We start from the raw sequence: 56,953 nt of genomic DNA, 5'->3' as shown, positions 1-56,953 counted from the left end.
CCGGCCGACTCCACGACGACCAGCGGGCCCTTGGCGGCGGCGACAGGGGCCAGCCACGAGGCGACCACCGCGACGGCCACGGCCGCCACGCCACCCACGGTCAGCCGCCGGGCCCGGGTGACCGCCCGCTCGATCCGGGCGACCTCGCCCCTCGTCCAGTCGCGCAGGTCCTCGCCGGTGAGGAGCGTGCGGTCGGACGGGCGCCCGGACGCGGCGCCCACCGCGGTGAGCGTCGCCTGCACCAGCATGGCCAGCGCCGCCGCCAGCAGCACGGGCACCAGCCACCGGTACGGCAGGGCCAGGTCGCCGACGCCGTCGCGGCCCTTGACGACGAGGACGGCGGCGAGCAGCGTGGTGACGCCGGTCAGCCCGGTCCGCCAGCTCTCCGCCTGCTTGCGGGTGATCTCCAGCTGCTCGTACTGGAGGCGCTGCGCCTTCTGAGCCCACCGCCACGCGTCCAGCCGGCTCACGCGGGCAGCTCCACGGTCCAGAACGCGCCGCAGCCGTAGTCCCACGCCGTCTCCGGGCGGTTCGGGTGCAGGTGGCCGCACTCGCAGTAGACGGTTCGCCGGCCCGTGGGCTTCTCCTGCGCCGGGGCGCCGCGGCCGAGAAGGGAGCCGAGGACGCCCTTGGAGCCGACGGCGCCGTACGGCCACGGGGTGACGGTCCAGCCGTGGCAGGCGGGGCAGGTGCCGGAGACCTCCAGCCCGCCGTCGGCGCCGTTCCCGGTGACGGTGAACCCGGACGCCTGGGGCCCTGGTCCCACACCCGGTAGTCGATGGACTTGTGGCTCTCGATGCCGGGGATGGCCTCAGCCAAGGGTCTCCTCCTGGGGGAAGGTGAGGGCGAACAGGGGGGCGTAGCGGCGCAGGCGGTCGCGGACCCGGGCGGGCGTCTCGTCGAGCTGGGAGGCGGCGCGGGCGAGGTGGTCCGCGGTGACGGCTCCGCTGACGGCGGGGGCGTGGCCCTCGAGGTGGACGGTGAGGGCGAGCAGGTCCTGCCAGTGGACGATGCCGTCGGGGACGGCGTCGTGGGGGTAGTCGAGGGTGACGCCGAGGGGGGTGAAGCGTTGGAAGCGCTCGTGGGTGTGGACGAGGGTCCAGCCGTTGCGCCCGGCCACGCGGACCAGGTGGAGCGCGTCCTCGGCGGCCCTGGGCAGGGGCATCCCGAACGCGGCGAGGGGGCGGATCACATCCAGGTACGCGCCCACGGACAGGCCCGAGTCGTGCGCGGCCGCCACGATGTCGCCGGCCTCCGTCTGCCAGGACAGCGAGCGAGGCCACCCGCCGGAGCACGCTCTCGAGGGGCAGTTCGAGCCGCATCGACGCCCAGGCGAGCCGGCCGGCGACGTCGCCGCGCGGTGCGGCGCCTTCGCGGGCGCACGCGGTGAGGGCCGTCAGAAGGGCGTCGTCGTCGACCTCGAGACCGGTGACGGGAGGCACGTCCCTGGCGGCGGACAGGTCGAGACCTGTGATCGCGAAGCGCCGTGCCCGCGCCAGCCGCTCGGCCACGCTCTCGGCCGGATTCGTCAGGACGCCGAGCAGGTCGTCGAGCGTCGATGCTCGAAGATCCGCTGCGCCGTCCGCGGAGTCTCCTTCGTCATCTCCCACAGCCACGACATCGTCAGCCCCGGCCACCGCTCCAGCTCGGGCAGGTGCCGCTCGATCTCGGCGTCCACCCACCCCTTGTCCCACTCGCGCACCCGCTTGCGGTCCACGGTGAACCGGGGCCGATGGACGCCCCGCAGGTTCACGACCGGGCCGTACATCTCCTCATTCGTACGCAGCCCATCCGCCAGCAGGCCGCCGGACCCGGGCACCCACCACAGGTCCTCGCCGCACTTCAGCGCCCCGTCCCCCTCGCGCAGTTCGCCCGCGGGCCACGTCTCCTCGCCCCGCCCGTCCTCCGTGACCTCGACCTCGTACTAGGCCACCCACAGCAGCCGCCGCAGCGTGCGCAGCGCGGAGACCTCCCCGGCCCTGGGATAGGGCCAGCCGGGCGCGCCGCCGCTCGTCCGGGCGGGAACCCGGTGGGCGAGCGGACACCTGCACAGGTGAGAGCCCGGTGGGGGGCGGCTACGCGTCCGGGTACGAGCCCGGCGGCGCGGCGGGCAGGACGACGCGGAACACCGCGCCCTTCCCCGGCTGCGACGAGGCGGTGATCGTGCCCCCGTGCGCCTCCACGAGCGTGGCCGCGATCGACAGGCCGAGCCCCGACCCGCCGGTGCTGCGCGCCGGGTCGGCCCGGTAGAACCGCTCGAACACCAGCTCCGCCACCTGCTGCGGGAAGCCCGGCCCCTCGTCGGACACCTCCAGCTCCGCGCGGCCGCCGAGCAGGCCGACCCCGACGCGGAACGGCGTGCCGGGCGGCGTGTGCGTGAGCGCGTTGCCGACGAGGTTGCCGAGCACCTGGGACAGGCGCGGCTCGTCGCCGACCACCACCACGGGCCCCTCTCCCCCGTCGAGCCGGACCAGCTCGATGACCCGGTCGGGCGCGAGTGTCTGCGCGTCGATGACGGCCGTCGCGGCCAGGCTCAGCAGGTCGACGGGACGCCGGTCGAGGGCGCGGCGCTGGTCGAGCCGGGCGAGCAGCAGCATGTCCTCCACGAGCAGCCCCATGCGGGCGGCCTGGCCCTCGATCCGGCCGAGCAGCCGCACCGCCTCGTCCAGGCTCTGCTCCTCACTCAGCCGGTACAGCTCGGCGAAGCCCCGGATGGAGGTGAGCGGGGTGCGCAGCTCGTGGGAGGCGTCGGCCATGAACCTGCGCATCAGCTCCTCGGAGCGCCGGGCGGCCGTGGCCGAGCGGCGGGCCTCCTCGGCCGCCGCCTCCCGCTCCCGCACCGCCACCTCGATCCGGCCGAGCATGCCGTTGAGCGCCCGGCCGAGCCTGCCGACCTCGGTGGTGGCGGCCCACATCGGCACGCGGCGCGACAGGTCGCCGCCGGCGATGTCGCGGGCGGTGCGGGCGATCTCGCCGAGGGGACGCAGGCTGCGCCGTACGAGCCAGTGGCAGGCGACGCCGAGGACGGCCAGCGTGCCGCCGCCACCCACGACGACGATGAGGATGAGCTGGGAGACGGTGGCGTCCACGTCGCCGAGGTTGATCGCGATGACGCGGGAGGCGCCGTCACGGGCCGGCACGGCGATCACCCGCCACAGCGGCCCGTCGGCGGGCACCGACTCGACGGTGAAGGGACGGCCGGCGCGGCGGGCGACGTCGGCGCTGGTCAGGCGGGGCAGGTTCGGCGTGTAGGTGTCGGTGGACTCGGAGAAGCGGCGTACGACCGTGCCGCCCGCGTCCACGAGCACGCCGTGGAACAGGCCGTAGAAGCGCTCCGGCGCGCGAGAGCCCGGCGCGGGGTCGACGGGCGGCGGCACGCGCGGCGGGCGGCTGGCGGAGTGGAGCTGCTGGTCGACCCGCTCGACGAGGTAGCCGCGCAGCAGCCGCACCGCGAACAGCCCGGTCAGCGCGATGGCCAGCGTGACCATCAGCAGCGTCGCGGAGACCAGCCGCAGCCACAGCGGGGTGCGGGCGAGCCGCCGCCGCACCTGCCGGACGGCCTCACGCCCGCGCCTCATGCTCACTCCCCTGGTCAGTCCTTGGGCGGGCGAAGGATATAGCCCACGCCGCGCAGAGTGTGCAGGTGGCGGCGCTCGCCGGTGTCCAGCTTGCGGCGCAGGTAGGAGACGTACGACTCGACGAGGCCGACGTCGGTGCGCCAGTCGCCGTTCCAGACGTGGTCGAGGATCTGCGTCTTGGACAGCACCCGGCCGGCGTTGAGCATGAAGTAGCGCAGCAGCCGGAACTCGGTGGGCGACAGCCGGACGGGCAGCCCGTTGCGCCACACCTCGTGCGTCTCCACGTCGAGCTCCAGGTCGCCGGCGCGCAGCCGGTTGGGCAGTGGCGCGCCGCGCCGGGTGCGACGCAGCACCGCCCGGATGCGGGCGATGACCTCCTCCAGGCTGAACGGCTTGGTCACGTAGTCCTCGCCGAGGCCCAGACCGGCCAGCCGGTCCTCGGGGGTGTCCTTGGCGGTGACGAACAGCACCGGGACGCGCCGGCCGCGCGAGCGCAGCCGCGTGGCCACGGTCAGCCCGTCGAGGTCGGGCAGCATCACGTCCAGCATGACGAGGTCGGGGGCGCACTCCTCGGCCACCCGCAGGGCGTTTCTGCCGTCGGCGGCGGTGAACACCTCGAAGCCGGCCATGCGCAGGCTCGCCGAGAACAGCTCCCTGATGTTGGGCTCGTCGTCGACGACCAGGAGCCTGGCCTCGGGCACCCTCATCGGCCGCCGCCTCCCTGGCTGATCGACACGGCCGAGACCGAGCCGTCGGCGGCCTTCCGGCCGCGCACCACGACGGTGGTGCCGGTGGCCAGGTCGGTCACCTTGCCGGGCTTGGAGATCTGCACCGTGGTCGAGCCGGTGGTCGTGACGGTGACGGTGGAGCCGTCCATGGCCTTCAGGTATACCTTGCCGTCCTCGACCTTCTCGACGGTTCCCACCGTGCCGCCGCCGAAGCCGCCCATGCGCTGGCCGGGCTGCCCGCCGCCCGGCTGACCGCCGTAGCCGGGGGACATGCCGTCGCCCTGCGTGCCGCCCATACGTCGGCCGTACCCCTGGGGACCGGCGCCCGCCTGACGGCCGCCCGCGGCGGCGGCCGGTGCGGCGCCGCCGCCCAGCGTCTTGTGCGCCTGGATGCCGATGAGCACGCCGGCCACCAGCACCACGCCCGCCCCGAGCGCGAGCGTGAGCCTGGACGGCCCCTTGCGGGGCCGGACGGCCAGCTCCTCGCGCAGGTCGTCGCGGAACGGCGAGGAGTCGAGCGGGGTGTCACGCTCGGCCATGTCAGTCTCCTGGAGGGCTAAGGGGGATGGGGAAGCGTCACTCGTGGCGCAGGGCCTGGATCGGCCGCAGCTTCGCGGCCCGGTTGGCGGGGTAGCTGCCGAAGAACAGCCCGATGCCGACCGACACGCCGAGGGCCAGCACCACGGACGACGGGACGAGCACCGGCTCGATGCCGGCGATGGTGAAGCGGGTGCCGGCGAACGCCACCAGCACCCCGGACAGCCCGCCGACGAGGCTCAGCACCGTGGCCTCCATCAGGAACTGGCCGAGGATGGCGCCCCGGGGCGCGCCGATGGCCTTGCGGATGCCGATCTCCCTGGTCCGCTCGGTGACGGTGACGAGCATGATGTTGGTGATGCCGATGCCGCCGACCAGCAGCGAGATCGCCGCGACCGCGCCGAGCAGCACGGTGAAGGTGCCGGTCGCCTCGCTGACGGTCTCCTGGAGGACGGCCTGGTTGAGGATGCGGTAGTCGGCGGCGGCGGTGCCGGTGATGCCGTGCCGCTGGTTGAGGATGGCCGTGACCTCGGCCTGCGCCGTCGCGGTGGCGGACGCGCCGGTGGCCCGTACGACGATCGAGCCGAGCGAGCCGAACCCGGTGAGGCTCTGCTGGACGGCCGGGAGCGGCGCGAGGGCCACGTCGTCGGCGTCCTGCATGCCGGTGGAGCCGCTCTCCTTGAGCACGCCGACGACGGTGAACGGCACGCCCGACACGGTGACCTGCCTGCCCACCGGGTCGAGGTCGCCGAACAGCTCCCCGGCCACGGTCGTGCCGAGCACCATGACCTTGCGGGCGGCCAGCACGTCGTCGTTGAAGAAGTACGTGCCGCGGGCCACCTGCTTGTTCATGGCCTCGAAGTAGCTGGGGTAGGTGCCGACGAGCTGGGCGATGCCGTGGCTGGCCGCCTCGTAGGTGGCGGTGGCCGAGCCGGCGGTCACGACGGGCGAGACGGACGCGACCGACGGGGCGGCCGCCTTGTCCGCCAGGGCCTCGGCGTCGGCGAGGGTGAGCTGCCGCGCCTGGGTGCGGGGGCCGGTGTTCTGGCCGCCGCCTCCCGGTCCCCCCCGGCCGGCGCCTGCGCCGGTGAAGGACGGGGAGATGGTCAGGGTGTTGGCGCCGAGCCGCTGGATGTTCTTCTGGATGCTCTGGGAGGAGCCCTCGCCGACGGCGACGAGCAGGATGACCGCGGCGACGCCGATGAGGATGCCGAGCGTGGTCAGGGCGCTGCGCATCTTGTTGGCCAGCAGGCCGCGCAGCGCGAAGCGGAGGATCTCCAGCCGGTTCACCGGGCCGCCTCCACGAGCCTCGGCGGCGGGCCGTCCACCGGCGCCTGCCTGCGGTCCTCGACGATCGCGCCGTCCACGAGGCGGATGACCCGCTTGGCGTGCGCGGCGACGTCGTCCTCGTGGGTGATGAGCACGATCGTGCGGCCGGAGGTGTTGAGCCGGTCGAGGATGTCGAGCACGTCGCGGGTGGAGGCGGTGTCGAGGTTGCCGGTGGGCTCGTCGGCCAGCAGCAGGGAGGGCGCGGTGACGAGCGCGCGGGCGACGGCGACGCGCTGCTGCTGGCCGCCGGACAACTGGTTGGGCTCGTGGTGCAGCCGGTCGGACAGGCCCACCTGCTCCAGCGCGGCCAGCGCCCGGGAGCGGCGCTCGGCCTGGCCGACGCCGCCGTACGCGAGCGGCAGCTCGACGTTGGCGAGGGCGCTCATGCGCGGGATCAGGTTGAACGACTGGAAGACGAAGCCGACCCGGCGGTTGCGCAGCAGGGCGAGCTGGTGCTCGTCGAGCAGGCCCACGTCGGCGCCGTCGATCTGGTAGCCGCCGGAGGTGGGGACGTCGAGGCAGCCGAGGATGTTCATGAGCGTGGACTTGCCGGAGCCGGAGGCGCCCATGATGGCCACGTAGTCGCCCTTGTCGACGTCGAGGTCCACGCCGCGCAGGGCGCGGACCCGGGCGTCGCCCTCGCCGTACTCCTTGACCAGGTCCCGCACGCGCAGGACGGGCGCGGTCATCGCCCGCCTCCGGGCACGCCGCCGGGGCCGCCGCCCGGGAAGCCGCCGCCGAAGCCGCGCTGCTGCTGGCCGTTGCCGGTGTTCGTCCCGGTGGTGACGGACGGCAGGACGACCACGTCGCCCTCGGACACGCCGGAGGTGATCTCGGCGGTGGCCGTGCCGCGCACGCCCACCTCGACCGGGGTCCTTACCTGGGCGCCGTCGCGCAGCAGGGTGACCGTGCTCTGGCCGCCGCCGGTGGAGATAGCGGCGGCGGGGACGGTCACGGCGTTCGCGGCGCTGCCGACGACGACCTCGACGGTGGCGGTCTGGCCGAGCCGGACCTGCGCGGGCACGCTGCCGAACGTGATCGTCACCGGGTACTGGACGACGTTGTCGCTGGTGGAGGCGACCGGCTGGATCTGGCTGACCTTGCCGGTGGCGGTGACGCCGGGCAGCGCGTCGAAGGTGACGGTGGCGCTCTGGCCGACCTTGAGCCTGCCGGCGTCTGACTCGGTGACCGAGCCGACGAGCTGGAGCTTGCCGGTGTCGGCCATCTCGATGAACCCGCTCGGGCCCGACGTGCCCTGCTGGGTGGGCTGGCCGCTCTGGCCCGACTGGCCGGACTGGGTCTGCCCGGAGCCGGAGCCGGACGAGGAGCCGCCGACGCTGCCGTTGACGGCGGTGACCGTGCCGGCGAAGGGGGCCCGGATGACGGTGCCCTCGACGGTCCGCCTGGCCTCGCGGTAGGCGTTGCGCGCCTTGACGTAGGCGGCGTAGAGCTGCGCGGTCGAGGTGCCGTCCTCGGTGGCGGAGGCGAGCGTGGCCTCGGCCGCCGACAGCATCTCCCGCGCGGCGTCGTCGTCCACCTCGGCGAGGATGTCGCCCTTGCGCACCTTGTCGCCGGCCTTGACGTTGACGCGCTCGACCGTACCGCTGGTGCCGAACGCCAGCGCCCTGCTCTTGGCGCTCTCCACGGAGCCCGACGCGGTCACGGACGCGGTCACGCTTCCCCGGCCGGCGGTCGCGGTCCGCAGAGCCGTCTCGCCGGCCGCCTCGCCCGTGCCGAGCTGGGCGTAGGCGAACGCAGCGCCGCCCAGGAGGAGCAGGGCGAGCGCTCCGTTGGTGACCAGCGTCCTGCGGCTGGTCGTGGTCGTCAGCGCTCTGCGCCGGGGGGACACCTTCACAGGCGGTGACCCTGGCACATCAGTCTGCGCCCGAGCCGGGAGCTTGCTGAAGGTTCGCTGACAACGGCCGCCGCCCCAGCGGCACACAGCGAACTCGGAGCCGGCTCGCAGGAGGGCGTGAACCTGCCGCGCCAGGATGGGCGCCCATGAGACCGACTTCGCGGCCTTCGCGGCCCAAGGCGCTCACGCTGGGCGCGCTGGCCCTGGCCGTCCTGGCGGCCGGCGCCGGCCTGGCCGTCGCCATGCGCGACGACGCCCCGGCCACCGCCCGGATCCAGCTCGCCGCGGCCAGGCGGGGCGTGGTGACCGCCTCGGTGACCGCCGCCGGCAGCACCGTCGACGGGTCGCGCCGCGACCTGGCCTTCGGCGGGTCGGGGACCGTGACGCGCGTGTACGTCAAGGTCGGCGCCAAGGTGCGCGCGGGCCAGGTGCTGGCCCGCATCGACGGGCGGGCCGCGCGCGAGGGGTACGAGGAGGCCAAGGCCGACCTGGCGGCGGCGCGGGAGGCGCTGGAGAAGGCGTCGTCCACGACCGGCACCTCGTCCTGCGCCCCCGCGACCTCAGGCACCACTTCGGCCGCCTTCCAGGGCTCTTTTCCTTCCCCGGTGTCCACGGCCGTCGCCGTCCAGCCCGCAGCCGTCCAGGATGCCGCCGCTCAGGACGCCGCCGTCCACGGTGCGGCCGCCCAGCTTCGGGGCGCCGGGGCGCTCGGCGTGCGGGCGGCGGTGGCGACCCGCGCGCCCGCGTCCCCCGGAGGGACGCCCCCCTCCCCCACGCCCTCCTCCGCGCGGCCGAGGGGAACGTCATGGCCCTCCGGCGACCCCGAGCCGGGCCCGACGCCCCCCGAGCCGCGGCCCACGGTCACCGTCACGGTGACGGCCACCGTCACGGCCACCGCGACGGTGACCGCCACCCCGACCAGGCCCTCGACCACCGAGCCCACGACGAGCCCCACCACTGGGCCCACCACTGGGCCCACCACCGGCCCCACCACCGGGCCGACGGGCGGCCCCGCCGACCCCGGCACGACCACGGCCCCCTCCGGCTCCCCCACTGGGCGGCCCGCCACCCCCACCGGCAAGGCCGGCCCGCGGGCCACCGGCGAACCCACCGGAAAGCCCACGGGCAGGGCGACCGGCAGACCCACGGGCAAGCCGTCCGGCCGTCCCTCCGCAGGAGCGCGTCCCTCCGGCGGAGCCCGTCCCTCCCAGAGGGCGTGCGCGCCGGGCGGCGGCGAGAAGGGCGGGATGAGCGAGGAGCAGGCGCAGGCGAACGTGGACCGCGCCGAGGCCGCGCTGGAGCAGGCCGCCGACGCGGTGCGGGGCACCCGCATCGTGGCGCCCGCCGCCGGCACGGTCCTGTCGGTCGCGGGCCGGGCGGGCGACGCCGCGGGCGGCGGCACGTTCGTCAGCCTCGGCGACCTGGACGAGCAGCAGGTCGAGGCCATGGTCACCGAGTCCGACGTGAACCGGCTCAAGATCGGCCAGAAGGCGCGGATCACGCTGGCCACGCGCCCCGGGCAGCGGTACGCGGGCCGGGTGACCGGCATCGCCCCGACCGCCACCGCGGACGGCGACCTGGTGCGCTACTCCGTCGCGCTGGCCTTCGACGAGCCGCCCGCGGGGATCATGCTGGGGCAGACGGCGTCGGTGGTGGTGACGACCGGTACGGCCGCGGACGCCGTCTACGTGCCCGTCGCGGCGGTACGCGGGCGCTCGGACGGCACCTCGGTGGTCACGGTGCGCTCGGGCGGCCGGGACGCCACCCGGGTGGTGTCCACGGGCGTGCGCGGCGACCAGTACGTGCAGGTGACCTCCGGGCTGAGCGAGAGCGACCAGGTGGTGCTGGAGGGCGGGTCGTCGGGCGGTTTCCCCGACGGCACGTGGCCCGGCCGCTGAGCCGGGCGGGCCCGGGGGCTTCCCGGCGGACGCCGGAATGCTGAGCGAACCCGCAGCGTCCTCCCAGCAAACGGTCAGGCGCGGGCCTGGGCGGAGGACGGGATGGTGACGCGGTACGCGGTCCTGGCCCGGGCTCCCCTGCGGCCGAACAGCCGGGTGCGCTCGGGGGCGTAGCCGTCCCAGGAGTCGAGGTTCACCTCGCGGCCGGGCCCGACCTTGTAGTCGCGCTGGGTCATCATGATCTGCCGGCCGAGCAGGTTCCAGCGGGCGGCGGAGCCGCCGCAGACTGCCCTCCAGCCAGCTCCACTGGCCGGAGCCGAGCAGGGTCCGCCTCGCGGACAGCCGGTCGTCGCAGCCCGCCCGTACGCCGTCGAGACATGCCTGGTCGTCGCGGAACTGCCGGGTGTCGAGCAGGTGGAAGCGGGCCAGCGGCCCCCAGGAGACGCGCCGGTTGACCCGCAGGACGGCGCCCTGGAGGCTGGCGCGGCGCAGCGGCATGTTCTCGTAGTAGGCGCGGAAGGCGTCGGCACGGCGGCGGGCGAACCCGGGCGCGCCGGGGTTGGAGACGGGGCCGGCCCAGTTGTTCTCTATCTCGTGGTCGTCGAAGGCGACCAGCCACGGGGCGGTGGGGTGGGCGTGCTGGAGGTCGGGGTCGCTCGTGTACTGGGCGTGGCGGAGCCGGTAGTCGGCCGGCGTCTCGCACCTGCCGGACGGAGCGGAAGCGCTCGTCGGAGGCGATCTGCCAGTCGACGTCCACGTCGCGGGAGGGCATGCCGCGGCGGCCGTCGCGGCCGAGCGGGTCGAGGGCGAGGCGGGTCCAGAGCACGAAGCCGCCGGTGGACGGGTCGCCGGAGGCGACGCCGAGCGTGAACGGGTCGCTCTTGAGCGCGAGGGAGGCGGAGGCCCGGGCCGGGGAGGTGAGAGGGCCGGCGGCCGGGGTGAGCAGGCCGGCGGCCGCCGCGGTGAGCAAGGATCCGCGGTTCACGCCTCAGGTATGTCCGGCGCCGCTGACCCGGTCATGACAGCGGCGCCACGTACGAGTGAACAGCTCCGGCCGGAGCGGCGTGTGCGGTGGTCAGAGGCGTGTCGCGGTGGTCAGAGGCCCAGGTCGGCGCGGAGCGCGGCGGCCGTGGTGAAGGGGACGGCGGTCATGCCCGCGGCCCGGGCCCCGGCCACGTTGTGCGGGCGGTCGTCCACGAACACCACGTCGGCGGGGTCGGCGCCGAGCTCGCGGGCGAGGTGCTCGTAGATCGCGCGATCGGGTTTGACCAGGCCGATCCGGCCGCTGTAGACGCGGTGCGGGATGGCGGCGATCCAGGGCAGCTCGTCCAGGCCGTCGGCCACGCAGGCGGGCGCGTTGGACAGCAGGCCCACCGGGCGGCCGGCGGCGAGCAGCTCGCCGAGGAGCGCGACCGTGCCCTCGTCCGGGTGCGACCAGCTCGCCAGATCCAGGGCGTTCAGGCGGGCGGCCTCCTCCGCGCCGACGGACCGGCCGAGCGCCGCCGACCAGAACTCCTCCGGCGTCAGCGTGCCCCGGTCGAAGTCGAGGCGGTGCTTCCAGTAGCCGTCCCGGAACGCCTCAGGGTCGGCGCCGGCCTCGCGGACCATCGCCTCCACATCGGCCTCGGGCTGGTCGCGGGACAGGACGTTGCCGTAGTCGAACACGATCCACTTCATACGAGAAAGGGTCGCAGATACGTGTCGAGCGCGGGGCAGCCCAGGTATTTCTCGGCCGTGTGGAAGTCGATCCAGTCGAGGTTGACCAGTTCCTCGACGTCCACCCCGGTGAAGCTGTCGCACAGGTCCGGGGGGATGGCCGCGATGTCGTCCTTGTCGGCGACGTTCACCCAGCGCCGGACGCTGGGCGGGCGGCCGCCGCGGCCGTTGACGGGCGCGGGCAGGAGGCGCTCGAAGACGACGTTGCGCATGCCGAGGGGGCTGCCGAGAGTCAGCAGCAGGTCCACCTCGAGGCGGGGGTCGGACCAGAGCGCCTCGTAGGCGACGACGCTGCCGAGCGAGTGCGCGACGACGACGCGCGGCCGGTTGCGCCGGATCGTCGCGGCGACGGCCTGCCGCGACCGCTCCCGCCGGACGGGATCGGTCAGGTACGCGGCCACCTCCGGCGCGAAGAGCCCGGCGAACGCCGCCGAGCGGGCGTCGAGCCGCGTCAGCAGCCATCCCGTGAACGTGCGGAGCGCGCCGGTGACGTGCTCGCCCCAGCCGCGCTGCCGGGCCCACTCGGCGAGGACGTGGTGGGCGTCGGCGCCCATGGCGGCGAACGCCTTCGGCCCCTCCTCGGGGGCGCGGTCGCGCAGGAGGTGGGAGAAGTAGGCGACCTCGGTGAAGTACGGCCGTGGATCGCCGCCGAGCGCCGCGTGTAAGTAGCGGTCCCACTTGAGGCGCATCGCCTCGGCCGCCCCGCTCGCCGAGTTCCCGGCGTTGATGTAGTAGTCGTACTTGCCGATTCCGTGCACGCCGACGATGCCTGCCACAGCGCCTCCCCACTAGACCCGCGGATTCCCGGCGATGGTCGCACATGTCGCTTGCATCACACCATCAGAGCGCGGTCACGCCCCCGCGCGTCACTTCCAGAACCTGACCTCCGGGAAGGACGGGAAGGGTCCGTCCAGCGGCGGCTGGGTGCGTCCACGCAGGTGCCGGTCCATGAAGGCGGCCACGTAGACCAGGGTGACGTCGAGCTCCCTGGCCGCCCGGCTCGTGCGCCTTCCCCGCGCCCATCAGCAGGAACGGCCGCGCCATGAGGGCGGCGCGGCGTGGTCAGGGGTCGCGGCCCAGGCGCTTCAGGCCGGGGCGGCGTGGTCAGGGGTCGCGGCGCAGGCGTTTGAGGTCGGCGCGCTGCTTCTTGGCGGCGATGCGCCGCTCGACCGAGCCGCGGCTCGGCTTGGTGGGGCGGCGGCGCTTGGGCGGGGGCGCGATCGCCTCCCTCAGCCGCTGCGCCAGCCGCTGGCAGGCCGCCTCACGGTTGCGCAGCTGCGAACGGTACTCCGAGGCGGCGATCGTGATCGTCGGCGTGCCCAGCCGGTCGAGGGCGCGGGCCTTGAGCTCCGGCGGGAGCGCGGTGGTGGCCGCCAGGTCGAAGCTGAGCTCCACCCGGCTGTCCGTGGTGTTGACGCCCTGGCCGCCCGGGCCGGAGGAGCGGGAGAAGCGCCACACGAGCTCGGCGTCGGGGATGACGACCGCGTCGTTGACGACCAGCGGGCCGGGCATCGTGGTGTGCTCCTGTCGTTCCGTCCTGGGCGGGGGGATCGCCTCAGAGGGTTCCCGTTCTCCGGGGTTCCCGTTGTCCTTTCAACCGTACCGAGCGGACGGGCGCGGCGGCCAACGGCTTTTCGCTCCGTACACGGGTCCGGCCCGGCCGGTGCGCGGCCGGGCCGGAGAGAGCCGGCGGTGAGTACGGCGTCAGGCGGTGAGCGCGGCCTCCCGCTTCAGGGCGGGCTGCCGGAGGGGTACGGGTTCCATGACGGGTACGGGCTCGCCGACAGCGGCTGGGCAGAGGCGGCTCACCACGTCCCGCACCTGCTCGCGCAGCCGGCCCACGGTGAGGCGGCCCCGCTCGTCGAAGTGCGGGCAGAGCGGCGAGATCACCAGCTCGGCCCCCATGACCACCGCCCCTGCCTCGGTGAGCTGCCGGTACAGCTCCGCCTGCGCCCACATGGCGCCGCAGGGACGCGCGCTGGCGCTCATCACCGCGACGTGCTTGCCGGTCAGCGTGCCGGAGGCGGACAGCCAGCGCAGCGCGTCCCCCAGCTCGACCGGCAGCAGGCTGTGCTCGGGTGCGATCAACAGCAGCGCGTCGGCGTCGTCCACCATGCGGAGCAGCCCGGAGGGCGTGTCGGGCACGGGTCCGGTGGTGAACGGCGGCACCGCGGCGAGTTCCTTCCAAGGCGTGAAGTCCACGCCGGACGGGAGCTCACCGCTCACCGCTGCCAGCAATCTATTGATGAAGGATCCTGCGTGGAGGCTCGCGGCGATCCCGATGATTCTCACCGTCTACTCCCGAAGGATCTCGATGTGGTGCCCATGGCCGGGAACCTGCCCGATGTCGGGGATGTCCAACACCACTTCAAGGTCAAGTTGCCGCCGGGGCTGCCGGAGCGTGCGCGCGAGCCCCTGACCTGTGCTGAAGCCCGCAAGAACGAGATCAACAGAAGAATGTTCCGCGACCGATGGGGTCAGGGTGACAATGGGAAGATCGCCTCATCACCCGGCGTGAGGGCGCTACGGGCGGATGTCGCGGGGCCGGCGGAAGACGACGATCAGCACCCGCAGCACCAGGATGCCGCTGATCACGAGCAGGTTGTAGCCGATGAGCTGGAAGAGGCTGATCGCCGGGGTCACCCGCGGCCCGCCTTCGAGGCCGAGGAGCATCGCCGCCATCAGACCGGCCGTCGCCCCGAGGACCGTCAGCAGCACCTGGTGCAGCAGCCCCGTCAGGAAGCGGCGGTCGCGGTCGTCGGCGAGGAGGCGGACGTTCACGCCCAGGCGGCCGTGCTCGGCGGCGCTCGCGATGCGCTCCATCCGGCGGGGCAGGCGCCGCAGCATGGGCAGCAGCGTGGCCACCTCCTGGACGACCGTCTCCTTGACCGTGCCGGCGTCGAGCCGCTCGGAGAGGTGGCGGCCGGCGAACGCGCGCGCCTCGCCGACGAGGTCGAAGCCCGGCGCCAGCCGTTGCAGCGTCCCCTCCAGCGTGGCGAGGGCGCGGAAGACCGCGGCGACCTCCGGCGGGACGGACAGCCCGTGCCCGGACACGATCCTGAACAGGTCGGTGAACATCTGGACGCTCACCGATCCCGGCACCAGATGCCTGGCCATGAACTGGCCGAGAGCGCGCTCCAGCGCCGGCTCGTCGACGTCCTCGGGCCTCGGCATCACCTCCAGCAGCGCGTCGGTGACGGCCACCGGGTCCTGCCGGTTCATGGCGAGCAGGAAACGCTGGAGCGCGGAGCGCACGGAGGCGTCCAGGCGTCCCACCGAACCGAAGTCGAGCAACGCGAGCGTGCCGTCGTCCAGCAGCATGAGGTTGCCCGGATGCGGGTCGGCGTGGAAGACGCCCTCCACGAGCACCTGCCTGAGCAGGCAGTCCAGCAGCGCGCGGGCGCGTTCGAGGCCGAGGGCGCCGTCGTCGGCGGCGGCGAGCGGGCGGCCCGTCAGGCGCTCCATGACGAGCACGTTCTCGCCGCACAGGGACGGGACCGGCGCCGGGTACATGACCGCGACGCCCCCGGACGACGTCCCGTTGGCGCCCGGAACCCCGGCCAGGCCGGAGGCGGGGAACGCGCCGAAGGCCGGGGACGCGCCCGCGGCCGGTGACGTGCCGAAGGCCGGGGACTCGCCCGCGGCCGGGGACGCGCCGGACGACCCGCCCGACCACCCGCCGGACGACGCGCCGGCTGACCTGGAGGCGATGACAGCCGCCATGTTGGCCGCCTCGACGCGGAAGTCGAGCTCCTCGCGCAACGCCACCGCGAACCCCTCGGCCAGCTCGCGCACCCCGAGCGAGCGCCCCCAGCGGGTGCGGGTCTCCAGCGTCGCGGCCAGACGGCGCACGATGTCGAGGTCCCTGGCCACGACCCGGTCGATGCCGGGCCGTCGCACCTTGACCACGACGCTCTCACCGGAGCGCAGCCGGGCCGCGTGCACCTGCGCGATCGAGGCGGCGGCCAGCGGCGTTCGGTCGAACTCCGCGAACACGCTCTCGGGCGGGCCGCCCAGCTCGGCCGTCAGCACCGGCTCGATCTGCTCCCACGGGGCGGGGGCGACCCGGTCCTGCAGCAGGCCGAGCTCCTCCACGAACTCCGCCGGCAGCAGGTCGCGGCGCGTGGACAGCACCTGGCCGAGCTTGACGAACGTGACGCCGCCGTCGTCGAGCGCCTGGCGCAGCGACGCCGCGAGCCGCCGCCTGCCGGTCCGGTCCTCGATCCGCGCCCCGCGTCCGCGCAGGTACGGGCCGAGGCCGTGGCGGATCGCGATGCGGGTGATCTGGGAGTACCGCCTGGCACGGGAGATCCGGCCGCGCATCGAGCGGGCCAGCTCCAGCGGGCCGGGGATGGATCCCGGCGGGACCAGCGCCTCGGCCAGCACCAGGAGCACCATGGGGATGAGCACGACGCACATGGCGACGAGCAGGAGCACCCAGACGGCGCCGATGCCGGGATCGGCCGGCGTCTCGCCGGCGGGCGTCCGGGGGAACGAGTTGAGGATCGGCGAGAGCAGCGGGGCGGACAGGGTGAAGGCCAGCAACCCGGCCAGGAACGTTCGGATCGCCCCGAACCTGACTCCCAGCAGCCTTCGGGCGGCCCCTGCCAGCAGGAGGATCATCACCAGGGCGGCGACGGAGACGACCAGCGTCACGGGGAAGTCCATGGCACTGGATCATCCCAGACAAACCACCCCACACCTCCCCGCACCACCAGACCTGGCAGGTGGCGGCCGGGCGGGGGCCACTCCGAGAGGCGGGATACCCCCCGCACCGCCTCCGGAGGACGAGGGCACGCCGGGCCCGGTGGGGGGTGGCCGGGCGGACGGCGCCGGTCGGGCGGGCCGGGCGGGTTCAGGGGCCCGGGCGGTCGCGGTGGGTCAGCGGGCGGCGGCGGCGCGGGCGCGGCGTTCCTCGCGGCGCTCCACGAAGCGCGCGGCCGTGGCCTCCGTCTTGGCCAGGAACGCCGACAGCTCCTCGCGGGCCTGCTCGCCCTCGGCGTCGAGCCCGGTCTTGTCGAAGACCGACCACTGCTTCAGCACCGGCATGAGCACGTCGTCGAGGTGGAGGCGCAGGTCGTAGATGCCCTCGTGGGCGATGATCATCGCCTTGCGGGTGAAGCCCTCGATGCCGGATCCCGGCATCTGGAAGGTGGTGACCACGTCGGTCACGGCCCGCATCGTCTGGTTGGGGTCGAGCTCGAAGGCCGCCTTGAGCAGGTTGCGGTAGAAGAGCATGTGCAGGTTCTCGTCGGCGGCGATGCGGGCGAGCAGCCGCTCGCAGCCCTCGTCGCCCGAGGCCCTGCCGGTGTTGCGGTGCGCGATGCGGGTGGCGAGCTCCTGGAAGGAGACGTACGCGAGCTGCTGGAGCATCGTGCTGTACTCGCTGGTGAAGCCGCTCTCCATGTGGACCATGCGCGCGCGCTCCAGCGCGACCGGGTCGACCGCGCGCGTGACCGTGAGGTAGTCGCGGATGGCGGTGCCGTGACGGTCCTCCTCGGCGGTCCAGCGGTGGACCCACGTGCCCCACGCGCCGTCACGGCCGAACGTGGTGGCGATCTCGTGGTGGTAGCTGGGGAGGTTGTCCTCGGTGAGCAGGTTGACGATCAGGGAGACGCGCGCCGCCTCGGGCAGCTTGGAGTCGCTGTCCTGCCAGGCCTCACCACCGTAGACCCCGTCGAAGTCGCGCCCCTCGCTCCACGGGACGTACTCGTGGGGGAACCACTCCTTGGCCATCGTGTGATGGCGGTCGAGCTCTCCCGCGACCACGGGTTCGAGCTCGTGCAGAAGCTGCGTCTGCGTCATCGCCATAAGAACGTTCTCCTTTGTTACGGGACCGTAGGTTAGGGTACCCGAAGCCCGCTCCGGTCCCGTAAGGAGAGTCATGCGTCCCAGCGTGCGTGGCCTGCTGCTCGACCGCGAGGAGCGGCTGGTGCTGTTCCGGCGCACGGTCCCCGGACGTGAGGTCTACTGGTCGGTGCCCGGCGGCCACGTGGAGCCGGGCGACGCCACCCTGGAGGACACGCTGCGCCGGGAACTCCTGGAGGAGCTGGGCGCCACGGTTTCGGGCGTCACGCCGCTGACCACGGTGAGCTATCCGTGGCAGGGCGGGGTGAAGGTGCAGCACGTGTACGGCTGCCGGCTGGTCGGCATGGACTGGGCGCTGCGGCACGGCCCGGAGGTGGACGACGCTGCGCGCGGACGGTACGAGGTGGAGCGGCTGCCGCTGCGCCGTTCGGAGATCACCTCCCGGCACGTGGTGCCGGAACCGGTCGCCGGCTACCTGTCGCGGCACATCGCGGCATTGCCCCGGCTCATCCCTCGCGACGGTCCTCGATCTCCCACAGGTGGTCGATGACGTGCCAGGCCACGCGACGGGCGGCGTAGCGCGGCACCCAGCCCGTGTCGCCCGGCGGCTCCCAGGGCCGGGCCAGCACGTCGGCGAGCTCGTCGCGCATCGCGTCGCGGTCCTCGCGCGACCGGTACGGCTTGTGCCGCACGCCGAGCTTGCGGGCGTAGGAGCGCTCGGCCTCCACGACGTGGGCGTAGATCTTGGAGGTGTCGCGCCCGCCTCCCCTGGGCCCCTTGCGCAGTTCTTCCGGCGAGGCCGCCACGGTCTCGCCGAACAGCTCCCACGTGGCGCGCAGCAGGGCCACCTGCCTGCGGCCCTCCTCCGCGTCCAGGGGTTCCAGGTCCAGACCGGGCATCCTGGAGGGCGCGCCGAAGTCGGTGGTCGCGTCGCCGGGTATCCGCTCGGCCACGACGGGCTCACCGGGCTCGAACGCGAGGCCCGCCCGCTCCGCGATCACCCGATAGCGCGGCACGTACTCCATGAGCAGGTCGAGGGCCGCCTCCTCGCCCTTGGCGACGCGGCACCAGCCGGGCCACTCCAGCGAGCAGGCGAAGACCCTCTTGGGGCCGAGCTCCAGATAGACACGGGTCATGACTCTGAGCCTGCCACCCGTACCTGTCAGATCCCGTCAGGTACGGGCCCCAACCTCAGACGAGGTCGATGAGATCCGCCACCGACTCGACCACGAGCGAGGGGCGGTAGGGGAAACGGTCGATCTGCTTGGGCTGGGTGACGCCGGTCAGGACGAGGATCGTGTAGAGACCGGCCTCCATGCCGCACACCACGTCGGTGTCCATGCGGTCGCCGATCATCGCGGTGGTCTCGCTGTGGCCCTCGATGGCGTTGAGCGCGCTGCGCATCATCCGGGGGTTGGGCTTGCCGACGAAGTAGGGGTCGACGCCGGTCGCCTTGGTGATCATCGCGGCGACCGCCCCACAGGCGGGCAGGGAGCCCTCGGTGGAGGGGCCGATCGGGTCGGGGTTGGTGGCGATGAAGCGGGCGCCGTTCTCGATGAGCCGGATCGCGCGGGTGATCTGCGTGAAGCTGTAGGTGCGGGTCTCGCCGAGCACGACGTAGTCGGGGTCGAGGTCGGTGAGCACGTAGCCGACCTCGTGCAGGGCGGTGGTCAGGCCGGCCTCGCCGATCACGTACGCCGAGCCGCCGGGCCGCTGGTCGTCGAGGAACTCGGCGGTGGCCAGGGCGGAGGTCCAGATCGACTGCTCCGGCACCTGCAGGCCCGCCGCCGCGAGCCGTACCGACAGGTCGCGGGGTGTGTAGATCGAGTTGTTGGTCAGCACCCTGAACGGTTTGCCCGAGTCGCTGAGCCGTTTGATGAAGGTGTCGGCGCCGGGAACGGGACGGCCCTCGTGCACGAGGACGCCGTCCATGTCGGAGAGCCAGTAATCGATCCGTTTACGCTCGGTCACCCGGTCATGGTACAGAGGGAGTCTTGTCGACTTCGCGACCGGCATATGAGCGAATAGGGGCTATGTCGCTCACGTCGTTCACCGAACCCGCGCAGGACCTGCGCGACGAGCTGGTCGCGCTGCGCCGCTCGCTGCACGCCACCCCCGAGATCGGCCTCTCCCTGCCGCGCACCCAGGAGAAGGTTCTGGGAGCGCTCGACGGGCTCCCGCTGGAGATCTCGACGGGCGCCGCGCTCAGCTCCGTCACCGCGGTGCTGCGCGGCGGGAACCGCCCGATCGGCGGGGAGGCCCCGGTCGTGCTGCTGCGCGGCGACATGGACGGCCTGCCGGTCACCGAGCGGAACGACCTGCCGTACCGGTCGGAGATCGAGGGCCGGATGCACGCGTGCGGCCACGACCTGCACACGGCGATGCTGGCGGGCGCGGCGCGGCTGCTGAGCGGGCGGCGCGAGGAGCTGACGGGCGACGTCGTGTTCATGTTCCAGCCCGGGGAGGAGGGGTTCGAGGGCGCCAAGGTCATGATCGACGAGGGCGTGCTGGAGGCGGCGGGGCCCCGGCCGGTCGCCGCGTACGGCCTGCACGTGATCTCGTCGATGCTGCCGCCGGGCCTGTTCACCTCGCGGCCGGGGCCGATCATGGCGGCGGCCGACGTGTTCCAGGTCAGGGTCAAGGGGCGCGGCGGTCACGGCTCCAGCCCGCACCGGGCGCTGGACCCGGTGCAGGCGGGCTGCGCCATGGTGACCGAGTTGCAGACGATGGTGACGCGCACGTTCGACGTGTTCGACCCGGTGGTGGTCACGGTCGGGCAGTTCCACGGCGGGACGGCCGACAACGTGATCCCGGACGAGGCGTACTTCGAGGCGACGGTGCGCACGTTCAGCGCGGGCGCGCGGACGCTGGCCAAGAGGCGGCTGGTCGAGGTCGTGGAGGGGGTCGCGGCGGCGCACGGGTTGGGCGTGGAGACCTCGTTCGGCATGGGCTACCCGGTGACCGTGAACGACGCCGACGAGGCCGGCTTCGCCGAGCGCACAGCCGGCGACCTGTTCGGGCCCGGCCGGTTCCTGGTGACGCCGCAGCCGGTGATGGGGTCGGAGGACTTCTCGTACGTGCTGGAGCGGGTGCCGGGGGCGTTCCTGTTCCTCGGGGCGTGCCCGCCGGAGCGCGACCCGTCGTCGGCGCCGTACAACCACTCCGCGGAGGCGCTGTTCGACGACGCGGTGGTGCCGGACGGCGCGGCGCTGCTCGCGACCCTGGCCCGTGACCGCCTGGCCGCGGCGGCGACCCTGGACGCCTGAGCGCCCCGCCCACGGTCCCTCCGTACGCTGGGACGCGTGATCGATCGTGTTGCCGTCGACGGCCGGCCCGCGGGCGCCGGCGACCTCGGGCTCGCCGCGGCGGCCCGCTACGGGCACTTCACCGCCATGCAGGTACGCGGGGGCCGGGTACGCGGCCTGGCCCTGCACCTGGCCCGTCTACGCGCGGCCAACGAGGAGCTGTTCGGCGCGGGCCTCGACGAGGACCTGGTTCTGGCCACCGTGCGCCACGCCCTGGACGGCGAGCCCGACGCGAGCGTGCGCGTGATCGTCGCCGAGCGCGACGGCGTGCGGGTGATCGCCACGGCGGCGCCCCCGCACGCGTGGCCGGACACTCCCCTGTCCCTGCTCCCGGTGCGTTACGCGCGCTACCTGCCGCACGTCAAGCACCTCGGCGGCTTCCCCCAGCTCCACCTGGCCCGAAGCGCGCCCGCCGAGGGCTTCGACGACGTGCTGTTCGTGGACGCCGACGGCTTCGTCTCCGAGGCGTCGATCGCCAACCTGGGCTGCTTCGACGGGGAGCGGCTCGTCTGGCCGGACGCCCCGATGCTGCGCGGCATCACGATGGCGCTGCTGGAGGAGGGCGAGCTGCCGAGCGGGCGGCGGCCCATGAAGGTCGCCGGCCTGGCGGCTCACCCGGCGGTCTTCCTGACGAACTCGTGGGGCGTGGTGCCGGTGTCGCGGGTCGGTGACCTGCGGATACGCTCGGACAAGGCCGCCCTGGCCCGGGTGAGGGACGCCTACGAGCGCGTCCCCTGGGATGTGATCTGACCCGTACGTCCGACCTGGGAAGGAATGGAGCCGAGCGCCATTGCGGACACCCATGAAGGAAAGTTACATTAGCCTCACAACCCCTGGAGATTATTGACGCGTCTTTGGCGCGACCGTAGGGTCCGGTCAATCCTGCAGATCCTGAACAGGCCAGACATCCCCCGGAGCGGAACATGAAGCGACTAGCAGCGGCAGCGGCGTTGCTGGGCCTTGCAGCCACCGTGACAGCGTGCAGCGGTGGTTCCACCACCAAGTCCGGTTCGGGCGGAGGTGGCGGGCTCTTCACGACGATCGACGTGAACAGGACCGGCGGCCTGGAGCCGTCGGCCCCGGCCAATCCGTACAACCCGAAGGGGAACTCGTTCTCGGCCTTCAACTCGATGAAGCTGGGGTGGGTCAAGAATCATCTGACGGACCCGAACCAGGCGCTGCCCGGCATCGCGGCCAGCTGGGAGGTCGCCCCGGACAACTCCGCCATCACGCTGAAGCTGCAGCCGAACGCGAAGTGGTCGGACGGCCAGCCGGTCACCGCCGAGGACGTCAAGATGTCCATCGGGATCGCGTACACCCAGGGTAGCACCGCCTTCTCGGTCACCCCGGGCGCCGCGGGAGTCGCCTCGGACGTGACCGTGGTCGACGACAAGACCCTGAAGATCACGCAGGAGATGGCCAACCCGAGCCCCAAGTTCGTGCGCGGCGTGCTGGACACCACGGTCCTGCCGTCCCACGTCTGGAAGGACGTCCTGCCCGCGACGTTCTGGGACACGCTGAAGGCCGCCCGCGGTGACGACGCCGCCGCCGAGAAGGCGCGCGCCGACATCACCGCCCTCGGCCAGAAGGTCCTCACCTTCGCCCCGCCGAAGGACGTCTCGGCCGGCCCGTTCGTGCTGGAGCGGGTCAACCCCGGCGAGGCGCTGCTGGTCAAGAACAAGAACTTCTACAACGCCGCCAACGTGGCCCCGGCCCAGGTGAAGTTCCTCAACTACACCGGCAACGAGCAGATCTGGAACTACCTCACCGCCGGCAAGCTCGACCAGTCCGGCTTCGTCGCGGCCCCCACGGACGTGATGAACCGGATCAAGCAGGCGCCGGGCAACGAGGTCATCAAGGGCTACTCGCCGGTGGCCGTGAGCATGGCCTTCAACCAGTCCAAGAAGCCGTACGACAACGTGCACGTGCGCCGCGGCCTGGCCTACCTCATCAACCGCGACGAGGTCACCAAGGTCGCCTCCCCCGAGGGCGGCACCCCGGCCATCACGACCAGCGGCATCCACCAGAAGGCCGCCCAGGCCTGGATCCCCGACACGCTGCCCAAGCTCGACCCGTACAAGCCGGACCCGGCCAAGGCGGAGGCCGAGTTCAAGCAGGCCGGCCTGTCCAAGAAGGACGGCAAGTGGACCCTCGCCGACGGCACGCCGTGGAAGGTGTCCATGCACGCGCCCGCCGGCTTCTCCGACTGGCTGTCGGCCCAGGAGAACATCAAGAGCCAGCTGGTCAAGAACGGCATCGACGCCGAGGTCGTGACCACCACCGACTACCCGCTCTACCTGGAGGAGCTCGCGGCCGGCAAGTACGACGTCGGCTTCTGGCTGATGGCGCTCGGCCCCGCGCCGTACGACATCTTCCAGCGCCTCTACGGCGCCTCCAACGGCTGGACCAACGTCGCCGGCAAGATCACCCACGCCGCGCCCGGCAAGGGCGGCAACTGGATGGGCGGCCCCGAGGAGATCGAGGTCGGCGGCGCCAAGATCAACCCGGGCGAGCTGACCGGCAAGCTCAACACCGCCACCGCGGACCAGGCCAAGCCGATCATGGCCCAGCTCGCCACCGCCGCCAACCAGGACCTCCCGGTCATCCAGCTCTGGGACTACGTCAACAACCAGTTCGTCAACAACACCCGCTTCACCGGCTGGCCGCACGACGACGAGATCCTGCGCCTGGGCACCGGGGTTCTCCCCTCCGGCGTCTGGATCCAGCTCGGCATGGTCAAGGCGAAGCAGTAAGGCCCTTATGACGGTCATCGCACGGCGACTCGCGGGCCACCTGGCCCGCGGGCTCGTCATGATCCTCGTGGTCGCCACGATCAGCTTCTTCATCGTCAACAACATCCCGGGCGACCCCATGGCCGCCCGCTACGAGAAGCTGATCGAGGGCGGCATGTCCCCGGAGGCGGCCGCGCAGGCCGTCAAGGTGCTCTACGGCTTCCAGCCGACCGGCACCCTATGGCAGCAGTACACCGACTACATGGGCGGCCTGCTCCACCTCGACCTCGGCGTGTCCGTCAGCAGGCCCGGAACCCCGGTCCTCGACGTGCTGGGCGAGGCGGCCAAGTGGACGGTGCTGCCGGTTCTGGTGGGCACGCTACTGAGCTTCCTCGTCGGCGTCATGCTCGGGGTGTTCGCGGCGATCAAGCGCAAGAGCAAGCTGGGCGACGCCCTGGCGATCTCCGGCTCGCTGCTGCACGGCATCCCGCAGTACGTGCTGGCGATGCTGCTCGTGGTGATCTTCGCGACGCTCATCCCGATCCTGCCCGCCGACGGGCCGGTGGACATCCTCTTCGAGCCCGGATTCAACGCCGGCTACATCGGCTCGCTCGTCGAGCACGCCGTGCTGCCGGTCGTCACCTACGCCCTGTCGGCGTACGGCGGCTGGGTCCTGGCGATGAAGTCGAGTGTGGTGACCGTCCTGGGCGACGACTTCATCCTGGCCGCGGAGCTGCGCGGGATGAAGCGCTCGATCGTCTTCCGCTACATCGCGCGCAACGCGATCCTTCCGCTGTTCACGATCCTGGCCCTGTCGCTGGGGCTGCTGCTCGGCGGCGCCGTGTTCATCGAGAAGATCTTCAACTACCCGGGTCTCGGCCTGATGCTCATCAACGGCGTCAACGACCGCGACTACGCGCTGATGAGCGGGGCCTTCCTGCTGATCACGAGCGCGGTGATCGTGGCCAACATCGTGGCCGACCTCTTCTACAGCACGATCGACCCGCGGGTGCGCAGCGGCGAGGAGGCGGCATGAGCGCCACCATCATCCCCGAGACCTCCGGCGGCATCTCCACGGCCTCGGCCATGCGGCGCAACTTCTGGCGCGGCGTGTGGCGGGTGATGAGGCGCAAGCCCAGCCGGCTGGCCGGCGCGGTCATCCTGGCGGGCTTCGTGTTCATGGCCGTCTTCGGGCCGATGTTCTACCCCGACAACCTGCCGGGCGACGCCAACGCCATCACGCGGCCACCGAGCTGGGAGCACTGGTTCGGCACCGACCCGCAGGGCCGCGACGTGCTCGCGCTGGTCATCACCGGCTCCCGGTACGTGCTGCTCAGCGCCGCCGTGACCGCGCTCATCACCGTGGTCTTCGGCACCGGGCTCGGGCTGTTCTCCGGCTTCAAGCGGGGCCGCTGGGACACCGTGCTCATGCGGGTCACCGACATGAAGCTGACGATCCCCGGCCTGCCCCTGCTGCTCGTCCTCGCGACCGTCTGGAAGTTCGGCAACCCCCTCCAGATGGGCCTCGTGCTCGGCCTGCTCGGCTGGGGCGGCGTGGCCCGCGCGGTGCGGGCCCAGACGCTGTCGCTGCGCGAGCGCGGCTTCATCGAGGCGGCGCGCGGGCTGGGCCTGTCCACCGGCCACATCATCGGCAAGGAACTGCTGCCGAGCATGGCGCCCTACATCGCGATGAACATGCTCATCGCGGTCACCGGCGCCGTCTACGCGCAGGTCGGCCTGTTCTTCCTCGGCGTGCTGCCGTACGAGTCGAACAACTGGGGTGTGATGCTCAACCTGGCCGTCTTCCAGGCGGGCGCCATGATCACCCCGTACGCGATCGGCTACCTGCTGGCGCCGCTGCTCGCGATCCTGCTGCTGACGCTCGGCATCGTGCTCGTCGTCGACGCCATGGACGAGATCTTCAACCCCCGGCTGCGTGAGGAGTAACCACCGGTGGCCCAGCCAGAGACCGCACCCCCGCGGCCCGCGCCCGAGCCTGTCACGGCGCCGGCGACGCCCGCGCCCGGGGTACGCATCGACGGCCTGACCGTCGTCTACAAGACCCCCGCGGGCGAGCTGCCGGCCGTCCGCGACATCAGCCTCACCCTGGAGCCCGGCACCATCACCGGCATCGTCGGCGAGTCCGGCTCCGGCAAGTCCACGCTGGCGCTGTCGCTGCTCAACGCGGTGCAGCCGCCGGGACGGATCTCGGCGGGCAGCGTCGAGATCGACGGGCTCGGCGACGTCGTCGGGCTCGCGGGCGAGCGGCTGCGCAAGGCGCGCGGCGCGCACATCGGGTACGTCTTCCAGGCGGCCCAGAACTCCCTGAACCCGCTCAAGACGGTCGGCAAGCAGCTCCTCGACCTGGGCCGCTCCCACGGCGTGGACGACCTGCGCGGCCTGGTCCGCGAGGCCAAGCTGCTGCTCGGCCGGATGGGCCTGGACGGCGCCCGGGTGCTCGACTCGCACCAGCACGAGCTGTCCGGCGGCATGCGGCAGCGGGTCGGCATCATGCTGGCGCTGGTGCTCAACGCCCACCTGGTCGTGCTCGACGAACCGACCACCGCCCTCGACATGATCACGCAGGCCAACATCCTGAAGATCGTGCGGGAGGTCCACGCCGAGCGCGGCCTGACCACGCTGGTCATCACCCACGACATCGGCGTCGTGGCCGAGGTCGCCGACCGGCTGGCCGTCATGTACGGCGGGCGGCTGGTGGAGCAGGGCCCGACCCGCGAGGTGCTGCGCGCCCCCCGCCACCCGTACACCCGGGGCCTCATCCAGGCCATCCCGCGCCTGGTCGGCGACATCGACGAGGCGCGGGCGCTGCCCGGCCGGCCGCCGACGCTGGCGACCGTGCCGAAGCAGGGCTGCGTGTTCCGGGAACGCTGCGCCCTGCGCATGGACATCTGTGAGACCGACGATCCGGCGGCCCTCGCCGACGGGCCGAGGATCGTGGCCTGCCACGCGGTGGGCGTGAAGGAGCGCGCGTGATCACGGGTACGGGCATCACCAAGACCTTCAAGCAGCGGGGCGGCGTGCTCGCCGGGCGTGAGGTGCGGGCGCTGCGCGGCGTCGACTTCTCCATCGCCAAGGGCGGGGCCGCCTCGTTCATCGGCGAGTCAGGCTGCGGCAAGACCACGCTCGGCCGGATCATCGCCGGGCTGGAGTCGTACGACGGCGGCGAGATCGCCATCGACGGCACGCCGATGACGCCGCTCAAGCCCAAGCAGCGCCAGCCGCACTTCCGCAAGATCCAGATGATCCACCAGGACCCCTACTCGGCCCTGAACCCCACCCGCACCATCCACCAGACCCTCCAGGCGCCGCTGGCGTTGAGGGCCCGGCAGACCGGCCGCTCGAAGCAGTGGATGGAGGAGCGGGCCGCCGAGGTGCTGTCGCTGGTCGGCCTCGACCCGGGCACCGTGCTGTCGCGCTACCCGCACCAGCTCTCGGGCGGCATGCGGCAGCGGGTCGTCATCGCCCGCGCGCTGACCGTGGACCCCGAGATGCTCGTCGCCGACGAGGCCGTCTCGATGATCGACGTGTCGCTGCGGCTCGGCATCCTCGCGCTGCTGAAGGACCTGCGCGAGCGGCTCGGCGTGGCCGTGCTGTTCATCACCCACGACGTGGCCACCGCGCGCTACATCGGCGACGACGGCGAGCTGTTCGTCATCTACCGGGGCCAGGTCGTGGAGCGCGGCTCCGTGGACACCGTCATCGCCGACCCGGTCCACCCGTACACGCAGTCGCTGCTGTCGGCCATCCCCGTGCTGCACGGGCTGGAGGAGCCGGGCGAGCAGCCGGTCGTGCCGCTGGAGTCGCTGGACGAGTCGCAGGCCGACACCGGGTGCCTGTTCGCCCGCCGCTGCCCGTTCCGCGGCGAGCGGTGCGAGAGCGAGCTGCCGCTGCTCCAGGTGACCGGCGGCGTCCCGCAGGAGCACGCGTGCTTCCATCCGCAGCGCCGCAGCGTGATCGCCCGTCCGCTGAGCGGCGTGTGATCTCCGTGCGTCTGGCCGGCGGCCAGCCGCCCGGCGGGTTCCCGCCCGGCGGTTGCGCCCGCGACGGCTCTGCTCTCGACGGGGAGGATCTGGAGCAGGCCGTACGGGCCGCGGAGGCGGCGCTGACGCTCGACGCCGCCGAGGCGGGCGCGCTGGTGCGGCGGCTGGCCACCCCTCCGGCGGACCGCACGTGGGGCGCGCTCGTGACCGGCGGCGGCGTCGTCATGGCGTCCCTGTCGTCCCGCGAGCCCACGGTGGGCCACATCGACCTGCTGGCCGTCCATCCGGAGCGGCAGGGGCGCGGAATCGGCCGGGAGCTGGTCCGCGCGGCCGAGGAGTGGCTGCGCGGGCACGGCGCGACGCAGTCCCGGCTCGCCGGCAACCCGCCGTGCTACGCCTGGCCGGGCGTGGACGTCCGCTACACCGCCGCCGCCTGCCTGGCCGAGAGCCTCGGCTACGAGCGCTACCACGTCGCCTGGAACATGACCGCCCCGCTCGGTGCCGGCGCGGACCTGTCCACCGAGGAGGACGTGGCCCGGCTGGCCGGGTCCGGGGTGGCCGTGCGCCGGGCCGGCGACGACCGGTCGCGGGTGGCGGCGTTCGTGGCGGAGCACTGGAACGAGCGGTGGGCCTGGGAGGCGGCCGGCGCCGCCGGGCTGCACTACGCCGAGCGCGACGGCCGGGTGCTGGCGTTCGCCGCGTGGGGGGCGCGGCCCGCGTGGTTCGGGCCGATGGGCACGGCGCCGGAGGCGCGCGGGCTCGGCCTGGGCCGGGTGCTGCTGCGCCGGTGCCTGGCCGAGCAGCGCGCCGCCGGGCAGGACACCGCCGAGATCGGCTGGGTGGGGCCGCTGCGGTTCTACGCGCGCGCCGTGGGCGCGCGCGCCGAACGCGTCTTCTGGCTCTACCGGCGCGACCTGGCCTGATGTCAGGCCCGATGTCACGCGTAGAGCAGCGGCCCTCCTGGGGGCGCGGGCTCGGGGCACAGAACCCTCGGGTCCTCGCCCTTGTCCAGGCACGCCGTGAGTGTGTCCGACCCCCACAGGTGGTCCTCGAAGTTCTCGGGCCCCCACCAGCCGAAGCCGTCCGGGTAGAGCGTGCGGGCCACGTGCAGCATGGACACGCCGGTCAGCACCGGCCGGAACGCGGCCCGGTCGTGGACGTGGAGCTGGACGCCGCGCACGGCCGTCCCCGCGTGCTTGTGGAAGGTGGGGGTGAACCAGGTGTCGCGGAAACGCACCCCCGGCAGGTCCAGCGCGTTCAGCCCGGCGGCGAACCGCTCGTCCGCGAACGGCGCGCCGACCAGCTCGAACGGCCGGGTCGTGCCGCGCCCCTCCGAGAACGTGGTGCCCTCGAACAGCGCGGTGCCGGGGTAGGCGAGCGCGGTGTCGGGGGTCGGCATGTTGACCGACGGCATCACCCACGGCAGCCCGGTCGCGGCGGCGTCCATGTCGCGCCGCCAGCCCCGCATCTCCACGACCCGCAGGTCGAGGTCGAAGCCGAACAGCAGCGCCAGCTCCCCCACGGTCCTGCCGTGCCGCACCGGCAGCGGGAACCTGCCGACGAAGCTGGCGAACGCCGGGTCCAGCTCCGGCCCCTCGGTCACGGTGCCGCCCAGCGGGTTCGGCCGGTCGAGCACCACGAACCGCAGCCCCAGCCGCGCCGCCGAGGCCATGAGGTCGTACATCGTCCACACGAAGGTGTAGAAGCGGGCCCCCACGTCGGCAATGTCGAAGACCAGGGTGTCGGCCCCGGAACGTGCCACCACCTCGTCCAGCGCCTCGCCGGAGCGCTTGTGCGTGTCGTAGGCCGGCAGGCCGGTCCTCGGGTCGGTGGTGTCCGGCTCGCCGCCGTCCGCCTGCGCGGTGCCGCGCACGCCGTGTTCCGGTCCGAACAGCGCCACCAGCGGCGCGCCGCCGGCCAGCAGCGCCTCGGCCGTGGGCGTCAGATCGGGCAGGACCCCGGTGGGGTTGGTGATGAGGCCGAGCCGCCGTCCACCTGCCAGAGAGGCATCCGTGGCCAGCCGTTCGGCTCCGGTTCGCACATACGTCATGAATCCATAGTCTGAAAGATATTTACAAGAGAGAAGGAGAAGGTGGAAATTAGCGTCATGATTGATCCGCTACCCGAGCCCTCCACCGATGCGTCCACCGGCTCACCGGCCCTGTCCATCGGCGAGCCCGTCACGCCCTCCGGCGAGCTGGCCACCGAGCAGAGCGACCCCCGGTACTCCCAGATCGACCGGTTGCCGACCGAGCAGATCGCGCGCCTGATGAACCAGGCCGACGCCGCGGTGCCCGCCGCCGTCGCGGTGGCGATCCCCGCCATCTCGGCCGCCATCGACGCGATCTCCGCGCGGATGGACTCGGGCGGCCGGCTGCTGTACGTCGGCGCGGGCACCTCGGGACGGCTCGCCGTGCTCGACGCCTCCGAGTGCCCGCCCACGTTCGGCACCGACCCGGAGCTCGTCCAGGGCGTCATCGCCGGCGGCCTGGACGCGCTGACCCGGTCCGTGGAGGGCGCGGAGGACGACGCCGAGGCCGGCGCCGCGGACATGGCGCGCCTGGAGGTGGGACCGCTCGACTCGGTGGTGGGCGTGTCCGCCAGCGGCCGCGCGCCGTTCGTGCTGGGCGCCCTGGCCGAGGCGCGGCGGCGCGGCGCGCTGACCGCCGCCCTGTCGTGCAACGACGGCGCGCCCCTGTCGGCCGCCGCCGAGCACGCGATCGAGGTCGTCGTGGGCCCCGAGGTCGTGGCCGGCTCGACCCGCCTCAAGGCGGGCACCGCCCAGAAGCTCGTGCTCAACATGATCTCCACGATCGCGATGGTGCGTCTCGGGCGCACGTACGGGAACCGGATGATCGAGATGTCGGCCATGAACAGCAAGCTCGCCGACCGGGCGGTGCGCATGGTCAGCGACATCACCGGCGCCGACCGGGAGACCGCGGCCCGCGCCGTGGACGAGGCCGGCGGGCAGGCCAAGACCGCCGTGGTGATGATCCAGCACGGGCTCGACGCGGAGGGCGCCCGGGCGCTGCTGGAGTCGCACGGCGAGCGGCTCAGCGACGCGCTGAGCGGCTGACGCGCCGGACGGCGCTCAGGGGGACGGCGGACCCGAGGCGGGAAGAGGGAGAGGGGGGGAAGGTGGCGGAGGGGCTCGAGGAGGTCCTGGCCCGCGCGGTGCCGCGCGTTTGCCCGGCGGCTGTCGCGCTCGTCGCCGTGGACGGCGAGGTCGCGGCGGCGGCGGTGGCCGGCGAGCTGGTCAGGTACACCGACGGCGAGGGCACCCTGGCCGGCGAGCGCCCGCCGGCCCGCCGCGACTCGATCTTCGACCTGGCCTCGGTGAGCAAGCTGTTCACCACGGCCGTCGTGCTGTCCCTGGCCGAGGAGGGCCGCCTGGACCTGGACGAGCCGGTGGCGACCCGGCTGCCCGGGCGCGACCCGCGGATCACGCCGCGCCGCCTGCTCACTCACACGGCCGGGCTCCCGCCCACCCGCCGCGTGGACCTCGAACTGCCCGAAGCCTGCTACGCCGCCCGGCTGGCCGCGATCATCAACACGCCCGTCACCGGCCCCGTCGGCGGGCCGTACCTCTACTCCGACGTCGGCATGGTCACGATGGGCCGCGTGGCCGAGCTCGCGGGCGACGCCCCGCTCGACGAGCTGGTCCGCGCCCGCGTCACCGGCGTGCTGGGGCTGGACGCGACCGGCTACCGGCCCGGCCCCGAGAGGCTGGCACGCGTGGCGGCCACCGAGTGGAAGCCGGAGCGGCCGCCGCCGGGGTGCGTGCGCGGCGAGGTGCACGACGAGACCTGTCACGGCCTGGGCGGCGTGGCGGGTCACGCGGGGCTGTTCGCCCCGGCCGACGACCTGCTGGCCTTCGGCGAGGCGCTGCGGCTCGGCGGCGGCGCGATGCTGCGGCCGGAGAGCGTGGCCGAGATGGTCCGCGACCAGGGGGCCGAGGGGGCGCCGTTCCGCCACGGGCTCGGGGTGCGGATCGGCGACCCGGGCATCGTCGGGCCGCTGGAAGGCGCGTACGGGCATTCCGGCTTCACGGGGACGTCGCTCGTCGTGGACCCGGCGCGCGGGCTGACGGTCGTGCTGCTGACCAACGCCGTGCACCCGCTGCGCGGCCGGGACGGCATCCGCGACCTGCGCCGCGCGGTGGCCGCCGAGGCGCTCCGCCTGTCCGGCCGCTGACCGCCCTTTCCCGGGCCGCTGACCGCCTTCTTCGGCCGCTGACGCGCGGGCTCAGGCGTGCGGGGCGAGGGCCTCCAGGGCCTCCTCGGCGCGGCGCATGGCCTCCTCCGGCTCCGCGGTGACGATCTCGGGGTCGAAGTTGAGGTCGTGGAAGACCTCCGTCACGCCGCGCGCCATGAGGTCGTCCACGTCACGCCGGATCTCCTCGTACGTACCCGTCAGCGGCGGCCGGTCCTCCTTCTCCCCGGCCGCCGGGCGCACCCGGGTGACGCCGCGGCACACGACGCGCAGCGCCTCGGGGTCGCGGCCGGCCTCCCGGGCCGCCTGCTTGACCACGGCCACGCGCGGCGCGATGCCCGCCAGGTCCTCCCTGCTGGAGCTGATCCAGCCGTCGGCGAGCCGGCCCGCCCGGCGCAGCGCCGCCTCGGCCGTCCCGCCCAGCAGGATGGGCGGCGCGTGCTCGGGGCGCGGGTCGACGTGGGACGGCGGAACCCGGTAGAACTCGCCCGCGTGCTCGACCACGTCGCCGGTCAGCGCCTTGCGCAGCACCCGCGTGAACTCCTCGACGCGCCGGCCGCGCCCCTCGAAGCCGACCCCCGCGGCCTCGAACTCCTCGCGCAGCCAGCCCAGCCCCAGGCCCGCCGTCAGCCGCCCGCCGGACACGATCTGCAGCGAGGCGAGCTGCTTGGCCAGCAGCACCGGCTGCACGTACGCGTTGACCACGGCCACGCCCAGCCCGATCGCCTCGGTCGTCCCGGCCAGGTACGACAGTGTCACCACCGGGTCGTGGACGCTGCGGTAGACCGGCCCCATGGGGTGTCCGACGGGGTAGAGCACCCGCTGGAACGTCCACAGCCGCTCGTACCCGAGCTCCTCGGCCCTGGCGGCGACGCGGCGCATGGCGGCGGGTGTGGCCCAGGGGCCCGACTGCGGCACGGCGAAACCGATTCCCATGCCCTCTACTCTGTACGAGTGGATCTGCAGGCGGAACTCGGGGCCATCGCCGGCGCGCACGGTGGCACAGGGGAGCCCGTGCTCCACCCCACCCGCACCGACGTGGTGGTCTTACGCCGGGGCGAGGTCGTGGTCAAGGCGCACTCGCGGGGCGACGGCGCGGACACGCTGCGGCTGCGGGTGCGCGCCGCCGCCTCGGCCGCGCTGAGCGGCGTCCTGCTGCCCCCGCTGCGTCCCGACGTGCTCACGGCGGCCGGTCGCGCGGTCACGGTGTGGCCGGCCGGCACACCCATCGCGCAGGACGAGATCGACTCCGCGCCCTGGGAGGAGGGCGCCCGGCTGCTGGCGCGCCTGCACGCGGTGCCCCTGACGCTGCTGCCGCCGCTCCCCGAGGCGGGCGGCCCGGAGCGGGCGGCCCGCGCGGTGCGCCGGATGCCCGGCGACGGCCCGGTCGAGGGGCTGCTGCGGCGGGCGTTCGCGGAGTTACCGGAGCCGGAGCCGGTGCCCGGCCTGCTCACCCACGGCGACTGGCACCTGGGCCAGCTCGTCCACCGCGACCGTTGGCTGCTCATCGACGTGGACGACCTCGGCGTCGGCGACCCCGCCTGGGACCTGGCCCGGCCGGCCGCCTGGTACGCCGCGGGACTCCTCGAACCGGCCGTGTGGGAACGGTTCCTCGGCGCGTACCTCGCCTTCGGCGGGCCGGCGCTCGGCGACGGCGCCGACCCGTGGCGCCGGCTCGACCTGCCGGCCCGCGCGGTCACCATCCAGCTGGCCGCCGTGGCCGTGGTCAACGCCGGGCGCGACGGCCGGGAACTGGACGAGGTGGAACATTCGTTGGTCGAGGCGTGCAACAGAATCGTCAGAGCGTGACGGGGTTGCGCGCGGTAGGTTTTCCCTCAGATATCCGAGGCCAAGGAGACCGACGAGAGATGCAGTGCCCCAAGTGCCGCGGCAACATGCGGACTTACGAGCGCAACGGCGTTCACATCGAGCAGTGCGACAACTGCCGGGGAATCTTCCTCGACTACGGCGAGCTGGAGACGCTGACCCGGATGGAGGCCAGCTACCACGCCGCTCCCCCGCCCCCGCCCGCCGCGGGCCCCGCCTGGGGCGCCCCGCCGCCGCACGGCGGCCACCACTACGGCCACCACCGCCAGCGCAGCTGGGTGGGCATGCTGTTCTCCTCCTGACAGGCTGACGGACGTGCCGGCGACCCGGCACGACCACGACACGGCAAGGGCCGCGCACCTCTCGTGCGCGGCCCTTGCCGCGTCGGAAATAGGGGCCTTGCCGCGTCAAGGACCCAGGTGGGTGGCGGCGTCAGCCCGGGAAGTCGTCGGGGTCCACGTCGGAGGTGCGGGCGTTGCCGCCGGCGATCGCGTGCAGCGTGATCCGCCAGTCGTGCCAGCGGATCTGGGTGGCGGTGAAGGTGGTCTTGAACTTCACCGCCTTCTGGAAGCGCTCGAAGCTGCACTGGCGGGTGAAGGCGCGCGCCTTGCCGTCCCAGTCGACGCCGTGCGTGAAGTAGACCTTGTACGTGCCGTCCTTCACGCCTCTGACCTTGAACTTGGCCTTCTTGCGCACGTACACGCTGAGCACCTTGGAGCCGCCCTTCACCAGGGTGACGACCGCGTCGCGGGTGCCGCCGTTGTCGATCTGCAGCGAGCTGCGGCCGGTGAGGGAGCCCTTGCGGACGAACGAGCCGTTGCCGAGGCGCCGGCTCTTCTTGCCGCCGGCCTTCACGGTGACCACGTCCGCCGGGTAGTCGCCGGCCTGCTGGAGGGCCTGTCCGGCCTGGTCGAGGGACTTGAGCGGGCCGCTGACGTCGGTGAGCGCGGCCGAGGAGGTGCACAGGTCGCGGGCGCCGACCTTGCCCGCGGTGCCGCCGAGCGCGGTGGCGAAGTCGCGCAGGCTGGTCACGTACGCGTCGTGCTGGGCGCGCACCTGGTCGGGCGGTGTGACGGCGGCGAGCGCTGCGGCGCCGCTCTCGACGGCCTCGGCGGCCTTCTGCGCCCGCTGGCCGAGCGTCTTGACCGTGCGCGCCCCGGCCATGGAGCCGATGGCGCCGGCCATGGCCTTGCGCCGGGTCTCCAGCTCGCTCTTGTACGCGGCCGGGTCGAGGGCCGACACGCTGGGGACGGGGGTCTCGGAGGGCGCGGCGCCGGTTCCGGAAGAGGTGCCGGCGGAGGGGGCGGCGCCGGAGCCGCCGGCCACGCCGCTGACCACGGGCTGCCCGCCCGAGGGCCGGGGGGTGGCGGCCGAACAGGCGCCGAGCGTCAGGGTCGCCAGGGCGAGGACGCAGGAGATCATCCGGGGGGCTGCCACCTGTCACACTATCGCCCGGTTGATCCGTACCGTCAATCTCGGCCCGGCCCCGCGGCGCGCGTGAGCGTGGGTCCCGTGACGGCTCCGTCCACAACGGGCCGACACGAGACGATCACGAATATCGACTCGCGCCGTGCCCTCGGCCTAGAGTCGGCTGCATCACACCCAGGAGGACAGGCATGTCGAGCATTCCCTCCCTGCTGCGCGACCGGATCGCCGCCACCCCTGACGCCGAGGCCTACCGGACGCCCTCGGACGACGGCTGGACCTCACTGTCCTGGCGTGAGGTGGGCGAGCGTGTCCGCCGGCTGGCCCTCGGCCTGGCGGAGATCGGCGCGGGCCCCGGCACCCGGGTGGCCATCCTGAGCTCCACCCGCCTCGAATGGATCCTCGCCGACCTCGCCGTGCTGGCGACCGGCGCCGCCACCACCACGATCTACCCCTCCAACACGGCCGCCGAGTCGGCGTTCATCCTCACCGACTCGGGCAGCACGATCGTCATCGCCGAGGACGACGACCAGGTCGCCAAGCTGCGGTCGGTGCAGAAGGAGCTGCCCGACGTCAAGCGCGTGGTCGTCATCGACGGCACGGCCGGCGACGACGGCTGGGTGGTGCCGTTCGGCTCGCTCGGCGGCGACGGCGACTACGACGCCATGGTCGACGCCATCGCCCAGGACGACCTGGCCACGCTCATCTACACCTCCGGCACCACCGGCCGACCCAAGGGCGTGGAGCTGACCCACGACAACTGGCTCTACGCCGGCTCCGCGGTCCGCGAGCTGAACCTGATCTCGGGCGACGACCTGCACTTCCTGTGGCTGCCGCTGTCGCACTCGTTCGGCAAGCTGCTCGAGGTCGTGATGATCGACATCGGCGTGCCGACGGCGGTGGACGGCCGGCTCGACCGGATCGCCGAGAACCTGGGTGCGATCAAGCCGACGTTCATGGCCGCCGCGCCGCGCATCTTCGAGAAGATCCACAACACGGTCTCCGCCACCGTCCAGCGCGAGGGCGGGGCCAAGCTGCGCATCTTCGAGTGGGCCCGCCGCACGGGCCTGCGGGTGGTGCGGGCGCGCCAGCGCGGCGTCGCCGTCCCGCTCACCACCCGCGTCGAGTACGCGCTGGCCGACCGGCTCGTCTTCGCCAAGCTGCGCGCGCGGTTCGGCGGCCGGATCCGCTTCTTCATCTCGGGCTCCGCGCCGCTGTCGCGCGACATCGCCGAGTTCTTCGACGCCGCCGGCCTCACGATCCTGGAGGGGTACGGCCTGACCGAGACCTCGGCGGGCAGCTTCCTCAACCGGCCGGAGACGGTCAAGTTCGGCACGGTCGGCCCGCCGCTGCCGGGCACGCTGGTGCGCATCGCCGACGACGGCGAGGTGCTCGTCGGCGGCCGGGGCATCATGCGCGGCTACCACGGCCTGCCGGAGGAGACCGCCGCGGCGCTGGAGGACGGCTGGCTGCGCACCGGCGACATCGGCGAGGTCGACTCCGAGGGCCGGCTGGCCATCACCGACCGCAAGAAGGAGCTGATCAAGACCTCGGGCGGCAAGTACGTGGCCCCCACGTACCTGGAGGGCAGGATCAAGGCGGCCTGCCCGTACGTGTCGCACGTGTTCGTCCACGGCGACCGGCGCAACTACTGCACGGCGCTGGTGACGCTGGACATGGACGTGGTCAGGCCCTGGGCCGAGGCCGAGGGCCTGCCCGCCGAGGCCGAGGCGCTGCGGGAGCACCCGCGGATGCGCGAGGAGGTCGCCAAGGCCGTCGACCAGGTGAACGCGGGCGAGGCCAGCTACGCGACGGTCAAGAAGTTCGCCATCCTGAGCGAGGACTTCTCCGTCGAGTCGGGCGAGCTGACGCCGAGCCTGAAGATCAAGCGCAAGGTCGTCGAGGAGCGCCACGGCGGCGTCCTCGACGCCTTCTACGACGGGAAGTGAGCCCGGCCGCTCCCCGGCGGCCCGCGCGCCGGGTCCCTAGAGGATCCGGCGGGCGCCGGGGAGCGACCGGACGAGGTAGGCGAGCCCCCAGCACAGCGGCAGCGAGATCGCGGCCACGAGGGCGAACTTGACGACGGCCGCCGCCTGCAGCCAGCGGAACGCCAGGGCCACGGCGACGAGCACGATCGGGTGGACGATGTACACCGTGTAGGCGTGCGCCGCCAGGAACCGGCCGAGCGGTCCCTGCCGGTCGAACCGCTCCCGGAAGATCACCACGAGCCCGGCGATGACGCCGACCGCGAAGAACGACTGCCACGCCGCCGTGGCGGCCGACGCCGGCATGCCGTCGGTCGTCGCCGCCAGCGGCACCAGCGTGGCCGCTGCGACGGCCGCGGTGATCAGCCCGGCGCGGCCGGTCGCGCGCGGCAGGGTCTCGAACCAGCGGCGCCGGAAGGCCACCGTGCCCGCCGCGAACATGGCGACGTACTGTGGCAGGTAGTCGGGCGAGGGCAGCCCGAGGACCGGGACGTACGTGCCGGTCGGCACCGCGAGCCGCCACACGAACGTGGCCACGGCCAGGCCGGCGGCGAACAGGAGGAGCGAGCGGAACCGCGGCGGCGCGGACGGCGCCTCCTCCTCACGCCCGCGGCGCAGGCCGCGCCACACCGCGTACGCCACCGCGAAGACGATCAGCACCTCGGCGAACCACATCGGCCCCGGGTCCCAGGTGCGCAGGTAGAACTCCGCGTACGACGCCTTCCGGTCCTCGGCCAGGTACTGCGGCAGCGTGACCAGCGGCCGCAGGAGCACGAGGAAGACGAGCAGCGGGACGCCCAACCGGAGCAACCGGTCGCGCACGAACGCCCTCCCGCCCTTGCGATCGAAGGAGGCGGGGGTGAAGAAGCCGGAGATGAGGAAGAAGAAACCCATGAAGAACGCCTGGTTGACCACGACGAGGAGGTCGAGGGCCCGGCCGGAGGGGTCGTGGGCGGATTCGACGTAGTACCACAACGGGATGTTGCCGTAGGTCACGGCGACGTGGTGTAAGACGACGAGCACCGTGAGGACGACGCGGAGGTTGTCCACGGCGAGGAGCCGGGTGGCGGTCCGAGGTCGTTCGGTCTTCATGCGCACGCCCTTTCGAGGAGGTCGGCGAGCTGCCTGGCGTGGGCGTCCAGGTCGTGGTCGGGGTGGGCCTGCCAGTAGGCGAACATCGCGTCGATGGCGGCCTGGTGGGTGATCGCCATGACGCGGACGTCGAAGGCGCGGAACTCCCCCGACTCCTGCCCGCGGCGGTAGATCGACTCGAGGGCCTGGTAGAGGCCCTCGTTCGTGTGGACGCCGTAGCGGGGTTCGCCGTCGGCCGCGCGCAGGTTGTTGAAGATCTCGCCGAGCGCGGTGAGCTGGACGCGGTTGCCCCGCATGTGCTCGGCGACGGACAGGACGTGCGTCCTGAGCAGCTCGGCGGCGGACCCGGCGCCCTCCATCCGGGCCAGCACGAACTCCCCGATCTGCGCGTAGACACGGTCGACGACCTGCTCCATCAGCTCCTCCTTGCCGGCGAAGTGGTAGGAGATGACGCCCTTGCTGATGCCGGCGCGCTGGGCGATCCGGGCGAGTGACGCCCGGGCGAAGCCCACCTCGGCGATCACCTCGACGGCGGCGCCCACGATCTGGTCGCGCCGCGCCTCCTCGATGAACGACCGCGCTTTCTGGCCGTCTGGCTTGTTTTCTGACCGCATGGCCAAAATTTAGCACACGCGGACAGAAGATGGTGATCACGGCGAGCGCTCAGGCGCCGGCGAAGGCGGAGAGATGAGCCCGCTCAGGGACGGGCGGGCAGAGGGGGCGTGCTCAGGGGCGGGTGAAGGCGGCCAGGAGGCGGTCGGCGGCGAGCGACGGGGTGAGGGTGCCCGCGAGGACCTCCTTCTCCACCTCCTCGGCGATGGCCGCGACCCGGGGATCGTGACGCAGCTCCGACAGCAGCCGGTCGCGCACCAGCGTCCACGTCCAGCCGACCTGCTGGCGGCGGCGCTTGCCGGCCAGGTCCAGGCCGTCCTGGTGCCGCAGCACCTGGTCCCACAGCTCCGGCAGGCCGTCGCCCGTGAGGCCGCTGCACGTCAGCACGGGCGGCGGCACGCTGTCCGAGCGCAGCATGCGCAGCGCCCCGGCCAGCTCGCGGGCCGCCTTGCGGGCGGCGAGCGCGTACTCGCCGTCCGCCTTGTTGACCGCGATGACGTCCGCCAGTTCCAGCACGCCCTTCTTGATGCCCTGGAGCTGGTCTCCGGTACGGGCCAGCGTCAGCAGCAGGAACGTGTCGACCATGTCGGAGACCGCCGTCTCCGACTGCCCCACGCCCACGGTCTCGACGAGCACGACGTCGTAGCCGGCCGCCTCGACGACGACCATGGCCTCCCTGGTGGCCTTGGCGACGCCGCCCAGCGTGCCGGACGCGGGCGAGGGCCGGATGAACGCGGCCGGGTCGGCCGCCAGGCGCGACATGCGGGTCTTGTCGCCGAGGATGCTGCCGCCCGTGCGGGTCGAGGACGGGTCCACGGCGAGGACGGCCACCCGGTGGCCCCGGCCGGTGAGCATGGTGCCGAGGGCGTCCACGAATGTGGACTTCCCCACACCCGGCACGCCCGAGACGCCGACGCGGCGGGCCCGGCCGGACAGCGGGGTCAGCTCCACGAGGAGACGCTGGGCCAGGGCGGCGTGATCGGGCCGGGTGGACTCGACCAGCGTGATCGCGCGGGCGATCCACGTGCGGGAGCCGTCGCGCACGCCCCCGGCGTAGTCCTCCAGCGACCGCACGCGCCCTCCCCTCCCAACCTGCTAGGAGTTTCCCACTTGATCAGATTAACTCCCGCCAAGTCATAACTTTTGACGCTAAGGTGCAGAGCGTAGTCGTCCCAGCCGTCACAGGAGTCACTCCCCTCATGCCCCACGTCGAACCCCTGCGCGAGGGCGACCCGGCAGCGGTGGGGCCCTACCGGCTCGCCGGCCGCCTCGGCGCCGGCGCCCAGGGCGTCGTCTATCTCGCCAAGGCCCCGAACGGGGCGCCCGTGGCGGTCAAGATCCTGCACGAGGGGCTGCCCGGCGACGACCGCCTGGCCAGGGAGATGGCCGCCGCCCGCCAGGTCGAGCCGGTCAACGTCGCCCAGGTGCTCGACGCCTCCGCCGGCGGCCGGCCGTACATCGTGAGCGAGTACGTGGACGGGCCGTCGCTGCAGCAGGCGGGACGCCGGACCGGCGCGGAGCTCCAGCGGCTGGCCGTCGCCACCGCCACGGCGCTCGCGGCGATCCACCGGGCGGGGCTCGCGCACCGCGACTTCAAGCCGGCCTGCGTGCTGCTGGGGTCGGGCGGGCCGCGCGTGATCGGGTTCGGCGTCACGGGCGCGCTCGACACCAAGCTCTCGGCCACGAGCAACATCGTGGGCACCCCGGCGTACATGGCGCCCGAGCAGCTCGCGGGTCAGGCGGTCGGGCCGGCGGCGGACGTGTTCGCGTGGGGCTCGGTGCTCGTGTTCGCGGCCACGGGTACGCCGCCGTTCGGCGACGACTCGCTGCCCGCGGTGATCAACCGCATCCTGCGCGCCGAGCCGCGCCTCGGGGAGTTGCCTCAGTCGCTGCGCGCGGCGGTGACCCGCTGCCTGGCCAAGGAGCCTGGGGCGCGTCCCGCGATGCACGAGGTCCTGCTCCACCTCCTCGGCTCCCCGGCCTCCCCGACTCCGCCTTCTTCGACCCCGCCTTCTCCGGCCGCGCCTTTTTCGGCCCCGCCTTCCCCGACCCCGCCGCACGGCTCCTCGGCCCCTCCCCTCCCCTCCCCTCCCGCCTCTCCCTCCACGCCGCATGCCGCTCCCGTTCTCCAGGACCGGTCCTCGGCGCCGTCGTACGCCGACCGGCAGCGCGCCGAGGGCCCGGCGGACCAGCGGGCGGCCGGGCCGGACCGGTCCGTGTCCCGCCAGGGCGGCGCCGGGCACGCGGACGCGGACCAGTGGCACACGGCGCCGCAGGCGGCGGTCTGGCAGGAGCCCGTCTCGGAGTCCACGGACCCGGTCCGGCCCGTGACGGGCCGGGCCGCCACCTGGCCGCCCGCCGCCGGGACCTGGGAGGACTCCTACGACACCCCCCAGCCCACCGCCCCGCCGCCCCCGGCCCCGAACCGGCCGGCGGCACCCCGCGCGCAGACGTCCGCTCCGGGAGCGTTCGCACCGGGTACGGGCAGCCGCGAGGCGTTCGACGAGCAGACCTTCAGTTCCGGCGCGGCCGGTTCGGGGTACGGCGAGCAGGTATGGCCGCCGGTGGAACGCCCCGACGACGCGTGGCGCCAGGAAGGGGCGCAGCCCGGGCAGTGGACGCGCGACGAGACGCCCCCCTCGCCCGGCGAGCCCTGGACCGGCGACGAAGCGCGGCCCGCCCCCGGTCAGCCGGGCGACGGGGTGAGGCGCGCGCCGGGCGAGACGTGGCCGGGTGGCGACGCGCGGCCCGCGCCGGGCGAGACGTGGCCCGGTGGGGAGGCGCGGCCCGCACCGGGCGAGCCGGAGCAGTGGCGGCAGGATCCCTCCGGGGAGCCCGCCCCCGCGAAGCCGCGCAGGCGGCGCGGCAAGACGCTGGTCATCGCCGCCGCCTCCGGTCTCACCGCGGTCGTCCTCGCGGGCGCCATCGTGTGGCTGACCCCGTCCTCGCCGCAGCCGAGGTCGCAGAGCCTGGTCAGCGCCTCCTCCGGCGCCTCCGCCAGCGCGTCGCCGACCCCGTCGCGCAAGCGGCCCACCAGGACCCGCACCCCCGCCCCGGCCGACCACGGCTCCACCGCCCCGGCCGCCACGAGCTCCGCCGACCCCGCCGGCACCGGATCCCCCACGACCGGAACGGTCACGGGACGCCTCAGGCTCTCGTCCCTGCGCGCCCTCGGCACCAGGAACGGCACCTGCTGGGCCGGCGATCAGGTCACGCTCACCGCGCTGGTGGAGCGCGGCGGCGAGCGACTCCCGTTCGGCTACGTGTGGATGGTGGACGGCCGGGTCATCGGCCGCGCCTCGACGGTGGTCGAGGCGGACGGCCGGCTGGTCGTGAACGCCCCCCGCGCCCTGGCGGCCGACGGCGGCACCCACCTCGTCACGTTCCGGATCACCACCCCGGTGACCCGCCAGCGCTCGCTCTCGCTCACGTTCTGCCAGCCGTAGGAGGTTGGTCGCAGCGGGATGCGAGCCCGCTCCCGCGCCCAAGGGCGGCACGGGCCGCGGGGGCCGAAGGGTGATCGCGACGCCCCCGGCCTGGCGGAGCTGAAGATGGTGTACGCGCCCGACGCCGGCCGCCCGAGCGCCCGCGCACCAGCCACCCGGGCGCCCGGCCACCAGCCACCCGAGCGCCCGCACACGAACCCCGCGGGCGCCGCGCACCGTCCGCAGGGACGCTAGGCGTGGCGTTCCTTGAGGTCGCGCAGCAGGTCCAGGGCCGCGTCGGCGATCACCGTGCCCGGCGGGAAGATCGCGGCCGCCCCGGCGGCACGCAACTCGGCGAAGTCGTCCGGCGGGATCACCCCGCCCACCACGATCATGATGTCGGACGCGTCCAGGCCGGCCAGCGCCTGCCGGAGCGCGGGCACCAGCGTCAGGTGACCCGCCGCCAGCGACGACACGCCGACGATGTGCACGTCGGCCTCCACCGCCTGCCGCGCCACCTCCTCCGGCGTCTGGAACAACGGCCCGACGTCCACGTCGAACCCCAGGTCGGCGAAGGCCGTGGCGATCACCTTCTGGCCACGGTCGTGGCCGTCCTGGCCCATCTTGGCCACCAGGATGCGCGGGCGGCGGCCCTCGGCGCGTTCGAAGTCGGCGCACGCCCGCCGCACCCGCTCGATGTTCGCTCCCGGTCCTGCCTCGTCGCGGTACACGCCGGAAATGGTACGGATCTGACCGGCGTGCCGGCCGAACACCCGCTCCAGCGCGTCGGAGATCTCCCCCACGGTGGCCTTCGCGCGGGCGGCGTCGACGGCCAGTTTGAGCAGGTTGTGGTCGAGGCCCGGCTCGGGGTTCGCGGCGGCCTTGGTGAGCGCCTCCAGCGCGCGGTTCACCGCGTCGGGGTCGCGTTCGGCCCGCAGGCGGCGCAGCTTGTCGAGCTGGCTGGCCCGTACGGCGCTGTTGTCGACCTTGAGCACCTCGATCGGCTCGTCGGCGTCCGGGCGGTACTTGTTGACGCCGATGACCGGCTGGCGGCCCGAGTCGATGCGGGCCTGGGTGCGGGCCGCGGCCTCCTCGATGCGCAGCTTCGGCAGCCCCGCCTCGATGGCACGGGCCATGCCGCCCGCGGCCTCGACCTCCTCGATGTGCGCCCAGGCGCGCGCGGCGAGGTCGTGGGTGAGCCGCTCCACGTAGGAGGAGCCGCCCCACGGGTCGATGACCTTGGTCGTGCCGGACTCCTGCTGGAGGAGGATCTGGGTGTTGCGGGCGATCCGGGCGGAGAAGTCGGTGGGCAGCGCGAGGGCCTCGTCCAGCGCGTTGGTGTGCAGGGACTGCGTGTGGCCCTGCGTGGCGGCCATGGCCTCGACGCAGGTGCGGGCGACGTTGACGAAGACGTCCTGCGCGGTCAGCGACCAGCCGGACGTCTGGCAGTGCGTACGCAGCGACAGCGACTTGGGGTTCCGCGCCCCGAACCCCGACACGAGCTTCGCCCAGAGCAGCCGGGCGGCGCGCAGCTTGGCGACCTCCATGAAGAAGTTCATGCCGATGCACCAGAAGAACGACAGCCGGGGCGCGAACCGGTCGACGTCCATGCCCGCCGCGACCCCGGCCCGGAGGTACTCGACGCCGTCGGCCAGCGTGTAGGCCAGCTCCAGGTCGCAGGTGGCCCCGGCCTCCTGGATGTGGTAGCCGGAGATGCTGATCGAGTTGAACTTCGGCATCTTCTCGCTGGTGTAGGCGAAGATGTCCGAGATGATCCGCATGGAGGGGGCCGGCGGGTAGATGTAGGTGTTGCGGACCATGAACTCCTTGAGGATGTCGTTCTGGATGGTCCCGGCGAGTTGCTCCGGCTCCACCCCCTGCTCCTCGGCGGCCACGATGTAGAGGGCCAGGACGGGCAGCACGGCCCCGTTCATGGTCATCGACACCGACATGCGGTCCAGCGGGATCCCGTCGAACAGCTGCCGCATGTCGTAGATCGAGTCGATGGCGACCCCGGCCATGCCCACGTCGCCCTGGACGCGCGGGTGGTCGGAATCGTAACCGCGGTGCGTGGCCAGGTCGAAGGCCACCGACAGGCCCTTCTGCCCGGCCGCGAGGTTGCGCCGGTAGAAGGCGTTGGAGTCCTCGGCCGTGGAGAAGCCGGCGTACTGGCGGATGGTCCACGGCTGGTTGACGTACATGGTCGGGTACGGGCCGCGCAGGAACGGGGCCGCGCCCGGGTAGGTGCGCAGGAAGTCGAGGCCGTCGAGGTCGGCGGCCGTGTAGAGCGGCTTGACGCCGATCCCCTCGGGAGTCTCCCACGCGGCTCCCCGCGTCTCCGGGGAGGCGTCGGGGCGGGCCTTGCCCTCCAGCGGCACACCGGTGAAGTCGGGAATCATCGGGCCACCTCCAGGGCCTCGAAGGTCGTGCGGAGCACGCCGAGCGCGTCGCACCCGGTGTGGAGGCAGGCGTCCACGCCGTCGTACGAGCCCTTGCCGGCCAGCCAGACCAGCCGCGCGCCCGCCTTCCTCAGGGCCGTGGCCACGGCCTCGGCGTGCTGGGCGTACAGGCGGTCGGTCGAGCACAGGCAGGCGACGGTGGTGCCGCTGACGGCGAACGCGGTGGCGATCTGCTCCGGGTCTGCGCCCGGGCCGGCGGTCTCGGTCGCCAGTCCCCCGGCGTGGAAGAGGTTGGCGGCGAACGCGGCGCGGGCCGAGTGGGCGGCGACGGGGCCGATCGTGGCGAGGAACACCTTGGGGCGTTCGGGCAGGGCGTCGGCCAGGTCGCGCAGTTCCTCGTACTCCTGGGCGTACCGGACGACCGGCAGCCCTCCGCCCGTCCCGTGCGCGGCGGACGCGAGCCACGGGCCGCTCTCGCGGGGGCGACGCAGCGACTTCTCGCCGGGGTCCGGGTACTCGCTCACGCCCGTGATCGGGAAGCGGCGGTGCGCGACGTCGTCGGCGCGGCGCTCCCGGGTGGCGGCGACGCGCGCGGACACCAGGCCGGCCGCCGCGCCGATGCCGCCCGCCGCCTCGATCTCCTGGAACCACTCCCACGCCCGCTCGGCCAGGTCGGCCGTGCGCCGCTCGACGTACCAGGACCCGCCGGCGGGATCGGCCACCCGGCCGGCGCCGGCCTCCTCCAGCAGCAGCGCCTGCGTGTTGCGGGCGATGCGCCGGGAGAACGCGTCGGGCCGTCCGAGGCAGGCGTCGAACGGCTGCGCGGTCACCGCGTCGGCGCCGCCCACCCCGGCGGCGAAGCAGGCCACGGTGATGCGCAGCATGTTCACGTACGGGTCGCGCGCGGTCATCATCGCGGAGCTGGTCACCACGTGCTGGAGCTGCGCCCCGGGCGGCCCGGCGGCGCCCACGCCGCCCTGGATGCCGGGAACGCCCGTGATGCCCGTCTCCACCCCGCACAGCTCGGCGATCCGCGCCCACAGCCGGCGCGCGGCCCGCAGCTTGGCGATGGTGGCGAACTGGTCGTCGGTCGCGGCGTAGCGGAACTCCAGTTGCCCGAACGCCTCCTCGACGCCCAATCCGGCGTCGGTGAGCGCCCGCAGGTGGCTCACGCCCAGCGCGATCGAGCAGCCCAGCTCGTCGGCGTCGCCACCTCCGGCGTCGTGGTACGGCGTGGCGTCCACGGTGATCGCCCGCAGCCCCGGGTGCCCGGCGGCGCAGCGCAGGGCGAGCCGCACGGCGGTGTCGCGGTCGTCCGCGCCGGCGCCGAGGTTGCCCCGTGCGGGGGTGCCGCGCTCGGCGGCCAGGGCGAGCAGCGCCTCGGCCGCCTCGGTGGTACGGCGGCCGGCCTGGAGCGTGATCGGCGCGAGGTCGAGGTAGACGTCCTTCAGCACCCGGCCCAGCTCGCCCACGGGAATCGCGCCGTCGCCCACGACGAGCCAGAGCGAGGTGACGCCGTTCTCCAGGTCGGCCAGCACGGCCTCGGGGTCGGCGACGGCGTGGCGCTGCCGCACGTCCCAGCCGCCGGCGGCCCGGGCGGCATGCTCCGCCCGGTCGAAGGGCGGCGCGGCGGGCAGGTCGTCGGCGTCGTAGAGCGGGGCGAGCGTCACCCCGTCGTACGTGCGGCTGGACAGGGCCTCCTCCGGGGAGTCGGCCTCGGTGCCCGCCTTGCGCAGGACGGCGAGCGCCAGCGCCCGCCAGTCGTCGCGGGTGGTCGCGGGGAAGCCGGCTGCCAGGTCCATGATTCGGATAGTAGGCGGAACGCCGCGAACCGGGTAACCCCAGGGGTCCCCCAGCCAAACCCTGACGACCCACCCGGCCCACCGGTGACTCGCGGGCGTGTCGTGGCTCCGGCAGGCGCAAGAGAACGGCGGCCCGGGCGGGGCGGGGAGGGGGGTGGGTCAGGTGAGGGGGGCCTCCCAGGTGAGGCGCCAGGTGACCGGCCCCACGACGCCGTCCGCCTCCACCCCCTGCTGGCGCTGGAAGCGGAGGCAGATGTCACGCGACTGCGCCCCGTAAGCGCCGTCCACGTCGAGCTCCCACCCGCGCGCCTTCATCTGCCGCTGCCAGGTGCGCACGTCGTCCCCGCGTGTCACCGGCGGATAGCGCAGCAACCGGCCGGGGAACGGCGGCGCCTCGGGCTCGCCGCCGCCCTCTCCGTCGCCCGGGTCACCGCCGCCGTCGCCGCCGGGCCGGGGCGCTCCCCTGCGCACCCACGCGTACAGCGGCTCGCCGGGGCAGTCCGTCGCGTACCCGTCGCGGTGCCCCTTGATCTCCCGGCCCGCGTCGCCGCGCTCGCGGACGTACTCGACGGCGTCGAGGATGGCGTGCAGCACGCCGTCGGGCGGCTCGACCAGCCCGGCGTTGCCGACGAGGCCGAGCACGGCGTAGTGCCCTGAGTTGAGGCCAGGGCCGTTGGCGGCGGGCAGGTGGTGCAGCCCGCGCCCTTCGAACACCTTCTGGTGTGGACAGGCCACGAACGAATAGCCTATGTCCAGCCAGCCGTTGCCGTCCTGGTGCCCCCGCTGGATGGACTGCACCAGCGACACGCAGCCGTTGTGGTCTCCGACGATGCCGGGATTGACCAGACCGCCCGTGTAGTGAACTTTCACCCCCCTCGTGGAGGCGAGCTGCGTATAGCTTCCACGGGGTGCGCGGGCACCCCAGTCACGTCGTGTCACGAGGTCGATGGCCACCGTTGTGCTCTCCGGATGGTCGGATGTACGGCAACCGAGCGTAACGCGGCCTATCCGGACAGATCAGCAAATTGACGATTATTCGCTTTATAGACGGATCGCTTTATGGGCGGATCACTCGCTTGTCGGTGACGATGGCGGTGATCAGGTCGTGCGGGGTCACGTCGAAGGCCGGGTTGACCGCGTCCGTGCCTTCCGGAGCCACCCGCGTCCCCCGCAGCGTCACGATCTCCTCGGCGCCCCGGTCCTCGATCTCGATCCCGGCGCCCGTGGGGGTCGCGAAGTCGATCGTCGTCTCGGGCGCCACCACCACGAACGGCACACCGGCCCGCGCCGCGCCGAGCGCCAGGGCGTACGTGCCGATCTTGTTGGCGGTGTCGCCGTTGGCGGCGATGCGGTCCGCGCCCACGAGCACCGCGTCCACGCCGCCCCTCGCCAGCAGGTACGGGCCCGCGCCGTCGGCGACCAGCCGGTGCGGCGCGCCCATGCGGGCCAGCTCCCAGGCGGTGAGCCGGGCTCCCTGGAGCAGCGGCCGGGTCTCCAGCGCGAGCACCTCGGCCAGCCGGCCGCGCTCGTGCAGCGTCTGCGCGACGCCGAGCGCCGTGCCCCGCTCCACGGCCGCGAGCCCGCCGGTGTTGCAGATCGTCATGATCCGCAGCCGGCCGTCCGGGCGGTCCTGGACGGGCGGGACGGAGGCGCGTACGCCGGAGCCGAGCAGGCCCGAGGTGAGGAGATCCGCCCCCTGCTCCCCCATGGCCAGGCAGGCGGCGATGTCCTCGTCGCGGATGCGCAGGGCGGCTTCCAGGACGGCCCGCCGGCCCTGCGGCAGCCAGGCGGCGGCCTGGTCCACGCCCCAGGCGAGGTTGACGGCGGTGGGCCGGGCGGCCCGCAGCCGGGCGACGGCGTCGCGATTCCCGTCGGACAGCACGACGCCGAGGGCGCCGGCCACGCCCAGCGCGGGCGCGCCGCGTACGGCCAGCCGCCGGATCGCGTCGATCAGCTCGTCGACGGTGGTGATCCGGAGCCTGACGCACTCGTCGGGCAGCCGCGTCTGGTCGATCAGCTCGACCGCGTCGTCCACCCAGTCAATGGTCCTCACTCTCCGCACGGTAACCGAATCCGGTCGATCCGCCACTCTTCCGGCGAACCTCCCCAATCCGGCCACTCTTCCGGCGGATCTCTCCCGATCCGGCCACCCGGCCACCCAACCGCCCCATCCAGCCGCCTGGACGCCCCGCCGCCCGGCCACGGTTCAGCCGGGGGACACAGACGGGCGGACGGGGATGCGGGGATGGGGGGCGGAGTAAAGGGCGGAGCGGGCGATGGTCAGGCGAGAAGCGAGCGGACGGAACGGGGGGACGAGCCGAACGGAGCGGACGGGCGAGCACGCGGGTGCGCGGAACGGGCAGACGGGCGAACAACCGAGCGGGTGGGTCAGCGTTCGGCGAGGACTATGACCGAGTCGCCCTCGGCGAACCTGACGGGCTGCGACTTCGGCGGGTTGAGGACGATGCCGTAGTGCGGCGGCGTGTTGCGGCCGCCCGCGTCGCGGTAGCCGATCGCCGTCTCCCCGCGCCGCCGCGCCGCCTCGATGACCGTCGAGAACGTCACCTCCGCGCCCGGCTTCACGTAGTCGCGCGCGGGCCGGGGATAGATCTCCGAGCCGTGCGAGTCGAACAGGTAGCTGAAGACGTCGGCCAGGTGGCGGTTCTCGGCGAGCTGGGCGAGGAGCAGGCCGATGACCGTGTCGCTGATGACGATGTCGTCGGCCTCGGTGACCTCGGCCAGCACGCGGTTGCTCTCGTCGTGCATCTCGCTGACGATCGAGTAGCGCTCGCCCCGGGCGGTCTGCATGTCGCGCAGCTGCAGCAGCGTCATGAGGGTGCGGGTGTCGGCGTGGTGGGGGTCGAAGCGGTCGTCCGACAGGACGATGACGTGCTGGAACAGGCCGAGGCTGAGCGCCTCGAGTTGGTAGCGGTCGGTGGAGTCGCACTCCTTGACGTGGACGGTGAGGTTGGCCAGGCCGGTCAGGCCCTCGCCGGCCCGGGGGTGGTCGGCGGCGACCTCCAGCACCGAGCCGGGCGCGACGTAGCCGTCGAGGTAGCGGACGATGTGCTCGGCCCGGCCGTTCCAGTTGAGCACGAGCGTGCGCTCGGGCTGGAGGGCGGTGGGCGGGGCGGAGACCACGGCCTCCTCCGTGAGGACGGGCTCGCCGGTGGCCAGGCGGATGTGGGAGTCGTCGTGGGCGATGACGATGACCTGGTCGTGCTCGGAGACGACGGTGTCCATGGGCGGGTTGAGCACGACGCCCGAGCGCCCGCGCAGGCCGATGACGGAGGCGGTCTCGTAGGCGTGCAGCGCCTCGCCGTACGTGCGCCCGACCAGGTCGGCGCCGGAGCGCAGGTAGATCTCGCCGCCGTCGAAGTTGAGCAGGTCCATGCAGACGACCGACATGCCCGACTGGCGGGAGGACTGGACGATGAGCCGGGAGGCGGTGTCGTCGGAGTCGACGACGTGGACCTCGCCCCCGCCGGCCAGGCGGGCGGCGGGGATGTTGCCGGAGGCGGCGATGGCGGCCACGACCGGCGGGTGCGCCCCGGCCCGCTTGGCGAGCGCGAGCAGGATCTTGATGACGTGCGCGTCGGGGTCCTCGCCGTCGGGCGAGAGGACGACGACGGACCGCGCGCTCTGGAGGTTCATGAGCGTGAGGTCGCGCGGCTCGGTGGGCCGTCCGGTACGGCACACCAGGCGCGTGCGCCCGAGGTCGACGTGCTCGCGGATCTCCTCCTCCATGTCGAGCTTGTCGCGGTCGGCGAGGACGGCGATGACCGAGCCGGGCTGGCTGGCGTGCGCCTTGACCAGCTCTCCCACGATCGTGAACACCTGGTCGGACCAGCCGAGCACGACCGTGTGGCCCTTCTCCACGATGCGGGAGCGGCCCCGGCGCAGGCGGTCGACCTTCAGCTTCAGGCCGTTGGACAGCAGGCCGACGAGCATGCTGACGATGAACAGGCCGCCGAGGGACCCGGCGAACATGACGGCCATGTACGCGGTGGAGCCCTTGTCTCCGGCGACCTTGCCGGGGGTGAGCGCGTGCATGAGCGCTATCCACAGCACCTCGCCCGCGCCGCCCACGCCCTCCGGCTCGTGGGGCGCCAGCCAGAGCGTCAGGCCCGCCACCGCCACGACGAGCCCGACCGACAGGACGCCCAGCAGGCCGACGAGCGAGGCGGTCCCCCGGGACATCGTGTTGTCGAACCAGTAGCGCGCCCGCTCACGGAAGCTCACCCCAGCCACGCCGCCTTACCTCCACCATTCGCACACTTGACCGACGCAACAAGGTACAGGTGGATCGGCCGGGTCCGCAGCGATACCGATGACCTGGCGAAATGTCCTGTTCACGGGCCTGTTCACGGGCCTGGGCGCCGCTCTGTGCACGGCAGGGCCCCCGGAACCCATGACGGATTGATATGACGCCGATGTCATGCCATATCCCAAAACCCTTCGACATGACGCGACCCAAACTGGATCATTATCCTCATGTCCGTGATGAAGGAGGTGCCGTTCCCGAGCCCGGAGTCGTCCGACCTCCCGATGAACATCTGGATCGACGACAGCGACACCGCGATCGACGTGATCGACGCCCTGGCGCTGTCGCCGTTCGCCACCGGGGTGCAGCCCTGGTCGCGCCAGGCCAACCTGGAACGGGTGCGGCCGGAGGCCACGCTGAGCCCGGCCGGCGGCCGGCTCGTGCGCACCGCGCAGATCCAGGACGGCCAGGAGTCGCGGCTGATCTGCGGTGACGGCTGGACCCTGCGCGTCGTGCGGTACCGCAACCGCAGCGCCACCGTGAGCGTGACCGCCGTGACGGAGGAGCTGGCCCGTTCGGTGCTCAAGGAGAGCACGGACGGCGCCGTCGAGCCGGAGCCGGAGACCGACCACGTCGAGATGGGCTTCTGGTGGCGCGGGGCGCACGGCGGCACCCGCTCCGAGAGGCCGATCACGGCCCAGCCGTGGGAGGAGATCAGCGGCAACTACTCCGCGCAGGTCCGCCGCTCCCTGACCACGCTCATGGCGGTCACCCCGGCGGAGGTCCACGGCCGGCTCGTCCTGCTGCACGGCCCGCCCGGCACCGGCAAGACGACGCTGCTGCGCTCGCTGGCCAGGCAGTGGCGGGAGTGGTGCCAGGTGGACTGCGTGCTCGATCCGGAACGGCTGTTCAACGACCCCGGCTACCTCATGGAGGTCGCCGTCGGCTACGACTCCGACGAGGAGAAGCAGCGCTGGCGGCTGCTCGTGCTGGAGGACTGCGACGAGCTGATCAGCGCGGCGGCCAAGTCGCAGACCGGACAGGGCCTGTCGCGGCTGCTCAACCTCACCGACGGGCTGCTCGGCCAGGGCCGCGACGTGCTGGTGGCGATCACCACGAACGAGGACCTGGCCCGCCTGCACCCCGCCGTCGTCCGTCCCGGCCGCTGCCTTGCGCAGCTGGAGGTGGGACCGCTGACGCGCGAGGAGGCGATCGGCTGGCTCGGCTCCTCCGACGGGATCGGACCGGCGGGGGCGACGCTGGCGGAGCTGTACGCGGCGCGCTCGGGGCGGGCGGTCCCCGTCCCGGCCGCGGACGAGTCGACCGGCCTCTACCTGTGACGACCTCTGGAGGCGCCTCCCCCCGGGGCGCCTGCGAAGGCGTCCTCTGACGTCCCCGCCCGACTCGGCGGGGGCGCGTACGTAAACCTTCCGATGCGGGCGGCCAGGCCGGGGAGCACAATCGGCCTGGTGCTCACTGTCGATCCGGCCCGCGTCGCCTTCCACCGCCTCGCCGTGTCCTTCGCGGCCGCGGACGGCGTCCCGGGCGGGCTCGCCCCGTGGACCGGCGACGAGGTGCCGATCGGTTTTCCCGCCACCCAGCTCGTCCCGTCGTGGACGGCGCGCACCCCGCCCGGCTCCTGGGTGGAGATCGAGCTGCGGGCGAGGACCGCGTCCGGGTCCCTGACCAAGTGGTACGTGATGGGCCGGTGGTCGGAGCACGGCGACCCGCGCACCTCCGTGGCCGGCCAGGGCGACGACGACGGCGACGTGGCGGTCGACACGTTCGTGGCGCGGCGGCCGGTGGTGGCCTTCCAGGTCCGGGTGACGCCGTGCGGGCCCGGGGTGGAGGTGGGTTCGCTCGCGGTGATGGCCTCGGCCGTGCCGCCGTTCCCCATCGTCGCCGCGTACGAGCCGGGCCGGGACGGCTCGGGCGAGGTGCGGCTCGACGTGCCCCGCCACTCGCAGCACGAGCACGCCGGCCACCACCCGCACCTGGACGGCGGCGGCGCCAACTGGTGCGGCCCGGCCTCGGTGGCGATGGTGCTCGGCTACTGGGGGCGCGGCCCGGAGGCCGGCGACCTGGCCTGGGTGGGCGAGGGCGACCCGTCGCCGCTGGTGGACCACGCGGCCCGCGGCACCTACGACACCAGCTACCAGGGCACCGGCAACTGGCCGTTCAACGTCGCCTACGCCTGCCGGTACGGGCTGACCGGGTTCGTCACGCGGCTGCGCTCGGCCACCGAGCTGGAGGCGTTCGTCCGCGCCGGGATCCCCGTGGTCACCTCGCAGGCGTTCAAGGCGCACGAGCTGCCGGGGTCCGGCTACTCGACGGGGGGCCACATCATGGTCGTCGTCGGCTTCACCGCCGGAGGCGACGTCGTCGTCAACGACCCCGCCGCGCCGAGCGACGCCGACGTGCGCAGGGTCTACCCGCGGGCCGCGTTCGAGAACGTGTGGCTGCGGGGCTCCGGCAGCGGCGGCATCGTCTACGTCCTTCATCCGCCCGGGCACCCCCTTCCCCCTTCCGACGGCAACTGGTGAGCAGATGAGCATTCGACCGATCGACGTGGCCCGTACCGACGGCGGCCCCCTGTGGGTGGAGGCCGTCGCCACGCCCGCCGGGGTGGAGGTGTGGTGGGACGAGCCCCGCCCGCACGAGGGCGGCCGGCGGTGCGTGGTGCGGCGCCGGCCGGACGGATCGCGCGTGGACGCGCTCCCGGCCGGCTGGAACGCCCGCAACCGCGTGATCGAGTACGGCGGGCGGTCGTGGCGGCCGCTGCCGGGCGGCGGGCTGGTGTTCACGAACTGGGCGGACCAGCGCCTGTACCGGCTGGACGGCCCGGACGCCACGGGTGACGCTTCACCAGGCGAGGGGGGCGGGCCGGTGGCGCTGACGCCGGAGGGCCCGGCCCGCTACGCCGACCTGTACCTGCCGCCCGGCCGCGACGAGGTGTGGGCGGTGCGCGAGACCGGCACGGAGCGCGACCTGGTCGCCCTGCCGCTGTCCGGCGGGCCGGTGCGGGTGATCGTCCGGGCGCAGCACTTCCTCATGTGCCCGCGCCTGTCGCCCGGCGGTGGCCACGTGTCCTGGATCGGCTGGGACCATCCGAACATGCCGTGGGACGGCACCGAGCTGTGCGTCGCCCCGCTCGGTCCCGGCGGCGCCGCCGGGCCGCACGCGGTGGTGGCGGGCGGGCCCGCCGAGTCGGTGGTGCAGGCGGAATGGCGTGACGAGGACACCCTGTACGCCGTCACGGACGCGACCGGCTGGTGGAACATCCACGTGGTGGGCCGGGAGGGCGGCCCGTCGCGCAACCTCACGCCGCGCGAGGAGGAGTTCGGCGACGCGCCGTGGAAGCCGGGCATGTCGTGGTTCGCGGTCGCGGAGGCCGGGCTGGTCGTGGTCCACGGCACGGCCGACCGCTGGTCGCTGTCGGTGCTGGACCCGGAGACCGGTGAGCTGCGGGACGTGGGCGGCGAGGCGGCGTACTGGGGCCCGACGGTGTCGGCGGCGGGCGGCATGGCGGTGGGCGTGGCGGCCACGCCGTACACGCCGCGGGAGGTCACGCTCGTCGACCTGGCGGGCGGCGCGCGCGAGGTGGTGTCGGCGCCCAAGCCGCTGCCCGCCCGCGAGCTGCTGCCCGACCCGGAGGCGGTGACGATCGAGGGCGTGCACGCGCACCTCTACCCGCCGTCCGGGGAGCGCGACGGCGGCCCCGCCCCGTACGTGATCTTCGTTCATGGCGGGCCGACCGGCAACAGGCCCGTGGTGCTCGACCTGGAGATCGCCTACTTCACCAGCCGGGGGCTCGGCGTGGCCGAGGTCAACTACGGCGGCTCCACCGGCTACGGCCGGGCCTACCGGGAGCGGCTGCGCCACCAGTGGGGCGTGGTCGACGTCGAGGACTGCGCCAAGGTGGCGCGCGGCCTGGTCACGATGGGCAGGGCCGACGCGGCGCGGATCGCGATCCGGGGCGGCAGCGCCGGCGGCTGGACCACGGTGGCGGCGCTGGTGCACAGCGACGTGTTCGCGGGCGGCGTCGCGCACTACGCGATCACCGACCCCGAGAGCTGGGCGGCCGAGACGCACGACTTCGAGTCGCGCTACCTCGACGGGCTCATCGGCCCGCTGCCCGAGACCCGCGACCGCTACACCGAGCGCTCGCCGCTGCTGCGCGCCGCGCACGCCTCCGGGCCGTGCCTCATGCTGCACGGCCTCGAGGACGCGATCGTGGACGTCGGCCAGGCCGAGCGGTTCGTGGCCGAGCTGGACCGGCACGGCAGGCGGTGGGCGCTGCTCACCTACCCGGGCGAGCAGCACGGCTGGCGCCGGGAGGAGACTATCGTCTCCGTGCTGGAGGCCGAGCTGGCGTTCTACGGGCTGATCTTCGGGTTCGAGACGCCCGAGGTGCCGCCGCTGAAACTGGAAGGAAGACCGTGAAGAGCGTTGCCGAGATCTGCTCGGACCTGATCAGGTTCGACACCACCAACCCGGGTTCGGGCGAGCGGCCGGCGGCCGAGTACGTGGCCACGCTGCTGGCCGACGCGGGCCTGGAGCCGGAGGTGTTCGAGTCGGCTCCGCGCCGTACGACCGTCGTGGCCCGCATGGAGGGCGACTCGCCCGACGCGCTGCTCATCCACGGCCACCTCGACGTGGTGCCGGCCGACCCGGCGGAGTGGCGGACGCACCCGTTCTCCGGCGAGATCGCCGACGGTTGCGTGCACGGCCGGGGCGCGGTGGACATGAAGGGCTCGTGCGCGATGACGCTCGCGACCGTGCTCGGCATGCGGGCGCGCGGGGAGCGGCCGAGGCGTGACCTCGTGCTCGCGTTCCTGGCCGACGAGGAGGCGACCGGCGACTACGGCTCGCGGCACGCGGTGACCGAGCACCGCGAGCTGTTCGACGGGGTCACGCAGGCCATCAGCGAGTCGGGCGGGTTCAGCGTCAGCTCCGGCGAGCACCGGGTGTACCCGGTGTCGGTGGGCGAGCGCGGCACGGCCTGGATGAAGCTGACCGCGCGCGGGGTGGCGGGCCACGGCTCGCGGCCCGCCGTGGACAACCCCGTCGCCACGCTCGTCCACGCCCTGTCCCGCGTCGCGTCCCACCAGTGGCCGGTACGGCTCACGCCGTCGGTGGCGGCGCTCATCCAGGCGCTGTCGGAGATCACCGGCCAGCCGGTGGACCTGGACCGGCTGGACGAGGAAGCGGCCCGGCTCGGCGCCCTGGGCCTGCTGTTCAAGGGGCAGATCCGCAATTCCGCCAACCCGACCATGCTGGACGCGGGCTACAAGGTGAACGTGGTGCCCTCGACGGCCGAGGCGCACGTGGACGGCCGCTACCTGCCGGGGCTGCAGGAGGAGTTCCTGGCCACGATCGACGAGCTGCTCGGGCCGAAGATCACCCGGGAGTTCGTGAACCTGGAGGACGCCCCGGCCGCGCCGTACCCGTCGCCGTTCTTCGACGAGCTGGCGGGGGCGCTGGTGGCCGAGGACCCGCTGGCGCGGCCGGTTCCGTACGTGATGAGCGGCGGCACGGACGCCAAGTCGTTCGCCCGGCTCGGCATCGAGGGCTACGGGTTCGCGCCGCTGATGCTGCGGCCGGATCTGGACTACTTCGGGATGTTCCACGGGAAGGACGAGCGAGTGCCGGTGGAGGGGCTGGAGTTCGGCACCCGCGTGCTGACCCGCCTGCTCACCTGATCCGGAAAGCAGTGGAACAAAGCATTCCGTTCTGATATGCTGGATTCATCAGCGAGACGGAAGGGCTGCGGAACATGAGCGAGATCACGAACACCGGCTGGGACGTGCTGGACTTCTCCCACCAGGCGCTGCGCCAGGTCGTGCGGGGGGTGCCCGCGGACGCGTGGCACCTGCCCACCCCGTGCGCGAAGTGGGACGTGACCCAGGTGCTCCAGCACGCCGCCGGCGACCAGGTCGGCTTCGCCGCGTTCCTCACCGGGGAGCCCGGCCCCTCGGAGGACCCGTTCGCGCCCTCCGGCACCCTCGCCGAGGACCCGGAGGCGTACGCCGAGGCGGCCCTGAGCCGCTCGGCCGCCGCCTGGGCCGGCGTGGACCGCGACGCGGAGCAGGTGCCCGTGCCGGTCCCGCCGAACGCGATGGAGCCGTCGCTCGGCGCGGGCGCCTGCGCGCTCGACGCCGCCGTCCACGCGTGGGACATCGCGGTCGCCACGGGGCAGCCGTCGCCGCTGACCGGCGCGGTGGCGCGGGAGCTGCTGGGGGTGGCGCGGCAGATCGTCGAGCCGCTGCGCGCCTGGGGGGCGTACGCGGCGGTGCTGCCGGCCGCGGAGGGCGACGACGACGTGGCGGCGCTGCTGCGCTACCTGGGCCGCGACCCGTACTGGACCCCGGCCGCCTGACCCCGCCTCACGCGGACGAGCCCCCGGGACGGCGTGGAGCCGCC

51 protein-coding genes and 2 pseudogenes (1 of these 53 cut by a window edge) are annotated in these 56,953 nt (G+C 73.5%); 21 read left to right on the top strand and 32 right to left on the bottom strand.

Going from position 1 to position 56,953, the window contains the following annotated elements; genetic code table 11:
- The 10 genes from AB0H81_RS07205 to AB0H81_RS07160 all read right to left on the bottom strand — a co-directional run.
- On the bottom strand, positions 1-470 hold the 5' portion of the coding sequence (locus AB0H81_RS07205; RefSeq protein WP_358370447.1) for a hypothetical protein. Its footprint begins 130 nt before the window's first position; only the first 470 of its 600 coding nucleotides appear in the window; the start codon lies at positions 468-470; the stop codon falls past the left edge of the window.
- On the bottom strand, positions 467-766 hold the full coding sequence (locus AB0H81_RS07200; protein ID WP_358370445.1) for a hypothetical protein: 300 nt from the start codon (positions 764-766) through the stop codon (positions 467-469). The genes AB0H81_RS07205 and AB0H81_RS07200 overlap by 4 nt, the downstream gene beginning before the upstream one ends.
- Positions 767-811: 45 nt before the next feature.
- Positions 812-1,240, bottom strand: coding sequence for a hypothetical protein (locus AB0H81_RS07195; RefSeq protein ID WP_358370443.1), 429 nt, complete (start codon positions 1,238-1,240; stop codon positions 812-814).
- Between the two features lie 288 nt (positions 1,241-1,528).
- A complete protein-coding gene (locus AB0H81_RS07190; protein ID WP_358370441.1) occupies positions 1,529-1,819 on the bottom strand; it encodes a hypothetical protein in 291 nt (96 codons plus the stop codon).
- Positions 1,820-2,075: 256 nt separating this feature from the next.
- Positions 2,076-3,578: a HAMP domain-containing sensor histidine kinase gene (locus AB0H81_RS07185; RefSeq protein ID WP_358370439.1), complete on the bottom strand. Its 1,503-nt coding sequence runs from the start codon at positions 3,576-3,578 to the stop codon at positions 2,076-2,078.
- A 14-nt stretch (positions 3,579-3,592) separates the two neighbouring features.
- A complete protein-coding gene (locus AB0H81_RS07180) occupies positions 3,593-4,285 on the bottom strand; it encodes a response regulator transcription factor (RefSeq protein WP_358370436.1) in 693 nt (230 codons plus the stop codon).
- Positions 4,282-4,845, bottom strand: a complete 564-nt coding sequence (locus AB0H81_RS07175) for a hypothetical protein (protein ID WP_358370434.1) — start codon at positions 4,843-4,845, stop codon at positions 4,282-4,284. Before AB0H81_RS07175 ends, AB0H81_RS07180 begins: the two co-directional genes overlap by 4 nt.
- 37 nt (positions 4,846-4,882) lie before the next feature.
- Positions 4,883-6,133, bottom strand: coding sequence for an ABC transporter permease (locus AB0H81_RS07170; protein ID WP_358370431.1), 1,251 nt, complete (start codon positions 6,131-6,133; stop codon positions 4,883-4,885).
- A complete protein-coding gene (locus tag AB0H81_RS07165) occupies positions 6,130-6,861 on the bottom strand; it encodes an ABC transporter ATP-binding protein (protein ID WP_358370428.1) in 732 nt (243 codons plus the stop codon). The genes AB0H81_RS07170 and AB0H81_RS07165 overlap by 4 nt, the downstream gene beginning before the upstream one ends.
- Positions 6,858-8,027: an efflux RND transporter periplasmic adaptor subunit gene (locus AB0H81_RS07160; RefSeq protein ID WP_358370425.1), complete on the bottom strand. Its 1,170-nt coding sequence runs from the start codon at positions 8,025-8,027 to the stop codon at positions 6,858-6,860. Before AB0H81_RS07160 ends, AB0H81_RS07165 begins: the two co-directional genes overlap by 4 nt.
- 146 nt (positions 8,028-8,173) lie before the next feature.
- On the opposite strand from AB0H81_RS07160, the gene AB0H81_RS07155 reads away from it, so the two are divergent.
- Positions 8,174-9,925 carry an efflux RND transporter periplasmic adaptor subunit gene (locus AB0H81_RS07155; RefSeq protein WP_358370422.1) on the top strand — a complete coding sequence of 584 codons (1,752 nt, stop codon included), beginning with the start codon at positions 8,174-8,176 and terminating at the stop codon, positions 9,923-9,925.
- A 74-nt stretch (positions 9,926-9,999) separates the two neighbouring features.
- Here AB0H81_RS07155 and AB0H81_RS07150 read toward each other — a convergent pair whose 3' ends face one another.
- The 9 genes and pseudogenes from AB0H81_RS07150 to AB0H81_RS07110 all read right to left on the bottom strand — a co-directional run bounded on the left by AB0H81_RS07150 (position 10,000) and on the right by AB0H81_RS07110 (position 17,452).
- The gene (locus AB0H81_RS07150; protein ID WP_358370419.1) at positions 10,000-10,164 is read right to left on the bottom strand and encodes a hypothetical protein; all 165 of its coding nucleotides are present in this window, start codon (positions 10,162-10,164) and stop codon (positions 10,000-10,002) included.
- A 97-nt stretch (positions 10,165-10,261) separates the two neighbouring features.
- Positions 10,262-10,585, bottom strand: a pseudogene (locus AB0H81_RS07145) (alkaline phosphatase D family protein); the annotation flags it as partial.
- 91 nt (positions 10,586-10,676) lie between these two features.
- A pseudogene (locus AB0H81_RS07140) lies at positions 10,677-10,751 on the bottom strand (hypothetical protein); the annotation flags it as partial.
- 269 nt (positions 10,752-11,020) lie between these two features.
- Complete coding sequence (locus tag AB0H81_RS07135) at positions 11,021-11,602, bottom strand: HAD family phosphatase (protein WP_358370418.1); 582 nt, start codon at positions 11,600-11,602, stop codon at positions 11,021-11,023.
- Positions 11,599-12,417 (bottom strand): hypothetical protein, encoded by an 819-nt coding sequence (locus AB0H81_RS07130; protein ID WP_358370415.1) that lies wholly within the window; start codon positions 12,415-12,417, stop codon positions 11,599-11,601. Before AB0H81_RS07130 ends, AB0H81_RS07135 begins: the two co-directional genes overlap by 4 nt.
- A 328-nt stretch (positions 12,418-12,745) precedes the next feature.
- Positions 12,746-13,153 (bottom strand): alternative ribosome rescue aminoacyl-tRNA hydrolase ArfB, encoded by a 408-nt coding sequence (arfB, locus tag AB0H81_RS07125; RefSeq protein ID WP_358370412.1) that lies wholly within the window; start codon positions 13,151-13,153, stop codon positions 12,746-12,748.
- A 192-nt stretch (positions 13,154-13,345) separates the two neighbouring features.
- A complete protein-coding gene (locus tag AB0H81_RS07120) occupies positions 13,346-13,933 on the bottom strand; it encodes an NAD(P)H-dependent oxidoreductase (protein ID WP_358370409.1) in 588 nt (195 codons plus the stop codon).
- A 231-nt stretch (positions 13,934-14,164) separates the two neighbouring features.
- Positions 14,165-16,309 (bottom strand): AarF/UbiB family protein, encoded by a 2,145-nt coding sequence (locus tag AB0H81_RS07115; protein ID WP_358370407.1) that lies wholly within the window; start codon positions 16,307-16,309, stop codon positions 14,165-14,167.
- A 213-nt stretch (positions 16,310-16,522) separates the two neighbouring features.
- Positions 16,523-17,452 carry an acyl-ACP desaturase gene (locus tag AB0H81_RS07110; protein ID WP_358370405.1) on the bottom strand — a complete coding sequence of 310 codons (930 nt, stop codon included), beginning with the start codon at positions 17,450-17,452 and terminating at the stop codon, positions 16,523-16,525.
- 73 nt (positions 17,453-17,525) lie between these two features.
- On the opposite strand from AB0H81_RS07110, the gene AB0H81_RS07105 reads away from it, so the two are divergent.
- Positions 17,526-17,999, top strand: a complete 474-nt coding sequence (locus AB0H81_RS07105) for an NUDIX hydrolase (protein ID WP_358370402.1) — start codon at positions 17,526-17,528, stop codon at positions 17,997-17,999.
- Here AB0H81_RS07105 and AB0H81_RS07100 read toward each other — a convergent pair.
- Together AB0H81_RS07100 and AB0H81_RS07095 are read right to left on the bottom strand one after the other, a co-directional pair.
- Positions 17,956-18,585, bottom strand: coding sequence for a hypothetical protein (locus AB0H81_RS07100; protein WP_358370400.1), 630 nt, complete (start codon positions 18,583-18,585; stop codon positions 17,956-17,958). The two genes, AB0H81_RS07105 and AB0H81_RS07100, sit on opposite strands and share 44 nt — an antisense overlap.
- Positions 18,586-18,640: 55 nt before the next feature.
- Entirely contained in the window at positions 18,641-19,420 is a 780-nt protein-coding gene (locus AB0H81_RS07095) for an HAD-IIA family hydrolase (protein WP_358370397.1), read from the bottom strand.
- Positions 19,421-19,482: 62 nt separating this feature from the next.
- On the opposite strand from AB0H81_RS07095, the gene AB0H81_RS07090 reads away from it, so the two are divergent.
- From AB0H81_RS07090 to AB0H81_RS07055, 8 genes are all read left to right on the top strand, one after another.
- On the top strand, positions 19,483-20,715 hold the full coding sequence (locus tag AB0H81_RS07090) for a M20 family metallopeptidase (RefSeq protein WP_358370394.1): 1,233 nt from the start codon (positions 19,483-19,485) through the stop codon (positions 20,713-20,715).
- Positions 20,716-20,751: 36 nt separating this feature from the next.
- Complete coding sequence (locus AB0H81_RS07085) at positions 20,752-21,504, top strand: aminotransferase class IV (RefSeq protein WP_358370391.1); 753 nt, start codon at positions 20,752-20,754, stop codon at positions 21,502-21,504.
- Between the two features lie 173 nt (positions 21,505-21,677).
- Complete coding sequence (locus AB0H81_RS07080; protein ID WP_358370388.1) at positions 21,678-23,507, top strand: ABC transporter substrate-binding protein; 1,830 nt, start codon at positions 21,678-21,680, stop codon at positions 23,505-23,507.
- Between the two features lie 7 nt (positions 23,508-23,514).
- Entirely contained in the window at positions 23,515-24,522 is a 1,008-nt protein-coding gene (locus AB0H81_RS07075; protein WP_358370385.1) for an ABC transporter permease, read from the top strand.
- Complete coding sequence (locus AB0H81_RS07070) at positions 24,519-25,433, top strand: ABC transporter permease (protein ID WP_358370382.1); 915 nt, start codon at positions 24,519-24,521, stop codon at positions 25,431-25,433. Before AB0H81_RS07075 ends, AB0H81_RS07070 begins: the two co-directional genes overlap by 4 nt.
- Before the next feature lie 6 nt (positions 25,434-25,439).
- Positions 25,440-26,480, top strand: coding sequence for an ABC transporter ATP-binding protein (locus tag AB0H81_RS07065; protein WP_358370379.1), 1,041 nt, complete (start codon positions 25,440-25,442; stop codon positions 26,478-26,480).
- Positions 26,477-27,487, top strand: coding sequence for an ABC transporter ATP-binding protein (locus tag AB0H81_RS07060; protein WP_358370376.1), 1,011 nt, complete (start codon positions 26,477-26,479; stop codon positions 27,485-27,487). Before AB0H81_RS07065 ends, AB0H81_RS07060 begins: the two co-directional genes overlap by 4 nt.
- Complete coding sequence (locus AB0H81_RS07055) at positions 27,484-28,410, top strand: GNAT family N-acetyltransferase (RefSeq protein WP_358370373.1); 927 nt, start codon at positions 27,484-27,486, stop codon at positions 28,408-28,410. Before AB0H81_RS07060 ends, AB0H81_RS07055 begins: the two co-directional genes overlap by 4 nt.
- Before the next feature lie 14 nt (positions 28,411-28,424).
- Here the strand turns inward: AB0H81_RS07055 and AB0H81_RS07050 are convergent, their stop codons facing one another.
- Positions 28,425-29,537 (bottom strand): DUF1343 domain-containing protein, encoded by a 1,113-nt coding sequence (locus tag AB0H81_RS07050; RefSeq protein WP_358370370.1) that lies wholly within the window; start codon positions 29,535-29,537, stop codon positions 28,425-28,427.
- A gap of 57 nt (positions 29,538-29,594) precedes the next feature.
- On the opposite strand from AB0H81_RS07050, the gene murQ reads away from it, so the two are divergent.
- Both murQ and AB0H81_RS07040 read left to right on the top strand, forming a co-directional pair.
- Positions 29,595-30,563 (top strand): N-acetylmuramic acid 6-phosphate etherase, encoded by a 969-nt coding sequence (gene murQ, locus AB0H81_RS07045; protein ID WP_358370367.1) that lies wholly within the window; start codon positions 29,595-29,597, stop codon positions 30,561-30,563.
- A gap of 62 nt (positions 30,564-30,625) precedes the next feature.
- Positions 30,626-31,681: a serine hydrolase domain-containing protein gene (locus AB0H81_RS07040; protein ID WP_358370364.1), complete on the top strand. Its 1,056-nt coding sequence runs from the start codon at positions 30,626-30,628 to the stop codon at positions 31,679-31,681.
- A 51-nt stretch (positions 31,682-31,732) separates the two neighbouring features.
- On the opposite strand, the gene AB0H81_RS07035 is transcribed toward AB0H81_RS07040, so the two are convergent.
- Positions 31,733-32,635: a TIGR03619 family F420-dependent LLM class oxidoreductase gene (locus AB0H81_RS07035; RefSeq protein ID WP_358370362.1), complete on the bottom strand. Its 903-nt coding sequence runs from the start codon at positions 32,633-32,635 to the stop codon at positions 31,733-31,735.
- An 18-nt stretch (positions 32,636-32,653) separates the two neighbouring features.
- On the opposite strand from AB0H81_RS07035, the gene AB0H81_RS07030 reads away from it, so the two are divergent.
- Complete coding sequence (locus tag AB0H81_RS07030; RefSeq protein WP_358370359.1) at positions 32,654-33,508, top strand: phosphotransferase; 855 nt, start codon at positions 32,654-32,656, stop codon at positions 33,506-33,508.
- A gap of 59 nt (positions 33,509-33,567) precedes the next feature.
- Positions 33,568-33,828, top strand: coding sequence for a zf-TFIIB domain-containing protein (locus AB0H81_RS07025; protein ID WP_358370357.1), 261 nt, complete (start codon positions 33,568-33,570; stop codon positions 33,826-33,828).
- 130 nt (positions 33,829-33,958) lie between these two features.
- On the opposite strand, the gene AB0H81_RS07020 is transcribed toward AB0H81_RS07025, so the two are convergent.
- Entirely contained in the window at positions 33,959-34,963 is a 1,005-nt protein-coding gene (locus AB0H81_RS07020) for a hypothetical protein (RefSeq protein WP_358370354.1), read from the bottom strand.
- Between the two features lie 179 nt (positions 34,964-35,142).
- Here AB0H81_RS07020 and AB0H81_RS07015 point away from each other — a divergent pair, with 179 nt between their 5' ends.
- Positions 35,143-36,900 (top strand): long-chain fatty acid--CoA ligase, encoded by a 1,758-nt coding sequence (locus tag AB0H81_RS07015; RefSeq protein WP_358370353.1) that lies wholly within the window; start codon positions 35,143-35,145, stop codon positions 36,898-36,900.
- A gap of 36 nt (positions 36,901-36,936) precedes the next feature.
- On the opposite strand, the gene AB0H81_RS07010 is transcribed toward AB0H81_RS07015, so the two are convergent.
- The 3 genes from AB0H81_RS07010 to meaB form a co-directional block, all read right to left on the bottom strand.
- Positions 36,937-38,028 carry an acyltransferase gene (locus tag AB0H81_RS07010; RefSeq protein ID WP_358370350.1) on the bottom strand — a complete coding sequence of 364 codons (1,092 nt, stop codon included), beginning with the start codon at positions 38,026-38,028 and terminating at the stop codon, positions 36,937-36,939.
- Entirely contained in the window at positions 38,025-38,642 is a 618-nt protein-coding gene (locus tag AB0H81_RS07005; protein ID WP_358370348.1) for a TetR/AcrR family transcriptional regulator, read from the bottom strand. Before AB0H81_RS07005 ends, AB0H81_RS07010 begins: the two co-directional genes overlap by 4 nt.
- 112 nt (positions 38,643-38,754) lie before the next feature.
- The gene (gene meaB / locus AB0H81_RS07000) at positions 38,755-39,714 is read right to left on the bottom strand and encodes a methylmalonyl Co-A mutase-associated GTPase MeaB (RefSeq protein ID WP_358370345.1); all 960 of its coding nucleotides are present in this window, start codon (positions 39,712-39,714) and stop codon (positions 38,755-38,757) included.
- A 125-nt stretch (positions 39,715-39,839) separates the two neighbouring features.
- Here meaB and AB0H81_RS06995 point away from each other — a divergent pair, with 125 nt between their 5' ends.
- Entirely contained in the window at positions 39,840-42,086 is a 2,247-nt protein-coding gene (locus tag AB0H81_RS06995) for a protein kinase (RefSeq protein ID WP_358370342.1), read from the top strand.
- Positions 42,087-42,316: 230 nt separating this feature from the next.
- Here the strand turns inward: AB0H81_RS06995 and scpA are convergent, their stop codons facing one another.
- The 5 genes from scpA to AB0H81_RS06970 all read right to left on the bottom strand — a co-directional run bounded on the left by scpA (position 42,317) and on the right by AB0H81_RS06970 (position 50,517).
- Positions 42,317-44,464: a methylmalonyl-CoA mutase gene (gene scpA / locus AB0H81_RS06990; RefSeq protein ID WP_358370339.1), complete on the bottom strand. Its 2,148-nt coding sequence runs from the start codon at positions 44,462-44,464 to the stop codon at positions 42,317-42,319.
- Positions 44,461-46,266 (bottom strand): methylmalonyl-CoA mutase subunit beta, encoded by a 1,806-nt coding sequence (locus tag AB0H81_RS06985; RefSeq protein WP_358370336.1) that lies wholly within the window; start codon positions 46,264-46,266, stop codon positions 44,461-44,463. The genes scpA and AB0H81_RS06985 overlap by 4 nt, the downstream gene beginning before the upstream one ends.
- 159 nt (positions 46,267-46,425) lie before the next feature.
- Complete coding sequence (locus AB0H81_RS06980; protein ID WP_358370333.1) at positions 46,426-47,136, bottom strand: N-acetylmuramoyl-L-alanine amidase; 711 nt, start codon at positions 47,134-47,136, stop codon at positions 46,426-46,428.
- 187 nt (positions 47,137-47,323) lie between these two features.
- The gene (gene mtnA / locus AB0H81_RS06975) at positions 47,324-48,319 is read right to left on the bottom strand and encodes an S-methyl-5-thioribose-1-phosphate isomerase (protein WP_358370330.1); all 996 of its coding nucleotides are present in this window, start codon (positions 48,317-48,319) and stop codon (positions 47,324-47,326) included.
- A gap of 335 nt (positions 48,320-48,654) precedes the next feature.
- The gene (locus tag AB0H81_RS06970; protein ID WP_358370329.1) at positions 48,655-50,517 is read right to left on the bottom strand and encodes a potassium transporter TrkA; all 1,863 of its coding nucleotides are present in this window, start codon (positions 50,515-50,517) and stop codon (positions 48,655-48,657) included.
- A gap of 243 nt (positions 50,518-50,760) precedes the next feature.
- On the opposite strand from AB0H81_RS06970, the gene AB0H81_RS06965 reads away from it, so the two are divergent.
- From AB0H81_RS06965 to AB0H81_RS06945, 5 genes are all read left to right on the top strand, one after another.
- Positions 50,761-51,870 carry a DUF5925 domain-containing protein gene (locus AB0H81_RS06965; RefSeq protein WP_358370326.1) on the top strand — a complete coding sequence of 370 codons (1,110 nt, stop codon included), beginning with the start codon at positions 50,761-50,763 and terminating at the stop codon, positions 51,868-51,870.
- 129 nt (positions 51,871-51,999) lie between these two features.
- Positions 52,000-53,073: a C39 family peptidase gene (locus AB0H81_RS06960; RefSeq protein WP_358370323.1), complete on the top strand. Its 1,074-nt coding sequence runs from the start codon at positions 52,000-52,002 to the stop codon at positions 53,071-53,073.
- Positions 53,074-53,077: 4 nt separating this feature from the next.
- Positions 53,078-54,973 (top strand): prolyl oligopeptidase family serine peptidase, encoded by a 1,896-nt coding sequence (locus tag AB0H81_RS06955; protein WP_358370320.1) that lies wholly within the window; start codon positions 53,078-53,080, stop codon positions 54,971-54,973.
- Positions 54,970-56,232: a M20/M25/M40 family metallo-hydrolase gene (locus AB0H81_RS06950; RefSeq protein WP_358370317.1), complete on the top strand. Its 1,263-nt coding sequence runs from the start codon at positions 54,970-54,972 to the stop codon at positions 56,230-56,232. The genes AB0H81_RS06955 and AB0H81_RS06950 overlap by 4 nt, the downstream gene beginning before the upstream one ends.
- Before the next feature lie 74 nt (positions 56,233-56,306).
- Entirely contained in the window at positions 56,307-56,909 is a 603-nt protein-coding gene (locus tag AB0H81_RS06945) for a TIGR03086 family metal-binding protein (protein ID WP_358370314.1), read from the top strand.
- Positions 56,910-56,953 lie beyond the last annotated feature (44 nt).

Source organism: Nonomuraea sp. NPDC050691, from assembly GCF_040654455.1.
Lineage (GTDB): Bacteria > Actinomycetota > Actinomycetes > Streptosporangiales > Streptosporangiaceae > Nonomuraea.
Note: the sequence above shows the minus strand (reverse complement) of the source record. Positions and strands in the feature narration are given on the sequence as shown.

Bases quoted from the DNA above. Each gene is read 5' to 3' on its own strand.
- AB0H81_RS07185 (WP_358370439.1), bottom strand. From the start codon at position 3,578: ATGAGGCGCGGGCGTGAGGCCGTCCGGCAGGTGCGGCGGCGGCTCGCC.
- AB0H81_RS07180 (WP_358370436.1), bottom strand. From the start codon at position 4,285: ATGAGGGTGCCCGAGGCCAGGCTCCTGGTCGTCGACGACGAGCCCAAC.
- AB0H81_RS07175 (WP_358370434.1), bottom strand. From the start codon at position 4,845: ATGGCCGAGCGTGACACCCCGCTCGACTCCTCGCCGTTCCGCGACGAC.
- AB0H81_RS07165 (WP_358370428.1), bottom strand. From the start codon at position 6,861: ATGACCGCGCCCGTCCTGCGCGTGCGGGACCTGGTCAAGGAGTACGGC.
- AB0H81_RS07155 (WP_358370422.1), top strand. From the start codon at position 8,174: ATGAGACCGACTTCGCGGCCTTCGCGGCCCAAGGCGCTCACGCTGGGC.
- AB0H81_RS07150 (WP_358370419.1), bottom strand. From the start codon at position 10,164: ATGATGACCCAGCGCGACTACAAGGTCGGGCCCGGCCGCGAGGTGAAC.
- AB0H81_RS07135 (WP_358370418.1), bottom strand. From the start codon at position 11,602: ATGAAGTGGATCGTGTTCGACTACGGCAACGTCCTGTCCCGCGACCAG.
- arfB (WP_358370412.1), bottom strand. From the start codon at position 13,153: ATGCCCGGCCCGCTGGTCGTCAACGACGCGGTCGTCATCCCCGACGCC.
- AB0H81_RS07115 (WP_358370407.1), bottom strand. From the start codon at position 16,309: ATGGACTTCCCCGTGACGCTGGTCGTCTCCGTCGCCGCCCTGGTGATG.
- AB0H81_RS07110 (WP_358370405.1), bottom strand. From the start codon at position 17,452: ATGGCGATGACGCAGACGCAGCTTCTGCACGAGCTCGAACCCGTGGTC.
- AB0H81_RS07105 (WP_358370402.1), top strand. From the start codon at position 17,526: ATGCGTCCCAGCGTGCGTGGCCTGCTGCTCGACCGCGAGGAGCGGCTG.
- AB0H81_RS07100 (WP_358370400.1), bottom strand. From the start codon at position 18,585: ATGACCCGTGTCTATCTGGAGCTCGGCCCCAAGAGGGTCTTCGCCTGC.
- AB0H81_RS07090 (WP_358370394.1), top strand. From the start codon at position 19,483: ATGTCGCTCACGTCGTTCACCGAACCCGCGCAGGACCTGCGCGACGAG.
- AB0H81_RS07080 (WP_358370388.1), top strand. From the start codon at position 21,678: ATGAAGCGACTAGCAGCGGCAGCGGCGTTGCTGGGCCTTGCAGCCACC.
- AB0H81_RS07075 (WP_358370385.1), top strand. From the start codon at position 23,515: ATGACGGTCATCGCACGGCGACTCGCGGGCCACCTGGCCCGCGGGCTC.
- AB0H81_RS07070 (WP_358370382.1), top strand. From the start codon at position 24,519: ATGAGCGCCACCATCATCCCCGAGACCTCCGGCGGCATCTCCACGGCC.
- AB0H81_RS07050 (WP_358370370.1), bottom strand. From the start codon at position 29,537: ATGACGTATGTGCGAACCGGAGCCGAACGGCTGGCCACGGATGCCTCT.
- murQ (WP_358370367.1), top strand. From the start codon at position 29,595: ATGATTGATCCGCTACCCGAGCCCTCCACCGATGCGTCCACCGGCTCA.
- AB0H81_RS07035 (WP_358370362.1), bottom strand. From the start codon at position 32,635: ATGGGAATCGGTTTCGCCGTGCCGCAGTCGGGCCCCTGGGCCACACCC.
- AB0H81_RS07025 (WP_358370357.1), top strand. From the start codon at position 33,568: ATGCAGTGCCCCAAGTGCCGCGGCAACATGCGGACTTACGAGCGCAAC.
- AB0H81_RS07015 (WP_358370353.1), top strand. From the start codon at position 35,143: ATGTCGAGCATTCCCTCCCTGCTGCGCGACCGGATCGCCGCCACCCCT.
- AB0H81_RS07010 (WP_358370350.1), bottom strand. From the start codon at position 38,028: ATGAAGACCGAACGACCTCGGACCGCCACCCGGCTCCTCGCCGTGGAC.
- AB0H81_RS07005 (WP_358370348.1), bottom strand. From the start codon at position 38,642: ATGCGGTCAGAAAACAAGCCAGACGGCCAGAAAGCGCGGTCGTTCATC.
- AB0H81_RS06995 (WP_358370342.1), top strand. From the start codon at position 39,840: ATGCCCCACGTCGAACCCCTGCGCGAGGGCGACCCGGCAGCGGTGGGG.
- scpA (WP_358370339.1), bottom strand. From the start codon at position 44,464: ATGATTCCCGACTTCACCGGTGTGCCGCTGGAGGGCAAGGCCCGCCCC.
- AB0H81_RS06985 (WP_358370336.1), bottom strand. From the start codon at position 46,266: ATGGACCTGGCAGCCGGCTTCCCCGCGACCACCCGCGACGACTGGCGG.
- AB0H81_RS06965 (WP_358370326.1), top strand. From the start codon at position 50,761: ATGTCCGTGATGAAGGAGGTGCCGTTCCCGAGCCCGGAGTCGTCCGAC.
- AB0H81_RS06955 (WP_358370320.1), top strand. From the start codon at position 53,078: ATGAGCATTCGACCGATCGACGTGGCCCGTACCGACGGCGGCCCCCTG.
- AB0H81_RS06945 (WP_358370314.1), top strand. From the start codon at position 56,307: ATGAGCGAGATCACGAACACCGGCTGGGACGTGCTGGACTTCTCCCAC.